At 68.8% G+C, this 41,336-nt stretch carries 48 protein-coding genes and 1 tRNA gene (1 of these 49 only partly in view); 19 read left to right on the top strand and 30 right to left on the bottom strand.

The window, feature by feature from the left end:
- The 3 genes from AC07UH_RS06010 to AC07UH_RS06020 form a co-directional block, all read left to right on the top strand.
- Positions 1-888 carry the end of a YhjD/YihY/BrkB family envelope integrity protein gene (locus AC07UH_RS06010; RefSeq protein ID WP_495179009.1) on the top strand. It extends 969 nt beyond the left edge of the window, so only the last 888 of its 1,857 coding nucleotides appear in the window; its start codon lies off the left edge, out of view; it ends in the stop codon at positions 886-888.
- A 130-nt stretch (positions 889-1,018) separates the two neighbouring features.
- Entirely contained in the window at positions 1,019-1,681 is a 663-nt protein-coding gene (locus tag AC07UH_RS06015; protein ID WP_212742916.1) for a protein-S-isoprenylcysteine O-methyltransferase, read from the top strand.
- Positions 1,678-2,034 carry a hypothetical protein gene (locus AC07UH_RS06020; RefSeq protein WP_495179008.1) on the top strand — a complete coding sequence of 119 codons (357 nt, stop codon included), beginning with the start codon at positions 1,678-1,680 and terminating at the stop codon, positions 2,032-2,034. Before AC07UH_RS06015 ends, AC07UH_RS06020 begins: the two co-directional genes overlap by 4 nt.
- Positions 2,035-2,055: 21 nt before the next feature.
- Here the strand turns inward: AC07UH_RS06020 and AC07UH_RS06025 are convergent.
- The 13 genes from AC07UH_RS06025 to hisG form a co-directional block, all read right to left on the bottom strand.
- Positions 2,056-2,131: transfer RNA gene (locus AC07UH_RS06025), tRNA-Phe, on the bottom strand.
- A gap of 40 nt (positions 2,132-2,171) precedes the next feature.
- Complete coding sequence (locus tag AC07UH_RS06030; RefSeq protein WP_495179007.1) at positions 2,172-2,345, bottom strand: DNA gyrase inhibitor YacG; 174 nt, start codon at positions 2,343-2,345, stop codon at positions 2,172-2,174.
- Positions 2,342-3,283: a ribonuclease gene (locus tag AC07UH_RS06035; RefSeq protein WP_495179006.1), complete on the bottom strand. Its 942-nt coding sequence runs from the start codon at positions 3,281-3,283 to the stop codon at positions 2,342-2,344. Before AC07UH_RS06035 ends, AC07UH_RS06030 begins: the two co-directional genes overlap by 4 nt.
- The gene (locus AC07UH_RS06040) at positions 3,276-3,845 is read right to left on the bottom strand and encodes a Maf family protein (RefSeq protein ID WP_495179005.1); all 570 of its coding nucleotides are present in this window, start codon (positions 3,843-3,845) and stop codon (positions 3,276-3,278) included. The genes AC07UH_RS06035 and AC07UH_RS06040 overlap by 8 nt, the downstream gene beginning before the upstream one ends.
- Positions 3,846-3,860: 15 nt before the next feature.
- Positions 3,861-4,106, bottom strand: coding sequence for a translation initiation factor IF-1 (infA, locus tag AC07UH_RS06045; RefSeq protein WP_017977808.1), 246 nt, complete (start codon positions 4,104-4,106; stop codon positions 3,861-3,863).
- A gap of 326 nt (positions 4,107-4,432) precedes the next feature.
- A complete protein-coding gene (locus AC07UH_RS06050; protein WP_495179004.1) occupies positions 4,433-4,843 on the bottom strand; it encodes an alpha/beta hydrolase family protein in 411 nt (136 codons plus the stop codon).
- 157 nt (positions 4,844-5,000) lie between these two features.
- A complete protein-coding gene (locus tag AC07UH_RS06055) occupies positions 5,001-5,564 on the bottom strand; it encodes a hypothetical protein (protein ID WP_495179003.1) in 564 nt (187 codons plus the stop codon).
- A gap of 461 nt (positions 5,565-6,025) precedes the next feature.
- Positions 6,026-8,197, bottom strand: coding sequence for a sodium-translocating pyrophosphatase (locus tag AC07UH_RS06060; protein ID WP_038662368.1), 2,172 nt, complete (start codon positions 8,195-8,197; stop codon positions 6,026-6,028).
- 184 nt (positions 8,198-8,381) lie between these two features.
- Entirely contained in the window at positions 8,382-9,281 is a 900-nt protein-coding gene (gene thiL / locus AC07UH_RS06065; protein WP_495179002.1) for a thiamine-phosphate kinase, read from the bottom strand.
- Between the two features lie 280 nt (positions 9,282-9,561).
- A complete protein-coding gene (gene nusB / locus AC07UH_RS06070) occupies positions 9,562-10,020 on the bottom strand; it encodes a transcription antitermination factor NusB (RefSeq protein WP_038662363.1) in 459 nt (152 codons plus the stop codon).
- 84 nt (positions 10,021-10,104) lie between these two features.
- Positions 10,105-10,659 carry a fasciclin domain-containing protein gene (locus AC07UH_RS06075; protein ID WP_495179001.1) on the bottom strand — a complete coding sequence of 185 codons (555 nt, stop codon included), beginning with the start codon at positions 10,657-10,659 and terminating at the stop codon, positions 10,105-10,107.
- A gap of 282 nt (positions 10,660-10,941) precedes the next feature.
- Positions 10,942-12,237, bottom strand: a complete 1,296-nt coding sequence (gene hisD, locus AC07UH_RS06080; protein WP_495179000.1) for a histidinol dehydrogenase — start codon at positions 12,235-12,237, stop codon at positions 10,942-10,944.
- Entirely contained in the window at positions 12,234-12,872 is a 639-nt protein-coding gene (gene hisG, locus AC07UH_RS06085; RefSeq protein ID WP_038662352.1) for an ATP phosphoribosyltransferase, read from the bottom strand. The genes hisD and hisG overlap by 4 nt, the downstream gene beginning before the upstream one ends.
- Before the next feature lie 88 nt (positions 12,873-12,960).
- Between hisG and AC07UH_RS06090 the strand changes: the two genes are divergently transcribed.
- Positions 12,961-14,061, top strand: a complete 1,101-nt coding sequence (locus AC07UH_RS06090; protein ID WP_495178999.1) for a DUF2332 domain-containing protein — start codon at positions 12,961-12,963, stop codon at positions 14,059-14,061.
- A 65-nt stretch (positions 14,062-14,126) separates the two neighbouring features.
- On the opposite strand, the gene AC07UH_RS06095 is transcribed toward AC07UH_RS06090, so the two are convergent.
- The 7 genes from AC07UH_RS06095 to AC07UH_RS06125 all read right to left on the bottom strand — a co-directional run bounded on the left by AC07UH_RS06095 (position 14,127) and on the right by AC07UH_RS06125 (position 19,554).
- Complete coding sequence (locus tag AC07UH_RS06095) at positions 14,127-15,059, bottom strand: IS110 family RNA-guided transposase (protein WP_495179779.1); 933 nt, start codon at positions 15,057-15,059, stop codon at positions 14,127-14,129.
- A 315-nt stretch (positions 15,060-15,374) separates the two neighbouring features.
- Positions 15,375-15,857 carry an RcnB family protein gene (locus tag AC07UH_RS06100; protein ID WP_495178998.1) on the bottom strand — a complete coding sequence of 161 codons (483 nt, stop codon included), beginning with the start codon at positions 15,855-15,857 and terminating at the stop codon, positions 15,375-15,377.
- 222 nt (positions 15,858-16,079) lie between these two features.
- On the bottom strand, positions 16,080-16,961 hold the full coding sequence (locus AC07UH_RS06105) for an alpha/beta fold hydrolase (protein ID WP_495178997.1): 882 nt from the start codon (positions 16,959-16,961) through the stop codon (positions 16,080-16,082).
- Between the two features lie 67 nt (positions 16,962-17,028).
- On the bottom strand, positions 17,029-17,928 hold the full coding sequence (locus AC07UH_RS06110) for a pirin family protein (RefSeq protein ID WP_495178996.1): 900 nt from the start codon (positions 17,926-17,928) through the stop codon (positions 17,029-17,031).
- Positions 17,918-18,367, bottom strand: coding sequence for an NUDIX hydrolase (locus AC07UH_RS06115; protein ID WP_495178995.1), 450 nt, complete (start codon positions 18,365-18,367; stop codon positions 17,918-17,920). Before AC07UH_RS06115 ends, AC07UH_RS06110 begins: the two co-directional genes overlap by 11 nt.
- 187 nt (positions 18,368-18,554) lie before the next feature.
- On the bottom strand, positions 18,555-19,265 hold the full coding sequence (locus AC07UH_RS06120; protein WP_495178994.1) for a glutathione S-transferase: 711 nt from the start codon (positions 19,263-19,265) through the stop codon (positions 18,555-18,557).
- 4 nt (positions 19,266-19,269) lie between these two features.
- The gene (locus tag AC07UH_RS06125) at positions 19,270-19,554 is read right to left on the bottom strand and encodes a BolA family protein (RefSeq protein ID WP_495178993.1); all 285 of its coding nucleotides are present in this window, start codon (positions 19,552-19,554) and stop codon (positions 19,270-19,272) included.
- Between the two features lie 94 nt (positions 19,555-19,648).
- Between AC07UH_RS06125 and AC07UH_RS06130 the strand changes: the two genes are divergently transcribed.
- Complete coding sequence (locus AC07UH_RS06130) at positions 19,649-20,203, top strand: J domain-containing protein (protein WP_171009392.1); 555 nt, start codon at positions 19,649-19,651, stop codon at positions 20,201-20,203.
- Between the two features lie 13 nt (positions 20,204-20,216).
- Here the strand turns inward: AC07UH_RS06130 and AC07UH_RS06135 are convergent, their stop codons facing one another.
- Genes AC07UH_RS06135 through AC07UH_RS06145 form a run of 3 tightly spaced genes read right to left on the bottom strand, consistent with a single transcriptional unit; the run spans position 20,217 to position 22,190 of the window.
- Entirely contained in the window at positions 20,217-20,675 is a 459-nt protein-coding gene (locus AC07UH_RS06135) for an SRPBCC family protein (protein WP_495178992.1), read from the bottom strand.
- Positions 20,672-21,460, bottom strand: a complete 789-nt coding sequence (locus AC07UH_RS06140) for a VOC family protein (RefSeq protein WP_495178991.1) — start codon at positions 21,458-21,460, stop codon at positions 20,672-20,674. The genes AC07UH_RS06135 and AC07UH_RS06140 overlap by 4 nt, the downstream gene beginning before the upstream one ends.
- Before the next feature lie 13 nt (positions 21,461-21,473).
- Positions 21,474-22,190: a DUF1428 domain-containing protein gene (locus tag AC07UH_RS06145; protein ID WP_495178990.1), complete on the bottom strand. Its 717-nt coding sequence runs from the start codon at positions 22,188-22,190 to the stop codon at positions 21,474-21,476.
- Positions 22,191-22,388: 198 nt separating this feature from the next.
- Here AC07UH_RS06145 and cobS point away from each other — a divergent pair, with 198 nt between their 5' ends.
- The 5 genes from cobS to AC07UH_RS06170 all read left to right on the top strand — a co-directional run bounded on the left by cobS (position 22,389) and on the right by AC07UH_RS06170 (position 27,226).
- The gene (cobS, locus tag AC07UH_RS06150) at positions 22,389-23,393 is read left to right on the top strand and encodes a cobaltochelatase subunit CobS (protein ID WP_038662320.1); all 1,005 of its coding nucleotides are present in this window, start codon (positions 22,389-22,391) and stop codon (positions 23,391-23,393) included.
- 7 nt (positions 23,394-23,400) lie between these two features.
- Positions 23,401-23,703: a nucleotidyltransferase family protein gene (locus AC07UH_RS06155; RefSeq protein WP_495178989.1), complete on the top strand. Its 303-nt coding sequence runs from the start codon at positions 23,401-23,403 to the stop codon at positions 23,701-23,703.
- Entirely contained in the window at positions 23,693-24,034 is a 342-nt protein-coding gene (locus AC07UH_RS06160; protein WP_495178988.1) for a HepT-like ribonuclease domain-containing protein, read from the top strand. Before AC07UH_RS06155 ends, AC07UH_RS06160 begins: the two co-directional genes overlap by 11 nt.
- Complete coding sequence (gene cobT, locus AC07UH_RS06165) at positions 24,034-25,860, top strand: cobaltochelatase subunit CobT (protein ID WP_495178987.1); 1,827 nt, start codon at positions 24,034-24,036, stop codon at positions 25,858-25,860. The genes AC07UH_RS06160 and cobT overlap by 1 nt, the downstream gene beginning before the upstream one ends.
- Positions 25,861-25,987: 127 nt before the next feature.
- Positions 25,988-27,226: a dicarboxylate/amino acid:cation symporter gene (locus AC07UH_RS06170; RefSeq protein WP_495178986.1), complete on the top strand. Its 1,239-nt coding sequence runs from the start codon at positions 25,988-25,990 to the stop codon at positions 27,224-27,226.
- On the opposite strand, the gene AC07UH_RS06175 is transcribed toward AC07UH_RS06170, so the two are convergent.
- The gene (locus AC07UH_RS06175) at positions 27,167-28,132 is read right to left on the bottom strand and encodes a methyltransferase (protein ID WP_495178985.1); all 966 of its coding nucleotides are present in this window, start codon (positions 28,130-28,132) and stop codon (positions 27,167-27,169) included. The genes AC07UH_RS06170 and AC07UH_RS06175 overlap by 60 nt on opposite strands.
- A 363-nt stretch (positions 28,133-28,495) precedes the next feature.
- On the opposite strand from AC07UH_RS06175, the gene AC07UH_RS06180 reads away from it, so the two are divergent.
- Positions 28,496-29,245 (top strand): SDR family NAD(P)-dependent oxidoreductase, encoded by a 750-nt coding sequence (locus AC07UH_RS06180; protein ID WP_495178984.1) that lies wholly within the window; start codon positions 28,496-28,498, stop codon positions 29,243-29,245.
- On the opposite strand, the gene AC07UH_RS06185 is transcribed toward AC07UH_RS06180, so the two are convergent.
- Positions 29,224-30,147 (bottom strand): LysR family transcriptional regulator, encoded by a 924-nt coding sequence (locus AC07UH_RS06185; RefSeq protein ID WP_495178983.1) that lies wholly within the window; start codon positions 30,145-30,147, stop codon positions 29,224-29,226. The genes AC07UH_RS06180 and AC07UH_RS06185 overlap by 22 nt on opposite strands.
- Positions 30,148-30,267: 120 nt before the next feature.
- Between AC07UH_RS06185 and wrbA the strand changes: the two genes are divergently transcribed.
- The 3 genes from wrbA to AC07UH_RS06200 all read left to right on the top strand — a co-directional run bounded on the left by wrbA (position 30,268) and on the right by AC07UH_RS06200 (position 32,911).
- The gene (wrbA, locus tag AC07UH_RS06190) at positions 30,268-30,867 is read left to right on the top strand and encodes an NAD(P)H:quinone oxidoreductase (RefSeq protein ID WP_495178982.1); all 600 of its coding nucleotides are present in this window, start codon (positions 30,268-30,270) and stop codon (positions 30,865-30,867) included.
- 233 nt (positions 30,868-31,100) lie between these two features.
- The gene (locus AC07UH_RS06195) at positions 31,101-32,381 is read left to right on the top strand and encodes an ATP-binding protein (protein ID WP_495178981.1); all 1,281 of its coding nucleotides are present in this window, start codon (positions 31,101-31,103) and stop codon (positions 32,379-32,381) included.
- Positions 32,378-32,911: a response regulator transcription factor gene (locus AC07UH_RS06200; protein ID WP_137897922.1), complete on the top strand. Its 534-nt coding sequence runs from the start codon at positions 32,378-32,380 to the stop codon at positions 32,909-32,911. The genes AC07UH_RS06195 and AC07UH_RS06200 overlap by 4 nt, the downstream gene beginning before the upstream one ends.
- A 36-nt stretch (positions 32,912-32,947) precedes the next feature.
- On the opposite strand, the gene AC07UH_RS06205 is transcribed toward AC07UH_RS06200, so the two are convergent.
- Together AC07UH_RS06205 and AC07UH_RS06210 are read right to left on the bottom strand one after the other, a co-directional pair.
- Positions 32,948-33,250, bottom strand: coding sequence for a polyhydroxyalkanoic acid system family protein (locus AC07UH_RS06205; RefSeq protein ID WP_495178980.1), 303 nt, complete (start codon positions 33,248-33,250; stop codon positions 32,948-32,950).
- Positions 33,247-33,681: a VOC family protein gene (locus AC07UH_RS06210; RefSeq protein WP_038662294.1), complete on the bottom strand. Its 435-nt coding sequence runs from the start codon at positions 33,679-33,681 to the stop codon at positions 33,247-33,249. The genes AC07UH_RS06205 and AC07UH_RS06210 overlap by 4 nt, the downstream gene beginning before the upstream one ends.
- Before the next feature lie 318 nt (positions 33,682-33,999).
- On the opposite strand from AC07UH_RS06210, the gene lnt reads away from it, so the two are divergent.
- A complete protein-coding gene (gene lnt / locus AC07UH_RS06215; RefSeq protein ID WP_495178979.1) occupies positions 34,000-35,541 on the top strand; it encodes an apolipoprotein N-acyltransferase in 1,542 nt (513 codons plus the stop codon).
- Between the two features lie 42 nt (positions 35,542-35,583).
- On the top strand, positions 35,584-36,801 hold the full coding sequence (gene metK, locus AC07UH_RS06220) for a methionine adenosyltransferase (protein ID WP_495178978.1): 1,218 nt from the start codon (positions 35,584-35,586) through the stop codon (positions 36,799-36,801).
- A 117-nt stretch (positions 36,802-36,918) separates the two neighbouring features.
- On the opposite strand, the gene AC07UH_RS06225 is transcribed toward metK, so the two are convergent.
- The 3 genes from AC07UH_RS06225 to AC07UH_RS06235 are packed head-to-tail and all read right to left on the bottom strand — an operon-like array spanning position 36,919 to position 38,728.
- Entirely contained in the window at positions 36,919-37,263 is a 345-nt protein-coding gene (locus AC07UH_RS06225; protein WP_495178977.1) for a PilZ domain-containing protein, read from the bottom strand.
- 59 nt (positions 37,264-37,322) lie between these two features.
- Positions 37,323-37,922: a phosphatase PAP2 family protein gene (locus AC07UH_RS06230; protein WP_052075599.1), complete on the bottom strand. Its 600-nt coding sequence runs from the start codon at positions 37,920-37,922 to the stop codon at positions 37,323-37,325.
- Positions 37,919-38,728, bottom strand: a complete 810-nt coding sequence (locus tag AC07UH_RS06235) for a formate/nitrite transporter family protein (protein WP_495178976.1) — start codon at positions 38,726-38,728, stop codon at positions 37,919-37,921. Before AC07UH_RS06235 ends, AC07UH_RS06230 begins: the two co-directional genes overlap by 4 nt.
- A 96-nt stretch (positions 38,729-38,824) precedes the next feature.
- On the opposite strand from AC07UH_RS06235, the gene trmB reads away from it, so the two are divergent.
- The 3 genes from trmB to AC07UH_RS06250 form a co-directional block, all read left to right on the top strand.
- A complete protein-coding gene (gene trmB, locus AC07UH_RS06240) occupies positions 38,825-39,505 on the top strand; it encodes a tRNA (guanine(46)-N(7))-methyltransferase TrmB (RefSeq protein WP_495178975.1) in 681 nt (226 codons plus the stop codon).
- A 120-nt stretch (positions 39,506-39,625) separates the two neighbouring features.
- Positions 39,626-40,882, top strand: a complete 1,257-nt coding sequence (locus tag AC07UH_RS06245) for a tyrosine-type recombinase/integrase (protein ID WP_495178974.1) — start codon at positions 39,626-39,628, stop codon at positions 40,880-40,882.
- Positions 40,872-41,336: hypothetical protein (locus AC07UH_RS06250; protein ID WP_495193939.1), on the top strand; the 465-nt coding region annotated here is incomplete at its 3' end. The genes AC07UH_RS06245 and AC07UH_RS06250, both read left to right, overlap by 11 nt.

Consider the following 41,336-nt stretch of genomic DNA (forward strand, 5'->3'; position numbering starts at 1 on the left):
GGCGAGGCGGCGTTGCCCGCCGATCGCGATGGCCACGCCGCCGCCGCGGACTTTGCGGCAAGCCGCGCGGTGGCGCGGGCGGGGCAGGTCGCGGGGCTCGGCAAGGCCGGGCTGATCACCAGCGCCTCGGCGACGCTCGGCCTGCGTCTGTTGCGCAAGCGGGGGCAGGCGCGAACCGGCGTCGCCGTGCTCGGCGCCAGCGCGCTGGCCGCGTGGCTGACGCGGGAGCGCGCGCAGGTTCGGGCGGTGCTGTTCGATCTCGACGGGACGCTGGTCGACAGCAACGATTTCCACGTCGAGGCGTGGCACGCCGCCTTCGCCGAAGCCGGGCATGCGGTCGATCGCGAGGCGATCCGCGGCCAGATCGGCAAGGGCGGCGACCTGCTCGTGCCCGCTTTGCTGCCGGCGCTGGCGCCAAAGGATCGCGAACGGCTGGCGACGCGACAAGGCGAGCTGTTCAAGGCGCGCTATCGCGACCGCGTTCGTCCGTTCCCGGGTGCCGCCGATCTCGTCCGGCGTGTCGCGGCGAGCGGACGCAGGGTGGTGCTCGCCTCGTCGGCGAGCGGCGAGGATCTGGCGCATTACCAGCGCCTGCTCGCCATTGCCGACGTGGTGGATGCGACGGTGTCGAAGGACGACGTCGCCACCAGCAAGCCGGCAGGCGACATCTTCGCCGCGGCACTGGCCAAGGCTGGCGTCGCACCGAGGGGTGCGATCGTGATCGGCGATACGCCCTACGACATCACTGCGGCGCAACGCTGCGGCGTGGCCGCGGTGGCGGTCCGCTCTGGCGGTTTCGACGAGGCGGCGCTGCGTGGCGCGGTGGCACGCTACGACGATGTCGCCGCCTTGCTGCGACGGTTTGCGGCGTCGCCACTGAACCGCTGACCGCGCCGTCTGCAAACGGTAGCACCTCATCTCCCTATCTGCTACAGACTCGCAATAGCAGATAGGGAGATGGCAGATGGTGACCGGTGGGATCGAAGCGCAACGGCGGTCTGACGACGATATCCGACCGATGATGAGCGGTGCGGGCACCCAGTTGATGCTGGTGGCGGCCATGCTCCTCATCATCGCCGCCCTGTTCCGATGGCGCGAGAACGGCTGGGGGGCGGTCGCCTGGCTGGCGATGGTCGTCGCGATGACCGCGATCCGCCTGCCGCACGCGACCCGCAACCGCAGCAACCGCGTCGTCACGGTGCGCAAGGGGCGGGACGAGGTGCTGCTGCTGACCGGCATGTTCGCGACGATGATGCTGCTGCCGTTGCTGCACCTCGCCACCGGACTGTTCGCCTTCGCCGATTATCGCCTGCCCGACTGGGCGACGGCGGTCGGCGCGCTCGCGCTGCTGCCGATGCTCTGGCTCTTCTGGCGCAGCCACGCCGATCTCGGTCGCAACTGGAGTCCGGGACTGGAAGTGCGGGACGGACATGATCTCGTCACCGGCGGCGTCTACGCGCGGTGGCGGCACCCGATGTATGTGGCGATCTGGCTGGCCGTGCTGGTGCAGCCCTTGCTGATCCACAATGGCGTCGGCGGGATGCTCGCCATACCTGCGTTCGCCGCGATGTGGTGGCTGCGCGTGCCGCAGGAGGAAGCGATGCTGCGCGAGCGGTTCGGCGAGGCGTATGACGCTTATTGCGCGCGGGTGGGACGGCTGTGGCCGCGGGTGCGGTCATGACCGTGCCCTCGACCGTGATCGCCCGGGCTGCGCGCTGCTGGCGGGCGGCGCGCGACCGGCGCGAGCCGGTGCAGCAGCGGCTTCACGCGCTGCTCGCGCCGCTCGGCTATGACATGCTGGCGCCGGTGATCGACAGCGTCATGACCCTGGGGGAGGCGTGTCTCGGCCGGCCGCTCTGCCGCGGATGTCCGTTCGGGCCGGATGGCGACGAGGCCTTACTGTGCCGGCTGATCGCCGATCCGCGACGTCTGCAGCGACTGGCGCCGTGCATGACGGCGCGGCGCGACCCGACGGCACGCGCGATCTTCGCCGGGGCGCTCGCCTCGACCGTGGTGATGATGGAGATGGCTTGACCCGCAACGGTGGCGGGGAAGTGGTGCCCGGGGACGGATTCGAACCGCCGACACTGCGATTTTCAGTCGCATGCTCTACCAACTGAGCTACCCGGGCAGGGTGGAAAGCGAGGATGCTCGCGATCGGAGCGCGGCCTTTAGTCAGCGGAATCGATGCTGTCTACCCCGTCTTTCTCTTCGTCCTTCACCGGCAGGCGATATCCCTCGCCAAGCCATTGCAGCAGATCGCGGTCGCGGCAGCCGCGCGAGCAGAAGGGCGTGTGCTCCGGCGTCGCCGGTTTGCCGCAGATCGGGCAGGTCTTGTCGGTCATGCGCAGTCCAGTCGGTGGGTGACGCCGGTGCGGCGGGCGAGCTCCGCCAGCCAGTCGGCGTGGCTGGTCAGGCAGGCGTGGACCGCGGCCGGCAGGCGATGGTGAAGCGGGCTGCCCGGCGGCTCGCGTTCGAGCCGGCGCAGTGTCGCGCGGGCGGTGGCACCGACCGGGTCGGCGCGCAGCAGCTCGGGCAGCGAGGCGCGCGGGCGGGGGCGAACGATTTGCAGGAAGCCGAAGCCGTTGACCGCGGTGCGCTCGAACGGCGGCGGCAGGGTGGCGTCGATCGCCTCCGCCACCGCCTGCCGTGCCGCCTTGTTGGCGAGCGTCGGGAAGTCGATGCCGATCGAGCCGCCGATCGCGTGGCGCCGGATCGCCAGTGCGACGGCGCGCGCGGCGGCGATGGCGAGCGGATCGAGCGGCGGCGGCCCGTCGACGTCGAACAGCGTCATCGCCGGGGTCGGCGACATCCGCAGGCCGCCGAGGGGAAAGACGATCTCGCCACCGGTCGCCTCTTCGAGCAGTTCGGACCAGCCGGCCGCTTCGAACGCGTCGGGTTCGTGTGGCCGCAGCGTGCGGACCGGCAGGCCGGTGGCGTGGAGGCGGGCGAGCAGGTCGGGGCCTTCGCCGATCGCCGCATCACTGGCGACCGCGCGGGCGGGCTTGGCGCGGCCGGCTTCGGGGATCGCCTCGCGCACGATCTGACTGGTGAAAGCGGCGCCCTTGGTGATGCCGGGGGGGATGCGCGCGATCACCGCGTCATGGCCGGCGATGTCGAGGCGGCCCATGCCGCCGGCGGTCAGTTCGACCAGGCGCGCGCGGGCAACGGTGCCGAGGCGAAGCGGGGTGGGACGTTCGATCGCGGCCTCGACGATGCGGTCGCCCTCGACCAGCGCGGCGCGCGCCTCGCCGATGCCGGCCTCATAGAGCCATTCAGGCAAGCGGCAGGCCGGCGGTGCGCAGCAGCGCGCGCGTCTCCATCAGCGGCAGGCCGACGACGCCCGAATGGCTGCCGTGGAGGAAGCGGACGAACGCCTCGGCGCGACCCTGAATGGCATAGCCGCCAGCCTTGCCCTCGCCCTCGCCACTGGCGACATAGGCATCAATCTCAGCGGGATCGAGCGGGCGGAAGGCGACGATCGTGTCGGACAGACGGTGGCGCAGCGTCCCGGCGGCGTCGATCACCGCGACCGCGGACAGGCAATGGTGGCGGCGGCCGGACAGCAGCGCCAGCATGCGGCGCAGGTCGGCCTCGTCCGCCGGCTTGCCGAGGATGCGGCGACCGACCGCGATCGTCGTATCGCCGGCGAGGATGACCTCGTCCGGTGCACGGTCGACCGCGCGCGCCTTGGCGCAGGCGATGCGCAGCACATAGTCGCGCGGACGTTCGGCAGCCAGCGGCGCCTCGTCGATATCGGGCGCGGTGATCCGGTCGGCGACGAGGCCGAGGCGGCCGAGCAATTCGCGGCGGCGCGGGGACGAGGAGGCAAGAACGAGCGACACGGGAGTCGCGGCCGCTTATTGCGGGCCGGGACCGCCGCGACCGGGCATGAAGCGGTAGGTGATCCGCCCCTTGGTCAGGTCATAAGGGGTGAGTTCGACCAGCACCTCGTCGCCGACCAGCACGCGGATGCGGTTCTTGCGCATCTTGCCGGCGGTATGTCCGAGAATTTCGTGATCGTTTTCGAGCTGGACACGGAACATCGCGTTGGGGAGCAGTTCCACCACGCGGCCGCGCATCTCGAGCAATTCTTCCTTGGCCAAAAATCAACCTCTATTCGCGTGCTTCGGGCGCGCCCTTAGCGCAGGCTGCCGAAAAAGGGAAGCAATGGGGACCGGCGTGCGGGCGCCAACTTCACAAAGTTCACGCATATCGCCGTCGGCAACACCGTGGATGTGGGGAGCGCGGGGCGGTTCGGCAAGCGCATGGCGTCGGAACGCGTCGCGGGACCGCCCGGCCCGGGGGGGACAGTCGACGATGGCAAAGAGCGAATCGGGAGGATGGCAGATCGTCGGCGTGTAAGACAGGCCGGATTGCTTTGCAGACCGCCCCGAACGCAGATGTACGTCTAGTTGCTGAAGCTAAGTTCTTACGCTGGGTTATGTTTTGCCAGAAAAGCGCCCATGGCCTTGAGAAATTCCAGCCGGTCTTCGCTGCGGGTGAAATGGTGGTCGCCTAAAGGTTGTTCGATATATTGATAGGGTTTGCCCGCCGCCTTCAACGCTTCGGCCATCTGCCGCGATTGCTTGACGGGGACGCGGCGGTCGGCCTTGCCGTGCATCAACAGGACGGGGATCGACACCTGATCGGCGGCGAAGCGCGGTGAGACGCCATGCAGATCCTGCGTGCGCTTGCTCCAATAGCGTCCCAAGGTCTTGCCGTTGAGGAATTGCGCGTTGCGGCCTTGCCCCCAAGGCCGCGTGAGGGGGGATGACCGGGGCCATGGCAGGCTGCAAGTGCGGATTGGAAAGTGCCTGATATTGCTATCGTGGCACCGCAATGATCGAGCGGGTGACGGTGGCCATCGTGGCGGCTGCCGACGTTTCGCGCATCATTTATGGCGCGTCGTCCATCGGTCCCGGCCTTCGGCGGGATGACGCGCGGGGGGCGTTATGGGCGCCGTCCCGTCATCGGGGCGCCCCCTCCCGCGCCCGGAGTCAGTCGACCAGCGGGGCGTCGGGGCGATAGCCGACCGTAGCGATTACGGTGCCGTCGGGGTTCTTGCCGGCGCGGTAATAGGCGCCGATCTGCTGGCGTTGTCCCCAGGTCAGATCGTCCCAATCCTGGCGGTCGTTGCTGGGATGCCGGCCGCCGGCGCGTTTGTCGATGATCCTGCCCTTGCCGTCCGACGCCCGCTGAGCCCTCGCGCGACCGCTGCCCTTGGCCTTGAGTTCGTCGTCGAACGCGCCGCTTTCCGCCGCCTGTTCGAACTTTTCGAGGAATTCCTCGAAGCGATCGACCGGCAGATGGTTGGTCGTGGCGCCGTTGATCTCCAGCGTCTCGCCGCCGATCTTCACCGTCATGGCGAGGACGCCGTTCTTGATCTGCCACCAACGGCTCGTCGCCTTGCTGGTGTCACCGGTGCGCGTGACGAACTGATCGCGCATGCGCTTGATCCCGTCGAGCAGCGGCTTGCGTGCCTTGTGCGGATCGTCGTGCTCGACGTTGAACGTATCGGCCAGACCCACATTGTCGATAAAGCCGGCAAGTGTGTCTTTCATCGTCTTCCGCTCCCTCACGATCGGAGGCGCGGCTAGGCACCAGACCTTACCGATTTATCAACGAAATGGCCGGCGGATCGCGTGGTGGGCACCGGGGTCGGCGACGGTTTTGGAAGGAAACGTTGTCTTTCCTGACGTTAGCTTTGAGGTGGCGTGGTCGAGAAAATTGCGGCGGGGCGCCGATCGGCGGGGTCGGGGTCGGGAGGAAGGTTGGTTCGCGCGAAGACGCGAAGACGCGAAGGGAAGAAGGGCTTTGCGCGCGGAGGCGTGGAGGCGCGGAGATGTTGCGTTCGCGGGGTATGGCGTCGCCACCCCGTTCGTCACTCCGGCGGAGGCCGGGGCCTATGGTTGCGGTAAGCTCCGATGTGGGGCGCTGCCGCCCCGTCGGGGCGTCCATGGGGCCCGACGTTCGTCGGGATGACGAATGGGAGAGGCGGCAACCCTCCCTCCTTTCGTGGGGCTTAGCCCCCGCCGCCCGCCGCCAGCGCCGCCAGCAGCAGCAATGCGACGATGTTGGTGATCTTGATCATCGGGTTGACCGCCGGGCCGGCGGTGTCCTTGTACGGATCGCCGACGGTGTCGCCGGTGACCGCGGCCTTGTGCGCCTCCGATCCCTTGCCGCCGTAATTGCCGTCCTCGATATATTTCTTGGCATTGTCCCATGCGCCGCCGCCGCTGGTCATCGAGATCGCGACGAACAGGCCCGAGACGATCACGCCGAGCAGCATCGCGCCGAGCGCGGCGAAACCCTGCGCCTGGCCCGCCACCGCGGTGATGATGAAGTAGAGCGCGATCGGGCTCGCCACCGGCAGCAGCGAGGGCACGATCATCTCGCGGATCGCGGCGCGGGTGACGAGATCGACGGTGCGGCCGTAATTCGGGCGGCTGGTGCCGAGCATGATGCCGGGATTGTCGCGGAACTGGCCGCGCACCTCCTCGACCACCGCGCCCGCCGCGCGGCCGACCGCGGTCATGCCGAACGCGCCGAAGAGGTAGGGGAGCAATGCGCCGAGCAGCAGGCCGACGATGACATAGGGGTTGGACAGGCTGAAATCGACGGTGACGTCGGGGAAATAGGTCTGGAGATCCGTCGTGTACGCGCCGAACAGCACGAGCGCGGCGAGGCCGGCCGAGCCGATCGCATAGCCTTTGGTCACCGCCTTGGTGGTGTTGCCGACCGCGTCGAGCGCGTCGGTGCGGCTACGGACGTCGTCGGGCAGGCCGGCCATCTCGGCGATGCCGCCGGCATTGTCGGTGACCGGGCCATAGGCGTCGAGCGCCACCACCATGCCGGCGAGCGCGAGCATCGCAGTCGCGGCGAAGGCGATGCCGATGATCCCGGCGAGCTGATAGGTGGCGATCACCGCGACGACGATCACCAACGTGGGGAGCGCGGTCGATTCGAGGCTGATCGCGAGGCCTTGGATGACGTTGGTGCCGTGGCCGGTCTGGCTGGCGGCGGCGATCGACTTGACCGGGCGATAATTGGTGCCGGTGTAATATTCGGTAATCCAGACGATCAGCCCGGTGACGGCGAGGCCGATCACCATGCACCAGAACAGGTCCATGCCCGTAAAGCTGGGGATCGCTCCCGCCGCCGCGGCGGGCTGGTCGAAGCCGGTGGTGAGGTCGTCTGACACCGCGTCGAGGAAGCCGGCGCTGCCGATCGTGCGGTGGAGGTCGCCGAGGACATAGTGCGTGGCGAGATAGATGGCGGGGATCGACAGCAAGGCCGAGGTCCAGAAGCCCTTGTAGAGCGCGCCCATGATGCTGCCCTTGCCGAGGCGGACGGCATAGGTGCCGATGATCGAGGTGACGATGCAGACGCCGCCGACGAGCAGCGGCAGGCTCATCAGCCGCATCAGCTCGGCAGCGTCGGCGCGGATGAGGAGCGCGATCGAGATCATCGTGACGCCCAGCGTGACGACGTACGTCTCGAACAGATCGGCGGCCATGCCGGCGCAATCGCCGACATTGTCGCCGACATTGTCGGCGATCACCGCGGGGTTGCGCGGATCGTCCTCGGGAATGCCCGCCTCGACCTTGCCGACGAGGTCGGCGCCGACGTCGGCCGCCTTGGTGAAGATGCCGCCGCCGAGCCGCGCGAAGATCGAGATGAGGCTGGCGCCGAAGGCGAGCGCGGTCAGCGCCTCGACGATGATCCGGTCGTTGGGGGCGTGGCCGGCGGGGCCGGTGAGATACCAGAAGAAGCCGCTGATCGCGAGCAGGCCGAGCCCGGCGACGAGCATGCCGGTGACCGCGCCCGAGCGGAACGCCATGGTGAGGCCGCCCTGCAGCGAATGGCGCGCGGCTTCGGCGGTGCGGACGTTGGCGCGGACCGAGATATTCATGCCGACATAGCCGGCGACGCCCGACAGCAAAGCGCCAATGACGAAGCCGATCGTCGAGATCGCGCCCAGTGCGGCGAACAGGATGACCGCGACGATGACGCCGACGATCGCGATGGTGGTATATTGGCGGCCCAGATAGGCCTTGGCGCCTTCCTGGATGGCGGCGGCGATGTCCTGCATTTTCGCATCGCCGGGCGAGGCGCGCAGCACCTGCTGGCTGGTGACGAAGCCATAGACCACGGCGATGACGCCGCAGAGGATGGCGATGAAGACCGTGGTCATTCTCGCATCTCCTTCTCCTGTTGACGCACGGCCGATGTGTCCCGGTCTCGTGGCGCTTGGATGGAGGCTATGGCGCGGGCGCAGGGAGCGCAAGCGCCGCATCATTGCGCTCGGTCAACCCGCCCGTCACCGCCACGCGGTGCGGCCATCCTTTCCGTGTCGAAGCCGCGAGCGGCGATCCGTCCTAATGTTCGAAGCCGAGCCGTGCGGGCAGGGGGAGGGACTCGCCGGCGTCGTGCAGATGCAGTCCGTTGCCGCGGGCGAAGCGGCCGAGGCGGGTGGCGGCGACGGGCGGGATGGTATTGGCGGGCATCGCGAAGAGCAGTTCGTAATCGTCGCCCGCGGTTGCGGCGGTGAGGCGCGCGGCGCGGTCGTCGCCGGCGAAGGCGCGATAGGGCGCGGACAGCGGCACCGCGGCGAGATCGAGATGGACGGCGAGGCCGCTCGCTTCGCCCATCCGCGCGGCGTCGATCAGCAGGCCGTCGCTGACGTCCATCATCGCATGCGCGATGCGACTGAGCACGCGGCCCTCGGCGAGGCGCGGGGTCGGGCGGCGGTAGCGCGCGGCGAGTTCCGGTGGTCCCTCGGCACCCTGCGCGATGGCGAGGCCGGCACCGGCGTCGCCGATCGTGCCGGTGACCCAGAGCGCGTCATTCTCACCGGCGCCGCCGCGCGGCGGTGCGGGGGTGTCGCAGCCGAAGGCGGTCACGGTGAGGACGCGCGGCGCACCGGCGGGGAGCGTCACCGTGTCGCCACCGAGCAGGCTGGTGCCGCAGGCGGTGAGCACCTCGGCGAGCCCTGTCAGGAAGGCGCGATCCCAGGCATCGTCGGAGAGCGGGTAGTTGAGCAGGATGCCATCGGGCTTGGCGCCCTTGCCGGCGATGTCGGAGAGGTTGGTGGCGACGAGCTTCCACGCAACGTCCTGCGGCGTGTCGTCGCTGAGGAAGTGGACGCCCTCGACCAGCGTATCGGTGGTGACGACGAGGGGAACGTGGAGCAGCCGCGCGGCGTCGTCGCGCAGCCCGCGCGCCGCCGGATGGAGCGGCAGGGCGCGTAGCGCGGTGAGGAAGTCGGTTTCGGTCATGATGCTCGGCCTGTCCTTCCAAGCCCTCCCCCGCGGCGGGCAGGGCTATCGCATATGGCTGCAGTGACGAGGCTCGATCGGTTTCCTCATCAGATTCGTCACCCCGGACTTGTTCCGGGGTCCACCGGGCCGCGAGAGAACGGTGTCGGATCGGGCCTTTCTCCTCGCCGCAGAGTGGACCCCGGAACAAGTCCGGGGTGACGGGGTGGTCTTGGAAGACGACAGGCTCGCACGAGTGTCCATATGCGATTGCCCTGCCCCGGCGGGGAAGGAATTTGGGCTACGCCGTGCGTACGTCCTTGGCGATGCCGTCGAGCAGGCCATTGACGAAGCCGGCCTCGCGGCGCTCGTAAAAGGCGTGGGCGACGTCGACATATTCGCTGATCGTCGCACCGACGGGCACGTCGGCGCGCGCCATCAGCTCGTAGGTGCCGGCGCGCAGGATCGCCTTCATCGGCTTGTCGAGGCGGGCGAGCGTCCAGCCCTTGGCGAGCTTCTTCTCGATCGCGAGGTCGATCTCGCCAGCGCGCGCGGTCGTGCCCTTGACGAGGTCGTCGAAGAAATCGACGTCGGCGTCGGCATATTCCGCGTCCTCGATGGTCGCGCCGAGGCGGTGATTGTGGAATTCGTGGAGCAGCGACGGCACCGCGGTGCCTTCCATCTCGTGCTGGTAGAGCGCCTGGACGGCGGCGAGGCGGGCGGCGGCGCGCGCCTGGGTGCGGTTGGAGCTTCGGGACATCCGGCGGGCCTGTAATCGGATTGACGCGATCCGTCACCCCTCTGCCGGGCCGCGACGCCGTACGCGCCGCGGCCCGAAGCGGGATCAGGGCATCAGCACGGTGTCGACGACGTGGATGACGCCGTTCGACTGCATGACGTCCTTGATCGTGACGTGGCTGGTGCCGCCCTTGGCGTCGGTGAGCATCAGCGTGTTGCCCATCATCGCGGCGGTGAGCGGCTCGCCCTGCACCGTGGTCAGCGTCGCCTTGCCGCCGCCGGCCTTGATCGCGGCGGCGATCTGCTTCGACGTCATCGTGCCGGCAACGACGTGATAGGTCAGGATGTTGGTCAGCGTCGCCTTGTTCTCGGGCTTGACCAGCGTGTCGACGGTGCCGGCGGGGAGCTTGGCGAAGGCGGCGTTGGTCGGCGCGAAGACGGTGAACGGGCCGGGGCCGGAGAGCGTGTCGACGAGGCCCGCCGCCTTGACCGCGGCGACGAGCGTGGTGTGATCCTTCGAATTGACCGCATTCTCGACGATCGTCTTGGTCGGGTACATCGCGGCGCCGCCGACCATCGGGTTCTTGGCGGCCGACAGGGCAGGGCCGGCGGCGAGCAGTGCGACGGCGGCGAGCCCGGCGCGGAAATGGGTCTTGGTCATGGGAGCATCCTTCTCTTGGCGCACCCTTTGCGGGTTGCTGATGAGAGGTACGTCGGCGACGTGGCCGGGGATGCTTTGACGTTGAATTGATTCACGCGAAGGCGCGAAGGCGCGAAGAAGGATTTTGTTCGCGCAGAGGCGCAGAGGCGCAGAGAGGTTTCACTTGGAAGGAGCGTAGCGCCTGCTCCGGGCGGCGCGGGGTAAGTGGGCCGTGATCTGGTCAGCCGGGCTTCCCACCCACATCATCTCCGCGTCTCTGCGCCTCTGCGCGAACAAAATCTTCTAACGATTGAGCCGTAACCGCAGCGCGACCGAGCGGGCATGCGCGGGCAGGCCTTCGGCGTGGGCGAGGGCGACGGTGGCGGGGCCGACTTTCGCCAGTGCGGCTTCGTCGAGCCCGAGGAAGCTGGTGCGCTTCATGAAGTCGAGCACCGACAGGCCGCTGGCGAAGCGGGCGCGGCGGCCCGTCGGGAGGACGTGGTTGGGGCCGGCGACATAGTCTCCGATCGCTTCGGGCGTGTGGCGGCCGAGGAAGACGCTGCCGGCATGGCGGACGCGGTCGAACAGCGCTTGCGGGTCATCGACGGCGAGCTGGAGATGCTCCGGCGCGAGGCGGTCGACCAGCGGGCAGGCGGCTTCGAGCGACTCGACGACGATGATCGCGCCATTGGCGTCCCAGGCGGCGCGGGCGACCGCGGCGGTGGGGAGGATCGCCAGTTCCTCGTCGACCGCCGCCGCGACGCGGTCGGCATAAGCGGCGTCGTCGGTGAACAGGATCGATTGCGTGGTGACGTCGTGCTCGGCCTGGCTGAGCAGGTCGGCGGCGGTCCATTGCGGGTCGTTCAGCGCATCGGCGACGACGACGATCTCGCTGGGGCCGGCGACCATGTCGATGCCGACGACGCCATAGACCTGGCGCTTGGCCTCGGCGACCCAGGCGTTGCCGGGGCCGGTGACGACGTCGACCGGCAGGATGCGGCCGGCGCCGTAGGCGAGCGCGGCGATCGCCTGCGCACCGCCGATCCGCCACACCTCGTCCACCCCGGCGAGATGCGCGGCGGCGAGGACGAGATCGTTGATCTGGCCGTCGGGCGTGGGGGTGACCATCACCAGCCGGCCGACGCCCGCGACCTTGGCGGGGATGGCGTTCATCAGCAGCGACGACGGGTAGGCGGCGCGGCCGCCGGGAACGTAGAGGCCCGCCGCGTCGACGCCGCGCCAGCGCGCGCCGAGGCGGACGCCGGCCTCATCGACATAATCGCTGTCGGTGGGCTTCTGGCGTTCGTGATAGGCGCGGATGCGTGCGGCGGCGAGGTCGAGCGCGTCGCGCAACGATGGGTCGAGCGCGGCATAGGCGGCGGCGCAGGTAGCGGGTTCGATGCGCCAGCCGGTTTCGGCGAGATCGTGGCGGTCGAGCTTGCGGGTGAAGGCTTCGACCGCGGCCTCGCCGTCGTCACGGACGGCGCGGATGATCGCGGCGACGTCGCGGGTGACGTCGGCGGATGCCTCGCGGCGGCCCTCGACCAGCGCGGTGAAGGCGTCGGCGAAGCCGGCGTCGCGGGTGTCGAGGCGGATCATGCCGCCTGCTCCTGTGCGACGGCGCGGCGGAACGCCTCGACCAGCGGCACGACCTCGGGCCGGGTCTTCATTGCGGCGCGGTTGACGATCAGGCGGCTGGTGACCTCGGCGATCACCTCGACCTCGACGAGGCCGTTTTCCTTGAGCGTCTTTCCCGAGGAGACGAGGTCGACGATGCGCGGCGCGAGGCCGAGCGTCGGCGCCAGCTCCATTGCGCCGTTGAGCTTGACGCATTCGGCCTGCACGCCGCGCGCGGCGAAATGCGCCGCGGTGGTGTGCGGATATTTGGTGGCGACGCGGACGTGGCTCCAGCCGCGCGGATCGTCGGTCGCGGCCATCGCGGCGGGTTCGGCGACCGAGATGCGGCAATGGCCGATGCCGAGGTCGACCGGCGCATAGAGTTCCGAATAAGCGAATTCGGCGAGCACGTCCGACCCGACGATGCCGAGCTGCGCGGCGCCGTGCGCGACGAAGGTCGCGACGTCGAAGGCGCGGACGCGGATCAGCTCGATATGCGGCACGTCGGTGGCGAAGCGCAGCGCGCGGCTGTTCTCGTCGCCGAACGCGGCTTCGGGGTGGATGCCGGCGCGCGCGAGCAGCGGCAGCGCCTCGGCGAGGATACGGCCTTTCGGCACGGCGATGACTAAGGGGGGTGTCGACACGGCCCGGGCTTTACTGGCGGGCAGGGGTGGGCGCAACAGAGCGCGACGAGGAGGCGAGTCGATGGCGGGCGAAGCGGAGAATCGGGCGGCATTTGCGGTGCAGGCGGGCTATTGCGCGGCGATGGCGGCGCCGGTGACGGCGCGGGTCTGCGTGGCGCTGGGGCAGGCGCTCGATCGGACCAGCGCGACCGGGCGGCGGGTGCTCGACTGGCCGGGCGAGCCGGTGGCGGATGCGGTGGTGCTGCGGCTGGTCGGCGGGCTGCATGCGCTGCATCGTGCGGGCGCGGATGCCGATCTGTCGCCGGTGTTCGACGGTGCCGTGACCGAGGAGGCGGCGGTCGCGGCAACGCTCGGGCGGGTGGTCCGCGACCATGACGCGGCGCTGCTGCCGTGGCTCGACGGGCCGCCGCAGACCAACGAGGCGGCGCGGTCGGCGGGGCTGATGACCGGGCTGCTGCATCTCGCGACGCGGTTCGGGCCGCGTGTCGAGGTGCTGGAGATCGGGTCGAGCGCGGGGCTCAACCTGATGCTCGGGCGCTATCGCTTCGATCTCGGGGGCGTGACGGTTGGGCCGGAGGATGCGGCGGTGCGGATCGTGCCGGAGTGGCGCGGGGTGGCGCCGCCCGTGGCGACGGTCGAAGTGTTGGGTGCGCGCGGCGTCGACATCGCGCCGGTCGATGTCGGCGATCCGGCGCAGGCGGCGCGGCTCGAGGCCTATGTCTGGGTCGATGCGCAGGAGCGGCTCGCGCGGCTCGCTGCGGCGATCGGCGAGGTGCGGCGCGTCGGCGTCGATCTGGTGCAGGGCGATGCGACCGACTGGGTCGAGGCGCGGCTCGCCGAGCCGCAGGCGGCGGGGGTGACGCGGGTGCTGATGCATTCGGTCGTTTGGCAGTATCTTCCGGCCGCGGGGCGGGCGCGGATCGTCGCGGCGATGGCGGCGGCGGGGGCGCGGGCGAGCGCGGACCGGCCGCTCGGCTGGGTGATGATGGAGCCGAACCGCGATCTCCACCGCCACGAGGTGCGGGTGCGCGGCTGGCCCGGCGAGACGGCGATGGAGCTGGTGGCGCTGACGCACGCGCATGGCGCGTGGGTCGAGGGTCTGGCGGCGCCGTACGAGACGCGGGATTATGTCATGCGGCGCGGGGCGTATGAGGCGGATTGATCAAGTCCTCCCCCGCCAGGGGGAGGTGGCGCGTTGCAGGCGTGACGGAGCGACTATCCGGCGTGTCAAGCCGGTGCGGGCAATGCGGCGCGTGTATCGCGGGCCTTGGCATTGAGGCGGACGAGGAGCTTTCGGGCGAGGGCGATGCGGACCTCCATTTTGCTGAGGCCCTTGGCGGGGAGGCGTTGGCGGAAGTCGGCGAGGCTTTGGTCGAAGCGCCTTGCGATATCGGCGACGAGGAAGAGGATCGAGCGCAACCCGGCGCGGCCGCCGCGGATGGATCGTCGCCCACGCCGCTGTCCGCTGTCGTCGGGAAGGGGCGCCAGGCCGACGAGTTTGGTGACCGCGCGGTTGGGCAGCGTGCCGATCTCGGGCAGGTCGGCCAGGAGATAGGCGACCGTCCGGTCGGCGACGCCCTTGACCGAGCGGAAGCTGCGATCGAGCGCCTCCCAGAGCGGGTCGGTGCCGATCACTGCGGCGATCTCGGCGGCGAGCGCATCGGCCTGGGCGGTGAAGAAGGCGATCGCCGCGCGCAGACTGTCCCTGGCCATGGGGTCGCGAGCGCTGTGCAGACGCTGCTTCTGGATGCCCAGATCGCCGGTCACCTGGCGCAGGCGGGTAGCGAGCGCGGTGAGCCTGTGCTGCTCGGCGGAGGGCGGCGGGGTGGCCACCATCTGTTTGGCCCCGGCGAACCGGGCGATCATCATCGCATCGATCCGGTCGGTTTTCTCCAGATAGCCCATCGCCTGGGCGAACTGGCGCACCGAGCGGGCATTGGCGATCGCGCAGGGCTGGCCGGCCTGCCACAGCGCCAGGAACGCCGTCTGTTCGATGCCGCCGCTCGCTTCCATCACCACCAGCTCGACCCGGTGCTCGCGACAATAAGCGCCCAGCTCGGCCACGCCCTGGGCGGTGTTGGCAAAGCGGCGATGCCCTGCCGCGGCAATCCAGGCGTCGAGCCACGCCTTGGACACGTCGACTCCACAATGGTTCGTCATCACGGTAACCTGCCTTGTCTGTACGACTGCTGATCCAGCGACTGTTCGGTTGTACGTGACAGCGGCGATGATCCCTGGCTCCGTCCCGGATGTGACCTTGAGGGGGATCGGGCGACACCGCCGCAGCGCCTTGGCCGGCGGCCGCCGGCCAAGGCGCATCGTCGCTTCCAACAGAACAACGACGACCCCGTCCAGATACAAGGGGGAGGACAGGGTGGGAGCTTCGTTATCAAACTCCCACCCTGTCCTCCCCCTCCACCGTTCGGCTTGCGCCGAACGGTCCCCCTCCCCCTGGCGGGGGAGGAATGAGCGTCATCAATAGAAGAAGCGGTTGTAGACCTGCACCGCGCGGCCCGAGCGGGTGTCGACCAGCACGACGTCGTTGCCGTAGCGGACCCAGCGCTGATAGCCGTAGCCCGGACGCGGCAGGCGATAGGTGCCGTAATCGTTGATCCAGTAACGCTGGCCGTAATATTCCGGCGCGAAGCGATAGCCGACGTTCACCGGACGATAGCGATAGCCGCGCGGCCCGGCATAGACGCCGCGGCGATAGACGTCGCCGTGCGTGCGGCGATAGTCGCGCCAGTCCTCGCGCAGTTCGCGGCGATCCTCGCGGACCTCGCGGCGCGCCTCGCGGATGTCGCCGCGGTCGCCATAGGCGCGGGCGCGGGCGAGATCGCGCTCGCTCTGGCGGACTTCGCGTTCGCTCTGCCGGACCTCGCGGGCGCTCTGCGCGCTCGCCGCGGAGGCGGGCAGGACGGTCGCGGCGGCGATGGCGGCGATGATGATCTTACGCATCGTAACTCTCCTCTATGGCGCGCTTCGGCCGTCGGGACGGCGAAGAGCATGGCGGCCTTTTCCGCCTATGCGGCTGAACGCACGAGGAATGTTTTGGTCAGCAAAACGAAAGCTGGGTGCGCGTGCTCGCCCTCACCCCTCGCCGGCTGCGCCGTCCCGTCCCCTCTCCCGGCGGGAGAGGGGAAAGGCGCGTAGCGCCGAGGGGTGAGGGTGGAGACGCCCTCAAATATTCCAGCGCCGCATCGCGGCGACGACCGCTTCGGGCTTTTCCCATGGCACGAAATGGCCGGCGTCGATCTTCTCGACCGTCAGCTTCGGCACATAGGGGCCGAGATCGTCGACCAGCACCGGCAGCAGCGCCGAATCGCGCATCCCCCAGATCACCAAAGTGTCCTGCGTCACCGGCGGGAAGGGGCGGTCGAGGAAGGCGGGGCGGGGCGGCGCCTCGTCCATCGCGGGGACGATGACGGTGGAGGCGCGATACCAGTTGAGCATCGCGGTCATCGCGCCCGGCTGCGACCATTCGTCGAGATAGGCGGCCTTGTCGGCGCCGGCGATGGCGTGGGTGACGTGATGCGCGAAGGTCGAGCCGAGGAATTTCTCGAGGCCGGCGCCGGTCAGGCCGCGGTCGATCGTCGTGTCGCGGAAGCGGGTGATATATTGGCTCGCCTTGCGCTGCTCGGGTTCGTCGAACAGCGCGCGCTGGAAGAGATAGGGGTGCGGCGCGTTGACGATCACCAGCCGCGCGACACGGTCGGGGCGGGCGAGCGCCGCCATCCACGCGATCGCGCCGCCCCAGTCGTGGCCGACCAGCGTGAACCGGTCGATGTTCAGGTGATCGGCGAGCGCGATGAGGTCGGCGAGAATCCTGTCGGCGGCATAGGCCTCGACGCCTTCGGGCTTCGAGGACCGGGCGAAGCCGCGCTGGTCGGGGGCGATCACATAATGGTCGCGGGCGAGGTCGGGCAGGATGCCGCGCCACGTCCGGTGCGATTCGGGGAAGCCGTGAAGCAGGATCACCGGTGGCCGGTCGGGCGCGCCGGCGATGGCGACGTCGAGTTCGACGCCGGTGGGAAGGGCGATGCGCTGTACCGCTGGGGTCATGGGGCTCTCCTGTTGCTGCACCGTCCCTGTTTCGTCATTCCCGCGGCGGCGGGACTGACAGAGGAGGTCAGGGATAGCTCACCGTATTCGGGACTTCGGGGATGGGGATCCATTCCTTGTCGTCGCCGGGGACGACGGGAAATTCTCCCGCCTTCCATGCGCGTTTGGCCTCGTTGATCCGCTCGCGGCTCGACGAGACGAAATTCCACCAGACGTGGCGCGGGGTGCGGAAGGCGTCGCCGCCCGCCAGCATCGCGCGACCGCCGCTGCCCGAGCGCAGCGTCGCGGCGATGCCCGGACGCAGCACGTAGAGCTTCATCGGTTCGAGCGGCACGCCCTCCAGCGTCGCCTCGCCCATTGCGAGATAGACGGCGCGTTCCTCGGCGGCGGCGTCGATCGGCACGCTCGCGCCGGGGTCGAGCACGATGTCGGCGTAGATCGTGCCGGCGTAGGTGGTGGTCGGGGCGCGCTGGCCCCACAGATCGCCCATGATGATGCGCGCGCGGGCGCCATGCGCGGCGATCGTCGGCAATTCCGCCTTAGCGACATGTTCGAAGCCGGGGGCCATCTCCTCCTGCGCCTCGGGCAGCGCGAGCCAGGTCTGGATGCCCGACAGCGCCGGGCCGGCCTCCCGCTCGTCGCCGGGCGAGCGTTCCGAATGGACGATGCCATGACCTGCGGTCATCAGATTGACCGCGCCGGGTTCGATCCGCTGGCTCGTGCCGAGCGAATCGCGATGGTCGATTGCCCCGTCGAACAGATAGGTCACGGTTGCGAGGTTGATGTGCGGGTGCGGCCGCACGTCGATGCCGTTGCCGATCTCGAGATGCGCCGGCCCCATCTGGTCGAAGAACAGGAACGGGCCGACCATCGTCCGCTCCTTGTTGGGGAGGGTGCGGTGGACCTTGAAGCCGCCGAGGTCGTGGGTGACCGGGGTGATCGTCTGGAGCACGAAGTCATCGAGCACGGGCAGGCTCCGTTTCGCTGAGAAGCTGTTCGAGATCAGCAGGATAGATGGTTTCGGGCCAATCGGCCAGTTCGGCCCGCGCAAACCAGCGCGAGCCGGCGAGGACGCGTTGCTCCAATTCGGTGAGCGCGCCGGCCTTCACCTCGTGCTGGTCGATGTCGATGCGGAAATAGCGTTCGTCGGCGATTACCTCGACGCGTTCGAAGGTGAGGAATTCGCAGGTGCGCTGCGCCACCTCCGGTCCGCAGTCGAGGTCGAGGCCGACCTCTTCCCACAATTCGCGGCGGGCGGCCTGCCCGTAGCTTTCGCCGGGATCGACCGCGCCGCCGGGGGTGCACCAGAGCGGCGGGCGATCGTCCGGGGTGAAGCGCATCAGCAGGACGCGGTCCTCGCCGTCGACGAGGAGGATGCGTGCGGCGGGGCGGGGGATGCGGGCCATAGGCGGACCCTAACCGGTCGCGGCGGCGGCGCGAAGGCGGCAATGGTGAAACGGTGATGTTCCGCGCTTGCCAAGGGCTTGTCCGGCCCCCCCCCGTTCGCCCTGAGCCTGTCGAAGGGCGTTGAGACTCACCTGTGCTTCGACAGGCTCAGCACGAACGGTTGGTCGGAGAAGGGCGTCTTGGGCGCTACGCCGCGTCGAGTTCGGGATAGTGGCGGAAGATGCCGTCGGTGTTGAAAGGCAGGCGGCGGTCGCTGGCCAGATAGGCGCGGACGCCGGGCAGGTCGGCGACCGCGGCGTGCAGGCGCAGGAGGGCGGGGTAGCGCGGCGCCAGCGTCTTCATCCGCTGGGGAAACATGTAGCGAAGCCCCTCGACGAGCTGGAACAGCGAGGTGTCGCCATAGGTCCAGCGATCGGCGAACAGCCAGTCGCCGGACCCTTGCGCGGCGGCCTCGAAATGGTCGAGATATTTGGGCAGGCGCTCGTCGCGGAATTGCGCGGCGGCGCGGGCGGCCTCGGGTTTCTGGTCGTCGTAATAGTCCATCATCGCGACCGGGTGATGGACGTTGTGCACCTCGGCGACGATGTCGGCGATCGTCAGTTGCAGCTGGTCGAGCCAGTAGCGGTCGGCGGGGCCTGACGGCGCCAGATCGTGCTGCTGGCCGAGATAGTGGAGGATGTTGGCGACCTGCGCGATCGCACGGCCGTCGAGCGCCAGATAGGGCGGGGCATAGGGGCCGCGGCCGGTCTTCGCGCGCGCTTCCAGATCCTGCATCATCGCCTCGGCGCCCTGGGTGCGGGCGCAATCCTCGTACGGAATGCCGGCGGCTTCGAGCGCGAGGCGGACGAACTCGCCGCGGCCCTGGATCGTCGGCCAATACCACAGGTGATAGACCATGCGCTTACTCCCCGGGGGCGCGGGCCTTGATGGCGAGCGCGTGGATGCGCGTCGACAACAGATCGGCGAGCGCATGGTTCACCGCACGCTGGCGCGCGACGCGGCTGGCGCCGGCGAAGGCAGGGCTTTCGACGATGACGGTGAAGTGCGATTCGCCGGTGCCGTCGTCGCCCATATGGCCGGCGTGGAGGTGGCTGTCATTGCTGACCTCGAGATGGGTGGGGGCGAGCGCGGCGGTGATACGGGCGGCGATGATGTCGGCGAGCGGGCCGGTAGCGGTGTCGGTCATCGCGCCTATATATCGGCATTGCGCCAATTAGGGAGCGTTCGTGACGCGCGCGAGTGAGAAGAAGGACCGGCCGCAGACGCGGTTCCACGGTCGGATGGAAGCCCAGGGCCGCGTCTGCGCCGAACCGGGATGCGAGGAGCCGGGCGAGTTCCGCGCGCCGCCGCTGGAAGGCGCGGCGACGGGCAACGGGCCGGGTGCATTCCGATGGATGTGCCTCGACCATGTGCGCGCGTTCAACAGCCGCTACAATTATTTCGACGGCATGACCGCCGACGAGATCCATCAGGCGCAACGGCCGATGGCGGGCTGGGAGAATGAGACGCGTGCCTTCGCGCGGGCGGGCTATGGCGACCAGGGGCCGCGCTGGGCGGATTTCAACGATCCGCTCGATGCGATCGGCGCGCGGTTCCGTCGCGAGGTCGCGCCCGAGCGGAACGACGGCAAGCCGCTGTCGGGGCAGGATCGCGCGAGCCTCAAGGTGCTTGGGCTGGCGGCGGATGCCGACCGGCAGGCGCTGCGCAAACGCTATTCGGAGCTGGTGCGGCAATATCACCCCGACCGCAACGGCGGCGACCGCAGCCACGAGGCGCGGCTGCAATCGGTGATCGCGGCCTATCAGCAATTGCGACAGGCGCCGGCCTTCGTCTGATCGGGGGCCGCGTCTATTCGCTCCCCAGGCGCCGTGCGATCGCCTCCAACTGGTCGGCGGCGGCGTTCCACCCTGCCTCGAACCCCATTGCGGCGTGGCTGGCCTTCGCCTCCGCCGTCCAGTGCCGCGCGGTCGCCGTGTAGCGCGTGCCGCCGGCCTCTTCGGCGAACGAATCGATCCGTACCATGAACGGGCCGGCGGGGTGCCAGCCCGCGGTGAAGGCGTCGGTCGCGACGATGCGCACCTGCGGCACCACCTCGAGATAGACGCCTTCGAGCCGGTTTTCCTCGCCGCCGGGGCCGCGCATGACGATCTGCGAACGGCCGCCGGCGACGAGCTCCTGCGTTACGAATTCGGCGGTCCAGGGCCTGGGGCAGAACCACGCGCCGGTATCCTCGGTCCATGCCCGCCATACGGCGGCGACCGGCGCGTCGATCAGGCGGGTGATCGACAATTCGTGCGCTTCGGTCATGCGGTGGCGCTCCGGCGCGGACCGACGAGGCCGATCTGGCTGCCGTCGGGATCGAGGATATTGGCGGAATAGTCGCCGCCGGGGATCTCGTCCGGGCCCTGGATCAACGTGCCGCCCGCCGCCTGCGCAGCCGCGATCGCCGTATCGATCTCGGCGACGAGGACATAGCTGTTCCAGCGTGCCGGTGCCTGCGTGCTGACGCTCGACATGACGGCGCCGGGTCGCGCGTCGCCGGCGGCGAAGAAGGTATAGTCGCCCATCTCGCCCATCGGCATCGCGCCCGCCTCGGTCCAGCCGAATAGGGCCCCGTAGAAGGCGAGCGCGCCGTCGGGATCCGGGGTCGCGAGCTCGATCCAGACGGCGTGGCCGACGGCATCGGGGACCTGCGAGAAGGGGGCAGCCTCATCCTGCGCGACGGGCCGCATCAGCCGGAGGTCGACCCCCTGCGGATCGCGCAGGATCGCGATCGTGCCGACGTGCGGGATGGCCATCGGCGCGAGCAGGATCGTAGCGCCGCGCTGCTGTGCGAGGGCGAGCGTCGCCGCGATATCGCGCGTCGCGAAATAGATGCCCCACCCGCCGTTCGGCGGCGCACCCGGCGGGGGCGCCATCATCCCGGCGACGCTGACGCCGTCTGGGGCTGCGGCGAGCAAATAGCCGCCATGTTCGGGCGTCGGCGACGGCTGCGTCGTCCAGCCGAGGACGCGGTCGTAGAAGCGCGCGGCGCGGGCCGGATCGGGCGCCGTCAGTTCGAACCAGATCGGCAAGCCGTCGGTCAGTGGCATCGCAAAGCCCCCGTCAGGATTGGAACAGCAAGGTAAAGCCGCCGTAGATCATGCGCTTGCCATCGAAGGGCAGCGCTTCGGGTGCGGTCTCCATCCGGGGATCGGCCATCGCCGCGGCCATGCCGGCGTCGCGGACCGCCTTCGACGGCCATTCGATCCACGAGAAGACGACGCTTTCGCCGTCCTCGCGCTGCGTCGCCAGCGGGAAGCTGGTGCGCGTGCCGGGCGGGACGTCGTCGCCCCATGCCTCGACGACGCGAGTCGCGCCGTGATCGAGGAAGATCGGTGCCGATCGGGCAGCGAGCGCGACATAGGCGTCGCGGTCGCGCGCGGCGAGCAGGAAGCCGTCGACATAGCCGGTGGCGGGCGAGGGCGCGCCCTGATCGACGACGACCTCGAAGCCGCCATAGATCATCCGCGCGCCGTCGAACGGCATCGTCTCGATCAGCGCCGCCATCTCGGGAGCGGCCATCACCTGTGCAGCGGCGGCGTTGCGCGTCGCCTTGTCGGCATATTCGATCCAGCTGAACACCACCGTCTCGTCCGGGGTCGCCTGCACGGCGCGATCGAAATCGGTGTGCGTGCCATGGGGGACATCGTCGCCCCAGGCTTCGCCCTGCCGCCCGGCACCCGCCGCCTGCAAGACCGCCCAGCCTTGCATCGCATGGCGACGATAGGCATCGCGTCGTGCACTCGGCACGGCGGTGACGAAGCCGTCGATATAGCGCATCGGCTCGCTCTCCTTTTTTCAAGGGATTACCTGCCTTTTCCGCTCCTGCGTCAAGCCCCGCGCGTACGATCGCGGTCGCGGCGGCTTGACGGCGGGGCAATCCGTTTCCACTGGATAGGCGATGCGCCATTCGCTCGCTTCGCGCGTTGGGGAGGGCCGCCTCTGATTTGCCCAGCTTCGAAACGGTGCCCCGACCCGATGACCGATATCCCCAATACCCAGCCCGACAGCCGCGAGACGACGATCCTCGATGCCCCCGACAAGATGGTCGGCATCCGCGAGCTGTTCGGCATCGACAGCGACATGCAGGTGCCCGCGTTCAGCGAGGCGGACGAACGCGTCCCCGATCTCGACCCCGCCTATGTCTTCGATCCGGACACGACGCTGGCGGTGCTGGCGGGCTTCGCGCACAACCGGCGCGTGATGGTGCAGGGCTATCACGGCACCGGCAAGTCGAGCCATATCGAGCAGGTCGCGGCGCGGCTCAACTGGCCGTGCATCCGCATCAACCTCGACGCGCATATCAGCCGTATCGACCTGATCGGCCGCGACGCGATCGTGCTGCGCGACGGCCAGCAGGTGACCGAATTCCGCGAGGGCCTGTTGCCGTGGGCGTTGCAGACGCCGACCGCTCTGGTGTTCGACGAATATGACGCGGGGCGGCCCGACGTGATGTTCGTGATCCAGCGTGTGCTTGAGACCGAGGGCAAGCTGACCTTGCTCGACCAGAATCGCGTGATCCGCCCGAATCCGTGGTTCCGGCTGTTCGCGACCGCCAATACGGTCGGCCTCGGCGACACCAGCGGCCTGTATCACGGCACGCAGCAGATCAACCAGGGCCAGATGGACCGCTGGAACATCGTCGTCACGCTCAACTATCTGCCGGCGGCGGTCGAATCGCAGATCGTGCTCGCCAAGTCGGGCGAGTACGACAAGCCCGAGGGCAAGAAGACGGTCGAACAGATGGTCCGCGTCGCCGACATGACGCGCAAGGGCTTCGTCAACGGCGACATCTCGACGGTGATGAGCCCGCGCACGGTGATCACCTGGGCGCAGAACACGCTGATCTTCGGCGACGTCGGCTTCGCCTTCCGCTTGAGCTTCCTCAACAAGTGCGACGAGAACGAGCGGCCGCTGGTGGCGGAATATTTCCAGCGCGTGTTCGGCAAGGACCTGCCGGAGAGCGTGGTGGGGAAAGCGTAAGGATCGGATGACGAAGGCCGAGGCTCTCGAACGGTTGCGTGCGCGTGAGCCCGAATTGCGCCAGCTCGGGATCACGCGTCTGTCGATCTTCGGATCGACGGCGCGCGACGAGGCGCGGCCGGACTCGGACGTCGATCTGGTCGCGACGGTGGATTATGATGCGGTCCGTGCGCTCGGCCCGTTCGGCTTCTTCGGGATCGAGGGCCGGATCGAGGACATGCTCGGCGTCAGGGTCGACTTCATGACGGAGGCGTCGCTGGAGCCGCGGTTGCAGGCGCAGGTCGATCGGGATCGTGTTCATGTCTTTTGATCGTATCGAAAGCCGTCTTCACCATATCGTCGACAACGCCGACCGGATCTCGGTCTATCTCGACGGCTACGATTACGATCGCTTCCGGGCGGACCAGCTGGTCGCGGATGCGGTCGAACGGTGTATCGAACGGATATCGGAAGCGGTCGTGCAGATAGGTGCGGAAGCCGTCGCGGCGCTCGCTCTCCCGGTACCGTTCAACGATGTGAGCAGTCTCGGTAATCGCCTGCGCCACGAATACAGCCGGGTCGATGCGCAGGTCATCTACGATACGGCGCGCACCGATATCCCCGCGCTGCGGGATGCCGCGCAACGCGCACTGGAAAACTGATGGCAAACGATACCCCTCTCGACCGGTTCAAGGCGGTGCTCGCCGGGACGGCGCGCGCGATCGCGGAGGAGCCGGAGGTCGAACTCGGCTTCACCGCGGATGCGCCGGCGCAGTCTGGCAAGCATATCAAGGTGCCGATGCCGGCGCGCACGCTTCCCGCCGAACAGGTGGCGGAGGCGCGCGGCTTTTCCGACGGCTTCGCCTTGCGGTTGCGCCATCACGACGATGCGCTCCATACGCGTTACGCGCCCGCCGAGGCGGTGGCGCGATCGGTGTTCGACGCGGTCGAGAGCGCGCGGGTCGAGGCGCTCGGCAGCCGCGGTTATGCGGGCATCGCCGACAATCTGGCGCATGCGCTCGAAGTGCGGATGCGCAGCGATCCGATTACCCGCGCCCGGACGCGCGAGGAGGTGCCGCTGGCCAGCGCCCTGTCGCTGCTGGTGCGCGAGAGACTGACCGGGCTGGAGGCACCTGCCGCCGCCGCGCCCGGCCTTGCATTGGTGCGCGAATGGATCGACGCGCGCACCGACCTGTCGAGCCTCGCGCTCGCGCTCGACGACCAGCGCGCGTTCCAGGGGCTTGCGATGAAGATGCTCGAGGAGCTCGAGCTGGTCGAGGGCGAGGTCTTGCCCGAAAACGCCGACGAGGGCGGCTCGGAGGACGAAGGCACCGACGAGCAGCAGCAGGACGAAGGCGAGGAGGATCAGGAGCAGGAGGGCGGCCAGGGCGAAGGCGAGGTCGACGCGCGCGGCGAGGCGCAGGAATCGGACAGCGACGACGGCGAGGGCGAGGAATTCGGCGACCAGTCGATGGACGACCTCGACGGCGAACCCGGCGACGACGGTGACGAGGGGATGCAGCCGGTGCGCCCCAACCGCCCGAACAGCGACTTCATGCCGCAGTTCGAATATAAGCCGTGGACGACGCAGTTCGACGAGGTCGTCGCCGCCACCGATTTGTGCGACGCCGAGGAACTGGCACGGCTGCGCGGCTATCTCGACCAGCAGCTCGCGCATCTGCAATCGGCGGTGTCGAAGCTCGCCAACCGGTTGCAGCGGCGACTGATGGCACAACAGTCGCGGTCGTGGGATTTCGATCAGGACGAGGGGATGCTCGACGCGGCGCGGCTGGCGCGTGTCGTCGTCACGCCCGGCCAGTCGCTGAGCTACAAGATCGAGCGCGAGACCGATTTCCGCGACACGGTGGTGACGCTGCTGATCGACAATTCGGGGTCGATGCGCGGGCGGCCGATCGGCATCGCCGCGATCAGCGCCGATATCCTCGCGCGCACGCTGGAGCGCTGCGGCGTCAAGACCGAAATCCTCGGCTTCACTACCCGCGCGTGGAAGGGCGGGCAGGCGCGCGAGACGTGGCTGGCCGCGGGGCGGCCGCCGCAGCCGGGGCGGCTCAACGACATCCGCCACATCGTCTACAAGAAGGCGGACGAGCCGTGGCGGCGCGCGCGCACCAACCTCGGCCTGATGATGCGCGAGGGGCTGCTTAAGGAGAATATCGACGGCGAGGCGCTGCTCTGGGCGCACAGCCGGCTGCTCGCGCGGCCCGAGGAGCGGCGCATCCTGATGGTGATCAGCGACGGTGCGCCGGTCGACGATTCGACGCTGTCGGTCAATTCGGGCAGCTATCTGGAGCGGCATCTGCGCCAGGTGATCGGCTGGATCGAGGGCAAGTCGCCGGTCGAGCTGGTCGCGATCGGCATCGGCCACGACGTGACGCGCTATTACGCACGCGCGGTGACGATCATGGACGCCGAGCAACTGGGCGGGACGATCATCGAACAATTGGCGGCGCTGTTCGACACGCCGTGACGTAAGGCACGGAATAGCTGGTAAAAGTTTCCCCTACCTGCTTCGGTATGCGGCTGGTGGGCGAGGGGATGGGTGTGGACGTTGCGAAGGACCGGGCCTTGCGCCCGCACGGCCGGGAGTCGGCGGGTTGAACCGGTCCGCGCTTCGGATCCTCGCCGGGTTGGCGCTCGGGTTGATCGGCGGGGCGATCGTCAGCGGGCGGGCGTTCGCCGTGCCGCTAACCGCGGTGACCGGGCCGGTCGGGCGGCTGTGGCTTGATGCGTTGACGATGACGGTGGTGCCGCTCGTCTTCTCTTTGCTCGTCACCGGTATTCTCGGCGCGGCGCAGGACGCGCGGCAGGATCGGGTGGCGTTGCGCGCCTTGCTCTGGTTCGCGGCGTTGCTGTGCGGCGGGTGTCTGGCGGCGGCGGCGAGCACGACGTTGCTGCTGCACCTGTGGCCGGTCGGTGATGCGGCGGCGTTGCGGCCGGTGGGTGCGGTGCCAGCGATCGGCGGGGCGGGGGACTGGTTCGGCAACATCATCCCGGCCAATCCGATCAAGGCGGCGGCGGAGACGGCGATGGTCCCGCTCGTCGTCTTCGCACTGTTCTTCGGCTTCGCCGCGACGCGCGTCGCGCCCGAGCTGCAGCGCGCGTTGCAGACGATGTTCCGGGCGATCGCCGAGACGATGCTGGTGATCGTGCAATGGGTGCTGCTGGTCGCGCCGATCGGCGTGTTCGCGCTCGCCTTCGGGCTCGGTGCGCGGGCGGGGAGCGGCGCGGTGGCGGTGCTCGCGCACTATGTCGTGATCGTCGCCTGCGCGTGCCTGCTGATCGGCGTGCTCGCCTATGTCGTCGTGCTCGTCTTCGGCGGGCTGTCGCCGCTGCGCTTCGCCAAGGCGGCGCTGCCGGCGCAGGTCGTTGCGCTCTCGACGCAATCCTCGCTGGCGACGCTGCCGGCGATGGTCGAGGCGGCGCCCGCATTGGACGTCGCGCGCAATGCGGCGGGGATCGTTCTGCCGCTCGCCGTGTCGATCTTCCGCGCCGCGAGCGCCGCCGCCAATATCGCGGTCGCGCTGTATCTGGCGGCGGTCTACGGCATGTCGCCGGGGATCGGCATGGTGGTGACGGGCGCGCTGGTCGCGGCGGCGGTCAGCCTCGCCGCCGTCGGGCTGCCGGCGCAGGTGTCGTTCTTCGCGACGATCGGGCCGGTGTGCCTCGCGCTCGGCGTGCCCGTCGAGCTGTTGCCGCTGCTGCTCGCGGTCGAGACGATCCCCGATCTGTTCCGCACGGTCGGCAACGTCACCGCCGACATGGCGGTGATGCGGCTAGCCGGCGCGGGTGATCACCGCGGCGACCAGCGCGATGCGATCGACGTCGCGGTATAGGGCATTCTCCAGTTCCTCGCCGAACACGTCGGGGTCGATCTCGCGATAGCGCATCGTACAGCCGCGCGCGGCCGCCGCCTCGGCGAGCGCGGCGGCGAGCTGGTCGTGGCCGCGGACGATCGCACTGCCGGTGTAGAGGATCAGCCGGCCGGCGGGGGCGAGCCGGTCCATCGCCATCACTGCCATGTCGAGCGATACCTGCCCGCCGTGCATCGCGCCGCCGTGACGGTACAGTCGTTTGCCGCTGTCGATGACGTAGGGCGGGTTGGCGGTGGCGACGTCGATGGGACCCGGGATGGTGGCGAGGCTGTCGCTTTCATGAAAGTCGGCGGTGATGCCGGCCGCGGCGGCGTTGATGCGCGCGAAGCGGAGCGCCGCCGGATTGACGTCGGTCATATGGATGCGCAGCCCCGGGCAAGCGGTCGCGGCGACGATGCCGCCGACGCCCGAGCCGGTACCGATGTCGACCATCTGCGCGCCGGCGCGCACCGGGCAGTCGCGCAGTTCGTCGCGGATCAGGTCGGCGAACCGATAGCTGTCCGGGCCGAAGAAGACCGCATCGGCGGCGTCGGTGGGATGAGCGGAATGGACGAAGAGATGATCGTGGAGCCGCGAGACGCGGATCGTCGCGCGGCGGCGATCCCCGGCCGGTACGGTGACGCCGGCACGGTCGAGCAGCGCCTCGATCGCCGCGTCGCAGTCGCCGGGGCGATAGGGCAGGCTCCAGCCGAGCATGTCCTCGACGCAGCGCGCCGCCTGCCGGTCGGCGCGGGCGAGGACGCGGGCGTGGGTCGCCGGGGTCGGGGTGACGAACCGATGGTCGCGGTCACGCAACAGGGCGAGGAGATGCCGCAGCTCGGCGTCCGCCGATCGAACCGCCGGCTGGTCCGGTCTCGACACCCGCATCTCTCCATGACTCGTTGATGTGGCGTAACGTCTTGCGATGGTGCGGGTTCCTGTGGGCCCGGGGGGCGCGGTGTTCGGCCGGTTCCGCGTTATGTCGAAACGGGTCAAGCCCTCTCGCCCATGGAGCAGCATGGTGCTCCTGCGAAAGCAGGAGCCCAGAGTCGAGCGAGCTAACGCCTTGTGACGCTTGGGACTCCTGGGCTCCTGCTTTCGCAGGAGCACTGGGATAGCTTCGCAGAAGGCTTCGAGCAGGGTCTGGTGCGATCGTGGGTACCGCTCCGCCCCGATCGCTGGCGGCCCGGCGCGGGATCGTTGTAAGGCGGTCGCGCTTTGACGCAGCGCGACAGGATCAGCGGAGACGATATGACCAAGACGGCTTTCATCACCGGCGCGACCGCCGGCATCGGCGCGGCGGCGGCGACGGCGTTCGTGGGTGCGGGGTGGCGCGTGATCGCCACCGGGCGGCGGGTCGAGCGGCTCGACGCGTTGCGCGCGCGGCTCGGCGAGGCGGTGCATACGCTCGCCTTCGACGTCGCCGACGAAGCGGCGGCGGGCAAGGCGATCGCCGGATTGCCCGAGGACTGGCGCGACATCGATCTGCTGATCAACAACGCCGGCCTCGCGCTCGGCACCCGGCCGGCGCAGGAGGCGAACCTCGACGACTGGCGGACGATGATCGCGACCAACGTCACCGCTCTGGTGTCGCTGACCCACCGGCTGCTGCCGGCGCTGATTGCGCGGCGCGGGGCGATCATCAACCTGTCGTCGGTGGCGGCGACCTATCCGTATAGCGGCGGCAACGTCTATGGCGGCACCAAGGCGTTCGTCGAGCAATACTCGCTCGGCCTGCGCTCCGACCTGCACGGCAAGGGGGTGCGCGTCACTTCGATCGAACCGGGGATGGTCGAGACCGAATTCACCACGGTGCGCACCGGTGGCGACCAGGCGGCGTCGGACGCGCTCTACAAGGGCGCCGATCCGATGACCGCGGAGGATATCGCCGCGACGATGCTGTGGGTCGCGACGCTGCCGCCGCATCTCAACATCAACCGGCTGGAGCTGATGCCGGTCAGCCAGTCGTTCGCCGGCTTTCAGGTCGCGCGCGCGGGCTGATCCGCCTCGGCGCAGGGGTCGCGCAGCCGGCCCGACAGGAAGGCGATCAGCGCCTCGACCCGCGCCGGGCGCAGCGCGCTCGGCGGGGTGAGCAGATGCAGGCCGATCGCCGCGGTGGACCAGTCGGGCAGGATCGGCACTACCGCACCGCTGCTGATATGCGGGCCGACGATGAAGCCGGGCAGGCGTGCGATGCCGAGCCCGGCGATCAGCGTCGGCAGCAGGGCCTCGCCGCTATTGGCGATCAGCGGCCCCTGCGGACGGATTGCGACGTCGCTGCCGTCGGCATGCTGGAAGCGCCACGGCGCGAGCACGTTGGAATAGCCGAGCACGCGGTGGCGGGCGAGCTCTGAGGGATGCGCCGGCGTGCCGTGCGCGGCGAGATAGGCGGGGGCTGCGACCAGATGCGTCCTGACGTCGCACAGCCGGCGACCGCGCAGGCTGCTGTCGGGCAGGTCGCCGATGCGCAGCGCGACGTCGAAGCCTTCGGCGACGATGTCGACGCGCGCGTCGGACAGATGCAGGTCGATCTCGATGCCGGGATGGGCGGCGAGGAATTCCGCGAGCAGCGGCGCGACGTTGCGCACGCCGAAGCTCATCGGCGCGGCGAGGCGGACGCGGCCGGTCGGTGCGCTCAGCGCATCGCGGGCGGCTTCCTCCGCGGCCTGCGCCTCGGCGAGGATGCGCGCGGCGTGCGCGGCGAGCGGCTTGCCCGCCTCGGTCAGCGCGAGCCGGCGAGAGGTACGGTGGAACAGCGACTGGCCGATCTGCTCTTCGAGGCGGGTGATCGCCTTCGACACGGTCGCCTTGCTGAGGCCGATCGCATCGGCGGCGGCGCTGAACGAATTATGCTCGGCGACGGCGGCGAAGATCGCCCAGGCTTCGAGATCGGGTAGGCGCATCATGGTCCCTTCGGCAGGCCGGGGAACCTAGCGTGGAAACGGTCGGTTTCCAGCGTTTCCGTTTACGCACCGTCCCGACGGGACCATTTAGGGTGCGACACGCACATTGGAGACGTTCGGATGACCAAGGTTCTGGTGCTCTATTATTCGTCCTACGGCCATATCGAACAGATGGCCGACGCCGTCGCCGAGGGCGCGCGCGCCGGCGGGGCGGAGGTCGATATCCGCCGCGTCACCGAGACGGCGCCCGCCGAGGTGGTCAAGGCCGCGCATTTCAAGACCGACACCGCGCATCCCGAGATCGAAGGCCCGGACGCGCTTGCGAATTATGACGCGATCATCGTCGGCGCGCCGACCCGCTATGGCCGGATGCCGGCGCAGATGGCGGCCTATTGGGACACCACCGGTGGCCTGTGGGCGAAGGGTGCGCTGGTCGGCAAGGTCGGCGGCGCGTTCACCTCGACCGCCAGCCAGCATGGCGGGCAGGAAACGACGCTGTTCTCGATCATCACCAACCTGCTGCATCATGGCATGACGATCGTCGGTCTGGACTATGGTTTCCAGGGCCAGATGGGCGTCGACGAGGTCCGCGGCGGCTCGCCTTATGGCGCGACGACGATCTCGGCAGGCGACGGTTCGCGCCAGCCGCATGAGGAGGAACTGGCGGGTGCGCGCTATCAGGGCAAGCGGATCGCCGAGACGGCCGCAAAGCTGAAGTGAGGCGAGGGGCGGCCTGCACGCGCGCGGGCCGCCTTCGCATCCAATCCGTCACCCCGGACTGGTTCCGGGGTCCACCGGGCCATGGGGGCATGGTCTCCCCTCCTGCCAATCTCCTCGCCGCAGAGTGGACCCCGGAACGAGTCCGGGGTGACGGGTTTTTCCGGGCGACGTGACGAGCCCATATCACTGCCCCGCGCGTGGCGCTCCGCCGCAAACGCGCCTACACCCGTGGCATGCCGACCCAGCCGCCCCGCCTGCCGCCGCCCGCGCCCGAGGATGCCGCGGCGCGCAACATGCGGTTGCTCGTGCTGCTGCGCTGGATGGCAGTCGGCGGGCAGGCGGCGGCGATCCTGATCGTCCATTACGGGCTCGGCATCCACCTGCCGGTCGTCGCGATGGGGGTGGTGCTCGCCGCGCTCGTCATGCTCAATGCGATGACGTGGCTTGGCCATCCGCATTGGCCGGTGACCAATTTCCAGCTGTTCGGTTCGCTCGCCTGCGACGTCGTCGCGCTGTCGGTGCAGCTCTATCTCAGCGGCGGGGCGTCCAATCCGTTCGTCTCGCTTTACCTGTTGCAGGTGGTGATGGGCGCGGTGCTGCTCCACGCCTGGTCGAGCTGGGCGCTGGTCGCGCTGACGACGGTGGCGTTCGGGCTGGTCGCGCTGCTCAGCCCGCCGCTGGCGCTGCCGCCGTGGTTCGCGACGCGGCTGTCGCCGGTCTATGTGATCGGGTTGTGGGCCAATTTCGTGCTCGCCGCGGTGCTGCTCGTGCTGTTCGTGACGCGGATCGCCGCCAACCTCCGCAGCCGCGACGCGCATCTCGCCGCGATGCGCCAGCGGGCCGCCGAGGAGGATCATATCGTCCGCATGGGCCTGCTCGCCAGCGGCGCGGCGCACGAACTCGGCACGCCGCTGTCGTCGATCCTCGTGCTGCTCGGCGACTGGAAGAGCGAGGCGGCGATCCGCGCCGAACCGCGCCTCGCCGCCGAGGTCGACGAGATGCAGGCGGAGGTGATGCGCTGCAAGACGATCGTGTCGGGCATCCTGTTCGCCGCGGGCGAGGTGACCGGCGAGGCGCCCGAACGCACGACGCTGCGCCGGTTCCTGTCGGGAATCGTCGCGGTCTGGCCGGGGACGGTGACGTTCGAGGACCGGATCGGCGACGACCGGCCGATCGTATCCGACCGCGCGCTGGGGCAGGCGCTGACCAATCTGCTCGACAATGCCGCGGAGGCGGGCGCCTCGGCGATCACGCTGACCGCGGCGGTGGAGGAGGCGGTGATCGTGCTGACCGTGCGCGACGATGGCAGCGGCTTTCCGCCCGCGGTGCTCGCCGGGATCGGCAAACCGTATAACACCAGCAAGGAGCGGCGCGGCGCGGGGCTGGGGCTGTTTCTCGCCACCAACGTGCTGCGCACGCTCGGCGGGACGCTGGCGGCGCGCAATATCGCGGGCGGCGCGGAGATGGTGCTGCGGCTGCCGGTGGCGGCGCTGGCGTTGGAGGAGGGGGCATGAGCGAGCGGCGGCTGCTGATCGTCGAGGACGATGCCAATTTCGCGCGGACGCTGGGGCGCTCGTTCGAGCGGCGCGGCTATGCGGTGACGATGCTGCCCGGGCCGGACGGGCTGGAGGCGGCGGTGGCCGACTTCAGGCCCGATCATGCGGTGGTCGACCTGCGGCTGGGCGGCGCGTCGGGGCTGGCCTGCGTGGCGACGATCCATGCAATCGATCCGGGCATCAAGATCGTCGTGCTGACCGGCTTCGCCAGCATCGCGACCGCGGTCGAGGCCATCAAGCTCGGCGCGACCAACTATCTGACCAAGCCCGCCAATACCGACGATATCGAGGCGGCGTTCGCGCGGATCGACGGCGATGCCGGCGCGACGATCGCCGCGGCGCCGCCGACCTCGATCAAGACGCTGGAATGGGAGCATATCCACCAGACGCTGGCGGACGTCGACTTCAACATCTCCGAAGCGGCGCGGCGGCTGGGGATGCACCGGCGGACGCTGGCGCGGAAGCTCGACAAGCGGCACATGGGGTAGACATTACTCCTCCCCCTGGCGGGGGAGGAATTGGTTTTACTTCAGCAGCTTGGGTGCCTCCTGCTGGATCACGTCGCGGATCTTGCTGGCGAACAGGCCGAGGAAGCCGGGCAGGTCGACGATCGCATGGACGTTGCTGTCTGATACCGTCGCGCGGCAGCCGATCGTCTGGCCCATCGCGCCGACAGTGAAATGCATCGTATCGCCTTCCCAGCGATGCTCGACCTGCGCGCCGCCGGGGATCAGCCGGCCGATCTTGCCGATGCCGCCGTCGAGCCGCTCGCGGACCGCGGTCTTGCCGAGCTGATGGGGAATGTCGAGTTCGATCGGGGCGCTCATATCTGGTCCTTCGTCGTGGCGAACAGCATCGCATCGTTCCCGAACGCCTTGAACTCGAGCGCGTTGCCCGACGGGTCGGAGAAGAACATCGTCGCCTGCTCGCCCGCCTCGCCGCGGAAGCGGACGTGCGGCTCGATCCCGAAGCGTACGCCCGCGGCGGCGACGCGCTCGCTCAGCGCCTGCCAGTCGGCCATGGTGAGGACGACGCCGAAATGGGGGACGGGGACGTGGTGGCCGTCGACTTCGTTGGCGACCTGCACGGCGCGGGCGGCGGGGTCGAGATGCGCGACGATCTGATGGCCGAACAGGTCGAAGTCGATCCATTGCTCGCTGGAACGGCCCTCGGGGCAGCCGAGCACGCCGCCGTAGAAGGCGCGCGCCGCGGCGAGATCGTGGACCGGGAAGGCGAGATGGAAAGGGCGTAGGGACATGTGGCGAAGGTAGGGGAGGGTAGGGGCTCGCGCTACCGCAATTCCTTCGTTGACGGGGAGGGCTACTAAATGCCGGCGGCGGGAGGTTCGATCGGCGTCCTCATCAGGTCCGTCACCCCGGACTCGTTCCGGGGTCCACCGGGCCGCAAGGGAACGGTGCCGCCTCAAGCCTTTCTCCTCGCCGCAGAGTGGACCCCGGAACGAGTCCGGGGTGACGGGGTGGGCGTGGAAGACGCGGGGCCGACTTGAGCGTTCCTATGCGACAGCCTTGCCCGGCGGGGGAGGACATCGCCTTTGCCGCACGCTACACGGCGCCGCATGCCCGCCTTGCTCTCCCGCCGTCCCGCCCTCGTCGCGCTGATCCTCGGGGCGATCGCCGCGACCGGGTTCGCGCCGTTGCAGTTCTGGCCGTTGACGCTGGTCGGGCTCGCCGGGCTCGCCGCGCTCGTCCAGCGCGCCGATACCGGCCGGCGGGCGCTATGGCTCGGCTGGTGTTGGGGCGTCGGGCATTTCACGATCAACAACAACTGGTTCCAGCACGCCTTCGACTTTCAGGACAAGATGCCGCCGGTGCTCGGCTATTTCGCCGCGGTCGGGCTGGCGCTGTATCTGGCGATCTTCCCGATGGCCGCTGCGGGCATCGGCTGGCGCTTCGGCCGCGGCGCACGGCCCGATGCCGGTTATGCGCTGGTCTTCGCGGCGGCGTGGATCGCCAGCGAATATCTGCGCAGCGTCCTGTTCAGCGGTTACGCCTGGGACCCGATCGGGGTGATCTGGTTGCCGGTGATCGGCGTTGCGCGGCTGTCCGCGTGGATCGGGACCTATGCGCTGTCGGGACTGACCGTGCTTGCCGCGGTGTCGCTGCTGCTCCTGCCGCAGCGACGGTGGCGGTTGCCGGCGGGGCTCGCGGCGCTGTTCGTTGCCGCGGCCGTATCGGCGCTGTGGACGCAGGCACCCCCGGCGCGACCCGACGCGCCGCTGCTGCGCGTGGTGCAGCCCAATGTAGGGCAGGACGCGCGCGGCGAGGGCGATCAGGAGGTGATGCTCGCCGCGCTGATCCGCCAGTCGGGAACGCCCGGACCGCGGCCGCGGCTGGTGCTGTGGCCAGAGGGGGTGATCCGCGACTATCTGGAAAGCGGCTATCCGCGCTGGATCTATTTCGGCCAGAGCCCGCTGTTCAACCGCTGGCGGCTGGCGCGGCTGCTCGGCCCGCGCGACGTGCTGATGACCGGCCATACGCCGCTGCGCTTCGACGCCAAGGGCGACGTCGCGGGCGCGTCCAATTCGGTGTTCGCGCTCGATGCCCGCGCGCGCATCGTCGGCCGCTACGACAAGGCGCATCTGGTGCCGTTCGGCGAATATCTGCCGGTGCCGTGGCTGCTCAGGCCGCTCGGCCTCGCGCGGCTGGTGCCGGGCGATTTCGACTTCGACGACGGCCCTGGTCCGCGCACGCTGACGATCCCCGGCTTCGGCGCGATCGGCTTCCAGATCTGCTACGAGATCATCTTCTCCGGTCGCACGGTCGACGAGGCGCATCGCCCCGCAATCCTCTTCAACCCCTCGACCGATGCCTGGTTCGGGCGCTGGGGACCGCCGCAGCATCTCGCGCAGGCGCGGATGCGGGCGATCGAGGAAGGGCTGCCGATCGTCCGTTCGACTCCGACCGGCATTTCGGCGGTGATCGCCGCCGACGGACGGCTGCTCGCCACCGTGCCGCACGAGACGGCGGGCGCGATCGAGTTGCCGATGCCGCCGGCCTTGCCGCCTACCTTGTTCAGTCGGCTGGGAAATTTTGCCGCGCTGATCGTCGCGCTCGGCTTCGCGGCGGCGGCGATTGCCATCCGCCGCCGTGCGCGTTAGGAGCGACATATAAAGGCATCTTTATATCGTTATGAGGCAGTGATGCGCAGCAGCTATATCTTCACGTCCGAGTCCGTTTCCGAAGGCCATCCCGACAAGGTCGCCGACCAGATCAGCGACACGATCGTCGATCTGTTCCTGTCCAAGGACCCGGAGGCGCGGATCGCCTGCGAGACGCTGACGACCACCAACCTCGTCGTGCTGGCGGGCGAAATCCGTTGCAAGGGCGTGTACGAAAATGGCGCCTGGGCCGACGGCGCGCTCGCTGAGATCGAGGCGGCGGTGCGCGCGACCGTCAAGCGCATCGGCTACGAACAGTCGGGCTTCCACTGGGAAAGCTTCACCTTCGAGAACAACCTGCACGGCCAGTCGGCGGAAATCGCGATGGGCGTCGACGAGGGTTCGAACAAGGACGAGGGCGCGGGCGACCAAGGCATCATGTTCGGCTATGCGACCGACGAGACGCCGGGCCTGATGCCGGCGACGCTCTATTACAGCCACAAGATCCTCGAGACGATGGCGGCCGACCGTCATTCGGGCAAGGCGCCGTTCCTCGAGCCCGACGCCAAGAGCCAGGTCACGCTGCAATATGAGAATGGCGTGCCGACGCGGGCGGTGGCGCTCGTCGTCTCGACCCAGCACAAGGCGGGCTATTGCCTGCAGGGCAACAATGCCGATGCCGCCAAATATGACGTGCTCAAGGATTACGTCACCGGCGTTCTGACGAGCACGCTGCCCGAGGGCTTCGTCACCGACGAGACCAAGGTCTATATCAATCCGACCGGCGCGTTCGAGATCGGCGGGCCGGACGGCGACGCGGGCGTCACCGGCCGCAAGATCATCGTCGACACCTACGGCGGTGCGGCACCGCACGGCGGCGGCGCGTTCAGCGGCAAGGACCCGACCAAGGTCGATCGTTCGGCCGCCTATGTCGCGCGCTATCTCGCCAAGAACGTCGTCGCCGCGGGCCTCGCCAAGCGCTGCACGATCCAGCTCAGCTATGCAATCGGCATCGCCGAGCCGCTGTCGGTCTATGTCGACACGCACGGCACCGGCACGGTCGAGGAAGCGAAGCTGGAGCAGGTGCTGCCGCAGCTCGTCCGCCTGACGCCGAAGGGCATCCGCCAGCATCTCAAGCTCAACGCGCCGATCTACGTCAAGTCGGCGGCTTATGGTCACTTTGGCCGAGAGCCCGAGGGCGACCTGTTCACCTGGGAAAAGACCGATCTGGTCGAGCAGCTCAAGGCCGCGGTCGCCTGATCGGTTCGATCAGGGTTGTGTGAACGACACCCTCTCGCGTCGCCGGACGCGGGAGGGTGTTTTCTTTTGGCGGTGGGGCAGGGCGCGTTTCGCGGTCGCGTCGGGCGAACCGTCGTCTTATCGGCGGTAGGCGTCGTTGATATCGGTCATCCAGCCGGCCTTGGGCGCCGCGATGACGCCGCGTGGCTTACGGGCTTCGTCGAGATCGATCGGCTCGGCGAAGCGAATGCCGGCGAGCCGGTCCTTCACCCACATGACCTCCCCGGTCAGCTCCGTGATATGGCCCATTTCGATATCGAGCATCATGCCCGCGGCGAGATCGCCGTCATTGTCGATGCACGCGCCGGAGCGCGACAGGTTGCGCACACGCCGCTCACTCTGGCCGCCGCCGGGAAGACGGACCGCGGCACGGACGATGACGCTGTTGCGCTTCTCGCGCAGAGGTTCGGGAGGGATGTTCATAACGCTTCCGTATCGGTGGGCCTAGCACGCGGTGGACGGCAAACCCAGAACAACTTGGCCTAAACTGGTTGGACTTTCTCGGCCGGCGGCGGCGCGAAATGGTTGAACACGGCGTCGACCAGCGCTTCCGACGCCCAGCCGATCGCGCCACCGACCAGCACGTCGGAAAGGTAATGGTTGCCGGCGACCGGCTGGATCGCGGCGACGGCCGCGACGCCGAGCGCCGCGGGAGTGGCGGCGCCGTCGATCTCGCGCGAGACGGCCCGTGCGACCGCGACCGCGCCGGCGGTGTGGCCGGAGGGAAAGGAATTGAGATCGTGGTCGTCGCTATCGCCCGGTTCGAACCGGTGATCGCCCTCGTCGATCGCCTTGGCGGGGCGGGTGCGGTCGATCGAATGTTTGATCGCGCTTTTCATACCGGTGGCGACGAGATGCGCCGCGAGCATCCGCGTGCCGCCGCGGATCATATCGGGCCGCCGCCCGACCAGTCCCGCCGCGATCGTCGCGATCGAGGCGGTAATGAGCTGCGGCTGGTCGGCCACCTCGCCAAGGAAGCTGGCGAAGCGCACCGGCAGCGTATCGCGATTCGCCGCCGCATCCCGGGTCAGATGACGATCCACCCGTTCGACCGTCTTCGCGGCCGTCTTCGCCTTGCTCACTGCTCTTCTCCCTGCGGCGGTTCGCCGCGTACCTGTGCGTGCGCGAGCACCGCGAAAATGCCGGCGCCACCGACGAGATTGCCGAGCACCGCCGGCGCGATCAGCCCCGCCAGCGTCTGGACGACGCCGGTCTGGCCGGCGAACAGCAGCAGGAAGGCCTCGCTGGAACCGACGATCGAATGGCTGAAGCCGGCGATCGTCAGGATGTAGGTGAAGATGAAGATCACGACCACGCTCTGGCTGCGCGCATTGGGCAGCGCCCAGGCGAGGATCGCGATCATGAAGCCGGCAGGGATCGCGTTGACGAAGGTGCGGCCGGCGGACAGTTCCGTGATCCCCGTCGAGATGGTGAGCGCGGCGTGACGGATCGCGTCGCTGCCCATCGCGCCGGTGGCGATCGCCAGCCCGGCGAGCGCGGTGCCGAGCAGATTGGCGACGAGGACGATGCTCCACAGCCGCAGCGTACGGGCCAGCGCCCAGCGCGACGGCCGCGTCACCAGCGGCAGCATCGCGGTGATCGTGCTCTCGGTGAACAATTGCATCCGGCCGAGGATCACCGCCATGAAGCCGACCGGATAGCCGAGGCCGCTGACCAGCTCGCGCCATGGCGCATCGGGCAGGGCCGCGTGCAGCGCCGCCTCGGTCAGCAGCGAGACGCTGATCGCGATGCCGGCGGCAAGCGCCGACCAGAACAATTGCATCGCGGGACGGCGCAACTCGTCCTCCCCCGATTCGCGCACCGTGCGGTGGAGCGTCTTGGCATCGGCGGCCTTGAGGCCGTCGCCATCGGTGGCGTCGTCGGTCATGTGACGGTGCAACGGACCGCCGCCCCGCTTTGCTCCGCGCGGTGCGGGCGAATGCGGCGTTTCCCTGTGGCGCGTTGTGTTCTAGGGCGCGCCACCATGAACGATCCCGCCACCATCCGCCGCCTCTACGGCCGTCGTCAGGGCCATAAGCTGCGCATCGGCCAGGCCGCGCTGGTCGAGGACACGCTGGCACCGTTGAGCGTGCCGGAGACGGGTGCGCTCGATGCGCGGGTGCTGTTCGGCGATGACCGCCCGCTGGAGCTCGAGATCGGCTTCGGTGCCGGCGAGCATCTCGCGGGTCAGGCGACGATGCGGCCCGAGACCGGATTCATCGGTTGCGAGCCGTTCCTCAACGGCGTGGTCGGCGCGCTCGGCCATATCCGCGACGGCGGCCTCGCCAACGTGCGGCTGCATATGGGCGACGCGCTGGAGGTGGTCGAGCGGCTGCCCGATGCGAGCCTCAGCCGGGTCTATCTCCTCCACCCCGACCCCTGGCCCAAGGCGCGACACGCCAAGCGGCGGATGATCAACCACGGCCCGCTCGACGTGATCGCCGCCAAGCTGAAGCCGGGCGCCGAGTTCCGGCTGGGGACGGACGATCCGACCTATTGCCGCTGGGCGATGATGATCATGAACCAGCGCCGCGACTTCATCTGGACGGCACGGACGCCAGCGGACTTCCTGACCCGGCCCGACGACTGGCCCGAGACGCGCTACGAACGCAAGGCGCGGCGGCAGGGCCATGAGGTGTGGTATTTCAGGTATATCCGACGGTAGGCTGCGGGGTTCGTGATCCGTTCACGCCTGTAGGAGAGGGGCCTTGTTCCCGCCGTTCCCTTGCTGTTCCCTGTGCTTCCCGCTACGGTGATTGTCAGGTGATTGCCAGCGAGGCTCATGATGGCGACGGGCAAGGTCAATAAGCGAACGGTCGACGCGCTGAAGCCTAGCGCTGGCGTTGGCTTCCTGTGGGACGACGATCTCAAGGGGTTTGGTGCGAAGATCACGCCGACCGGGGCGGTGGCCTACGTCTACCAGTATCGGATGGGCGGTCGCGAGGCGAAGACGCGGCGCTACACGATCGGGGCGCATGGTTCGCCTTGGACGCCAACGACGGCGCGAGCTGAGGCTGAGCGGCTGGGGCTTCTAGTTGCTCAGGGAGTCGACCCTGCCGAGGCTGACCAGAAGCGTCGTCATGAGGCGGTGAGCCTCGCCTTCAAATCCTACGCGCAGACGTTCCACGACAGCTGTAAAGGGGAGGGGTGGCGCAGCCTCGTTGAGCGCTCACTGCGGCTGCACGTTGTCCCGGTGCTTGGCAGTAAGGCGCTGCCGACAATCACGCGCGCGGACGTCGTCGCGGTGTTTGACGCTATGCCGGCAGATCAGCAGGCCGGACGTCGCAACGTCTTCGCCATCCTGCGTCGGCTGTTCAAATGGGCGATCTGGCGTGGGGACATCAAGACGTCCCCCATGGACGGCATGGAGACGCCGCCGCCGGTAAAGGCCCGCGACCGGGTCTTGAGCGACGATGAGCTGCGGCGGGTGTGGCTTGCCGCGCCGGGGTGCCACCGGTGCTTTGGCCCGATCCTCCGCCTCCTGATCGTGACCGGGCAGCGGCGCGAGGAAGTGACCGGGGTGGTGTGGAGCGAACTGGACCGCGGCGGCGCGATGTGGCGAATCCCGGGTGAGCGCACGAAGAACGGCGAGCCGCACACGGTGCCGCTCAGCACGTTGGCCATCGAGACGATCGACAGGCTGGCCAAGGGCGAGAAGTGGCCGCGTCGTGGCGCCGTCTTTACCACGTCGAATGGTGAGCCGTTCACCGCACATTCCAAGGGCAAGGAGAAGGTCGACAAGCTGCTGGCCGCTGACGGCGGCGATCCCATTCCTGCCTGGCGCCTGCACGACCTCCGCCGCACACTTGCCACCGGCTTTCAGGTGCTTGGCATCAGGTTCGAGGTGACGGAAGCGGTACTGAATCACCTGTCTGGTACGCGGTCTGGAATAGCCGGCGTCTATCAACGTCACCATTGGACTGACGAGAAGCGAACCGCCCTTCAGGCGTGGGCGGACCATGTGCGCAGCCTGCTGAATGCCGAGTCCAATGTATCGAACGTCATTGCAATCCAACCTAAGAAAGCGTTCTATGCCGTTTGAGATGGAGATGCTGACGGATGTAACTGCCGGCAACAAGGTGTCGCCAGTCAACGATGTGTACCATCAGATTTCAGAAGAATGCATTTGGCCGCGCAATCCCACAGGATGGGTCTTCCTTGGCCGTGCAGTGCATGACGTTGGGCGCGCGATGTTTCCTGCTTGGAAGCGATATACACCATACGGGCTTCTACCTGACGCGTCAGTCGGAGCGGCATGGGGCGAGGAGGCAATCGCTGAGGATGATCAGGAAAAATATGCCTATTGGTTGATCAATGTGCGAGGCAACGACCCAGAATACATATTCAGGGTGAATCGCCCTTTCGATTATCTGAAGGACGAATTTGCGTTCGGCAGTGTAACCGATGAAGAATGGGATTTAGGCTCAGGACTCATTGGTCACAGCCAGAAGATGACGGTGGCCGCGAGCGCGACGGCAGAGAAGAAGACAGTTGGG

This window comes from Sphingomonas sp. GW821-FHT04B01 (assembly GCF_059420425.1).

Bases quoted from the DNA above. Each gene is read 5' to 3' on its own strand.
- AC07UH_RS06235 (WP_495178976.1), bottom strand. From the start codon at position 38,728: ATGACCGACGACGCCACCGATGGCGACGGCCTCAAGGCCGCCGATGCC.
- cobT (WP_495178987.1), top strand. From the start codon at position 24,034: ATGGCAAACGATACCCCTCTCGACCGGTTCAAGGCGGTGCTCGCCGGG.
- AC07UH_RS06015 (WP_212742916.1), top strand. From the start codon at position 1,019: ATGATGAGCGGTGCGGGCACCCAGTTGATGCTGGTGGCGGCCATGCTC.
- nusB (WP_038662363.1), bottom strand. From the start codon at position 10,020: ATGTCCCGAAGCTCCAACCGCACCCAGGCGCGCGCCGCCGCCCGCCTC.
- AC07UH_RS06145 (WP_495178990.1), bottom strand. From the start codon at position 22,190: ATGCGCTATATCGACGGCTTCGTCACCGCCGTGCCGAGTGCACGACGC.
- AC07UH_RS06060 (WP_038662368.1), bottom strand. From the start codon at position 8,197: ATGACCACGGTCTTCATCGCCATCCTCTGCGGCGTCATCGCCGTGGTC.
- AC07UH_RS06020 (WP_495179008.1), top strand. From the start codon at position 1,678: ATGACCGTGCCCTCGACCGTGATCGCCCGGGCTGCGCGCTGCTGGCGG.
- AC07UH_RS06055 (WP_495179003.1), bottom strand. From the start codon at position 5,564: ATGAAAGACACACTTGCCGGCTTTATCGACAATGTGGGTCTGGCCGAT.
- AC07UH_RS06200 (WP_137897922.1), top strand. From the start codon at position 32,378: ATGAGCGAGCGGCGGCTGCTGATCGTCGAGGACGATGCCAATTTCGCG.
- lnt (WP_495178979.1), top strand. From the start codon at position 34,000: ATGCCCGCCTTGCTCTCCCGCCGTCCCGCCCTCGTCGCGCTGATCCTC.
- AC07UH_RS06225 (WP_495178977.1), bottom strand. From the start codon at position 37,263: ATGAACATCCCTCCCGAACCTCTGCGCGAGAAGCGCAACAGCGTCATC.
- thiL (WP_495179002.1), bottom strand. From the start codon at position 9,281: ATGACCGAAACCGACTTCCTCACCGCGCTACGCGCCCTGCCGCTCCAT.
- AC07UH_RS06135 (WP_495178992.1), bottom strand. From the start codon at position 20,675: ATGACCGAAGCGCACGAATTGTCGATCACCCGCCTGATCGACGCGCCG.
- cobS (WP_038662320.1), top strand. From the start codon at position 22,389: ATGACCGATATCCCCAATACCCAGCCCGACAGCCGCGAGACGACGATC.
- AC07UH_RS06125 (WP_495178993.1), bottom strand. From the start codon at position 19,554: ATGACCGACACCGCTACCGGCCCGCTCGCCGACATCATCGCCGCCCGT.
- AC07UH_RS06140 (WP_495178991.1), bottom strand. From the start codon at position 21,460: ATGCCACTGACCGACGGCTTGCCGATCTGGTTCGAACTGACGGCGCCC.
- AC07UH_RS06185 (WP_495178983.1), bottom strand. From the start codon at position 30,147: ATGCGCCTACCCGATCTCGAAGCCTGGGCGATCTTCGCCGCCGTCGCC.
- AC07UH_RS06175 (WP_495178985.1), bottom strand. From the start codon at position 28,132: ATGCGGGTGTCGAGACCGGACCAGCCGGCGGTTCGATCGGCGGACGCC.
- AC07UH_RS06180 (WP_495178984.1), top strand. From the start codon at position 28,496: ATGACCAAGACGGCTTTCATCACCGGCGCGACCGCCGGCATCGGCGCG.
- AC07UH_RS06155 (WP_495178989.1), top strand. From the start codon at position 23,401: ATGACGAAGGCCGAGGCTCTCGAACGGTTGCGTGCGCGTGAGCCCGAA.
- AC07UH_RS06090 (WP_495178999.1), top strand. From the start codon at position 12,961: ATGGCGGGCGAAGCGGAGAATCGGGCGGCATTTGCGGTGCAGGCGGGC.
- AC07UH_RS06095 (WP_495179779.1), bottom strand. From the start codon at position 15,059: ATGACGAACCATTGTGGAGTCGACGTGTCCAAGGCGTGGCTCGACGCC.
- AC07UH_RS06075 (WP_495179001.1), bottom strand. From the start codon at position 10,659: ATGACCAAGACCCATTTCCGCGCCGGGCTCGCCGCCGTCGCACTGCTC.
- AC07UH_RS06115 (WP_495178995.1), bottom strand. From the start codon at position 18,367: ATGGCCCGCATCCCCCGCCCCGCCGCACGCATCCTCCTCGTCGACGGC.
- metK (WP_495178978.1), top strand. From the start codon at position 35,584: ATGCGCAGCAGCTATATCTTCACGTCCGAGTCCGTTTCCGAAGGCCAT.
- AC07UH_RS06210 (WP_038662294.1), bottom strand. From the start codon at position 33,681: ATGTCCCTACGCCCTTTCCATCTCGCCTTCCCGGTCCACGATCTCGCC.
- wrbA (WP_495178982.1), top strand. From the start codon at position 30,268: ATGACCAAGGTTCTGGTGCTCTATTATTCGTCCTACGGCCATATCGAA.
- AC07UH_RS06120 (WP_495178994.1), bottom strand. From the start codon at position 19,265: ATGGTCTATCACCTGTGGTATTGGCCGACGATCCAGGGCCGCGGCGAG.
- AC07UH_RS06160 (WP_495178988.1), top strand. From the start codon at position 23,693: ATGTCTTTTGATCGTATCGAAAGCCGTCTTCACCATATCGTCGACAAC.
- AC07UH_RS06245 (WP_495178974.1), top strand. From the start codon at position 39,626: ATGGCGACGGGCAAGGTCAATAAGCGAACGGTCGACGCGCTGAAGCCT.
- AC07UH_RS06100 (WP_495178998.1), bottom strand. From the start codon at position 15,857: ATGCGTAAGATCATCATCGCCGCCATCGCCGCCGCGACCGTCCTGCCC.
- AC07UH_RS06130 (WP_171009392.1), top strand. From the start codon at position 19,649: ATGGAAGCCCAGGGCCGCGTCTGCGCCGAACCGGGATGCGAGGAGCCG.
- AC07UH_RS06030 (WP_495179007.1), bottom strand. From the start codon at position 2,345: ATGACCGACAAGACCTGCCCGATCTGCGGCAAACCGGCGACGCCGGAG.
- trmB (WP_495178975.1), top strand. From the start codon at position 38,825: ATGAACGATCCCGCCACCATCCGCCGCCTCTACGGCCGTCGTCAGGGC.
- AC07UH_RS06195 (WP_495178981.1), top strand. From the start codon at position 31,101: ATGCCGACCCAGCCGCCCCGCCTGCCGCCGCCCGCGCCCGAGGATGCC.
- hisD (WP_495179000.1), bottom strand. From the start codon at position 12,237: ATGATCCGCCTCGACACCCGCGACGCCGGCTTCGCCGACGCCTTCACC.
- AC07UH_RS06105 (WP_495178997.1), bottom strand. From the start codon at position 16,961: ATGACCCCAGCGGTACAGCGCATCGCCCTTCCCACCGGCGTCGAACTC.
- AC07UH_RS06205 (WP_495178980.1), bottom strand. From the start codon at position 33,250: ATGAGCGCCCCGATCGAACTCGACATTCCCCATCAGCTCGGCAAGACC.